Source organism: Microbacterium sp. CIAB417 (assembly GCF_022788845.1).
The window spans coordinates 1,072,309-1,129,194 of record NZ_JAHZUT010000001.1; the positions used below are offsets into that span (position 1 = coordinate 1,072,309).

The window sequence follows — 56,886 nt, forward strand, 5'->3', positions numbered from 1 at the left end:
ACGTCCTCGAGAGGAAGCCGGGCGCTCACACGATACCCTCCGTCGCCGAGCGCCACGACCTCGGCGGGGCCGTGATCGTATTCGTCGGCGATCTCTCCGACCAGCTCCTCGATGAGATCCTCGAGCGTCACGAGACCCGAGATGCCGCCGTGCTCGTCGATCACGATGCACACATGCACCGCGTCGCGCTTCATCTGCTGCAGCAGCGTCTCGGCGCGCATCGACTCCGGCACGAACGTCGCCGGACGTGCGATCGGCCGCACCGGGACACCGCGCCAGGCGTTCTCGTCGCGGTAGGCGAACTGCACCAGGTCCTTCAGGTACAGCACTCCGACGACGTCGTCCGCCTCGTCGTCCACCACGGGCATGCGTGAGACGCCGCGGCGGAGGAACAGCTCCATGGCGTCGCTCGTGGTCGCCGACGCGTCCACGGCCAGCATCTCGGTGCGGGGCACCATGACCGCGCGGACGAACTGGTCGGTGAAGTCGAACACGGAGTGGATCAGGTCCCGGTCGTCCTCCTCGATGAGGTCATTGGAGGCCGCTTCGTCGACCATGCTCAGCAGCTGGTCCTCGCTCGTGAACGAGCTGCGGCCGGTCCCCGGCGTCACGCGGTTGCCGAGCACGACGAGACCCTGCGCGAGCGGGCCCAGGATGAGGCGCAGGAAGCGCACGACGGGTGCGCATGCGCGCAGCAGCCCCGGAGCGCGATGACGTCCGACAGAGCGGGGGCTCGCGCCCACGAGGACGAAGGTGATCCCCGTCATGAGGACGGCGGCCGCGAGCATCGCCCACCAGATGTTGTCGAACAGCATCATGAAGGCGACGGTCACGAGCACCGCCGCGGTCGTCTCGGCGAGGACGCGGATGAACGCGACGGCGTTGGCATGCACGTCGGGGTCGGCAGCGATCCTGCGCAGCTCGGGCGCATTGCGTCCCTCGACGCCGAGTTCCTCGAGGTCGGAGCGACTCGTCACGCCGAACGCCGCATCGATCGCGGACATGAGGCCGCCGAAGGCCACCAGCAGGACGGCGGCGATCAGCAGCAGGGTCTCGGTCATCGGGCGCGTTCGGCGCGGCCGAAACCGGCGATCAGCTCCTTCTGCAGCCCGAACATCTCACGCTCCTCATCGGGTTCCGCGTGGTCGAATCCGAGAAGGTGCAGCAGGCCGTGGGTGGTGAGCAGGATCAGCTCGTCCATCAGCGTGTGACCCGCAGCCTGCGCCTGGGTCTCCGCCACCTGCGGGCAGAGCACGATGTCGCCGAGCAGTCCGGGCGGGGTCGGCCGGTCCTCGGTGCCGGGGCGCAGCTCGTCCATCGGGAAGCTCAGGACGTCGGTGGGGCCGGGTTCATCCATCCACTGCACGTGCAGGGCTTCCATCGCTCCCTCGTCGACGAGGACGATGGCGACCTCGGCGTCCGGGCTGACGTGCAGCTGCGCGAGGTTGAAGTCGGTCAGCCTCTGCAGCACGGTCTCGTCGACGTCGATGGCGGATTCGTTGTTGATCTCGATCATGACAATCCTCGCTCGATCAGGACAATCCTCGCCTGGGCATCCGATCACGAGGACCGGGACGCATACCCGCCCGACGCTCGGCGCGGTTGGCGAACTCGTGCGCCTGGTCCCGCTCGACCTTGGCCGCGGTCCGCTGCTCGTCGTACTCGCTGTAGGCGTCGACGATGCGCCCGACCAGCGAGTGCCGTACCACGTCGTCGCTCGTGAGCCGCGAGAAGTGGATGTCGTCGATGTCCTTCAGCACCCGCGTGACCAGGCGGAGGCCGGAGGCCCCCTGCGGGAGGTCGACCTGGGTGATGTCGCCCGTGACGACCATCTTGGTCCCGAAGCCCAGGCGGGTCAGGAACATCTTCATCTGCTCCGGCGTGGTGTTCTGCGCCTCGTCGAGCACGACGAACGAGTCGTTCAGTGTGCGTCCGCGCATATAGGCCAGCGGCGCGACCTCGATCGTCCCCGTGGCCATGAGGCGCGGGACGATCTCGGGGTCCATCATCTCGTTGAGCGCGTCGTACAGCGGGCGCAGATACGGGTCGATCTTGTCGGTGAGCGTCCCGGGCAGGAATCCCAGGCGCTCCCCCGCCTCCACCGCCGGACGGGTCAGGATGATGCGGGTGACCTCCTTGCGCTGCAGCGCCTGGACGGCCTTGGCCATCGCGAGGTAGGTCTTGCCGGTGCCGGCGGGGCCGATTCCGAACACGATCGTGTTCTCCTCGATCGCGTCGACGTACTCCTTCTGGCCGAGCGTCTTGGGGCGGATCACCTTGCCGCGAGTGGACAGGATGGCCTCGCCGAGGACCTCGCTCGGGCGCGGACCGCCCTCCTGGCGCAGCATCCGCGCCGAGCTGGTGACGTCGCTGGGCGCGAGATCGTGACCTTCTCTGGTCATCGTGAGCAGTTCCTCCACGAGGGTCTTGGCCGCGGCGACGCGCGCAGGGTCGCCGGACAGGGTGATCTCATTTCCGCGCACGAGCACCTGCACGTCCGGATGCTCCTTCTCGAGCATCCGGAGCAGACGGTCCTGCGGACCGAGCAGCTGCACCATGGCGACGCCGTCCGCGTAGATGCGCTCGGTGGCGCCGGTGTGATCGTCAGAGGCCAACGAGGTCGCCCTCTTCGAGATCGCCGAGCACATGAGCGTGCACGTGGAAGACGGACTGGCCTGCGCGGGCGCCGTTGTTGAAGATCAGTCGGTATTCGCCATCGGAGTGCTCGTCGGCGAGCCGCTTCGCCACAGCGACCATCTCGGCCAGCAGCCCAGGGTCCCCAGCCGCGAGTTCGGTCACGTCGCGGTACTGCTCGGTCTTGGGGATCACCAGGGCGTGCAGCGGCGCCTGCGGATTGATGTCGCGGATCGCGAACACCCGCTCGGTGTCGAGCAGGATCTCGCCGGGGATGTCCCCGGTGAGAATGCGCGTGAAGATCGAGGGCGACGTCATGTCTCCAGTCTATCCACGGTGCCGTCTCGGGGTCGGCGACCCTGTCGCCGGCTACCAGCGCCCGAGCGCGGCCGACAGGACGGCGATGGCCGCAGGACCTGCGGTCGAGGTGCGCAGCACGGTGTCGCCGAGACGCACGCGCTCGGCTCCGGCTTCGTCGAGCCGTTCGAGCTCCTCGGCGGCGATCCCGCCCTCCGGCCCGACGACCAGCACGAGATCGCGCCCGTCGGGCTCCACGGCCGACAACCGGCGCTCCGCAGCCGGATCGAGCACGAGCACCCGCTGGTCCTGCGCGCGCCGGGTCAACTGAGCCGTGGAGGTCACCGCGGCGACGTCGGGGATCCATGCCCGGTGCGCCTGCTTCGCCGCCTCGCGCACGATCGACGCCCAGCGCTCTCGGCCTTTGACGGCCTTCTGCCCCTCCCAGCGGGAGACGCTGCGCGCCGCCTGCCAGGGGACGATCTCGTCGACACCGAGTTCGCACGACGCCTGCACGGCCAGTTCGTCGCGGTCGCCCTTCGCCAGAGCCTGCACCAGGACCAGGCGAGGCGCGGGTGCATCGACGACATCACGCCGCCTCACTTCGACGTCCACCCGCGTCGCCGCGACATCGACGGCCCTGCCCTCGAGCCAGACACCCGCCCCGTCGCCGATCGTGATCGTCTCGCCGACGCGGACGCGCCGCACCACCGCGGCGTGCTTCGCCTCAGCACCGGTGAGCGAGACGACATCCCCCGCGACGGCGTCCGTCGCGGACTCGACGACGAAGTGCAGCGCCATCGGTCAGTGCCCGCGGAAGCGGTCGCGCAGCTTCGAGAACAGTCCCTGCTGGAACTGCGCCAGTTGCGGCGCCGGCGCCTTGGCCTTCTTGGCGAAGTCCTCGATCAGTCGACGCTGGGCGGAATCGAGCTTAGTCGGCGTCAGCACCTGCACGCCGACCCGGAGGTCTCCGCGCTGCGTGCCCCGCAGCGGGGTGATCCCGCGACCCTTGATCGTCAGGACGTCCCCGGACTGCACACCAGGGCGGATCTCCAGCTCGACCGGACCGTCGAGGCCCTCGATGGTCGTCTCCGTGCCGAGAATCGCGTCGGTCATCGCGACCTCGAGCGTCGCCAGCAGGTCGTCGCCCTCCCGGCTGAACGTGGGATGGGTGGCGACGGTGACCTCGACGTACAGGTCGCCGTTCGGACCGCCCGCGCGGCCGACCTCGCCCGAGCCGGGAAGCTGCAGCCGCAGCCCCGTCTCGACACCGGCCGGGATGTCGAGCGACACGGTGCGACGCGAGCGCACACGGCCCTGACCCGCGCACGTCGCGCACGGGTACGGGATCGTCGTGCCGTACCCCTCGCACGTGCCGCAGGGCTGCGAGGTGACGACGTTGCCGAGCAGGCTGCGCACCTGGCGCTGCACATGCCCGGTTCCGCCGCAGATGTCGCAGGTGACGGGAGACGTGCCCTCCTGGCAGCACGAGCCCTGGCACGTCTCGCACAGCACCGCGGTGTCGACCTCGATGTCCCGGTGGACGCCGAAGACGACATCGCCGAGATCGAGCGTCACGCGCACGAGTGCGTCCTGTCCGCGCTCGCGGCGCGACCGCGGGCGGGCGCCGCGCCCGCCGCCCGCGGCGCCGAAGAACGTCTCGAAGATGTCGCCGAAGCCGCCGAACCCGCCGCCGAAACCGCCGTTCTCGTCGCCGCCCATGTCATAGCGTCGACGCGAATCCTCGTCGCTGAGCACGTCATAGGCGTGCGTCACGAGCTTGAAGCGCTCAGCCGCGTCCTCACCAGGATTCACATCCGGGTGCAGCTGACGCGCCAGGCGCCGATAGGCCTTCTTGATCTCATCCTGGGACGCGTCTCGCGCCACCCCGAGGACCTCGTAGTGGTCCGCCACAGTCACCTCTCGTCTTCGTCCAGCAGCCGGGACAGGTAGCGGGCCACCGCCCGCGCCGCCGCCAGATTGCTCGGGTAGTCCATCCGGGTGGGGCCCATCACGCCGACCCGCGCCATGCCGCCCGGGGCGGCGTAGTTGCTCGCGACGATCGACGCCTCACCCAGCCCGAACGGCTCGTTCTCGGTGCCGATGCTGGCCGCCAGGCCCTGCTCGTCGGTCACCATCTCACTCATCAGCCGCAGCAGCGTCACCTGCTCCTCGATGGCCTCGAGAAGCGGATGGATGCTGCCGCGGAAGTCCTGCTCCCGCCGCGCCAGGGTCGCGGCTCCGGCCATGACGAGCTTCTCCTGACGGAACTCGTCCAGCTCCTCCGCGATGGCGCCCGCCAGAACGCGCTGCGCGACGTCCGAGCGCCCGGATCTGCCGGGTTCCGCGAGGGCTCCGACGAGCTCCCGCGCTTCGCTCACGGCGCGCCCCGTGATCGTCGCGGACAGCCGCGCGCGCAGCACCGCGACGTCGGCCTCGTCGAGATCCACCGGCAGCACCGCGATCCGCTGCGACACGCCTCCCGCGTCCGTGACGAGCACGACGAGCAGCCGGTTGGGTGCGAGGGCCACGAGCTCGAGATGCGTGAGGTGGGCGCGCGCGAAGGAGGGATACTGCGCGAGGGCGACCTGGCCGGTGAGCTGCGTGAGCACGCGGACCGTGCGCGCCATGAGGTCGTCGAGGTCGGCAGGGTCGGCGAGGAAGGTCTCGATCGCGCTGCGCTGCGCGGTCGAGAGCGGACGCAGCTGCGCCAGGTGATTGACGAAGACCCGGTAGCCCTTGTCCGTGGGCACGCGACCGGACGAGGTGTGCGGAGCTGTGATGAGCTCCTCGTCCTCGAGCAGCGCCATGTCGTTGCGGATCGTCGCGGCGGAGACCCCGAACGAGTAGCGGTCCACGATCGACTTGCTGCCGACGGGCTCGTGGGTCGCGACGTAGTCCTGCACGATGGCTCGCAGGACCTGGAGTCCGCGCTCGGTGACCATGTCCGCTCTCCCTCCCGCTGGCACTCGATGCTTCCGAGTGCCAATTCTACCCGCCGACGGGCTCCGCGCGTCCACGGCGCGCGTGAGGCGCCCCCGTACGATGAGGGAGCATGGGCCAGGAACCGCGCGTCTCGATCTCCACCGGCGTCCTGCGGGGCACGACCGCGGACGGCATCCGGCGCTTCCTCGGCATCCCCTACGCGGCACCGCCGTTCGGGGAGAACCGGTTCCGCAAGCCGCAGCCGCCGGCTCCGTGGGACGGTGTGCGCGACGCGACGGCGTTCGGTCCGACGGCGCCCCAGCTCCCCTATCCGGGCGCGATCGGCGAGCTCCTCGGTTCGGTCCGCATCCCCGGCGAGGACATCCTCACCGTCAACGTGTGGGCGCCGGAGGGCGCCGACGGCGCGCCCGTCGTGCTGTGGATCCACGGCGGCGCCCTGGAGCGCGGGACCGCCGCCCTGCCGGCTTACGACGGCACGTCCTTCGCGCGGGCCGGGATCGTCTTCGCGTCCATCGGCTACCGCCTGGGGTCCGAGGGGTTCTCGGTACTGGACGGCGCCCCGCGCAATCTCGGCCTTCGCGACGCGGCCGCAGGGCTGGAATGGGTGCACCGCGAGATCCCCGCGTTCGGCGGCGACCCGCACCGGATCACCGTGATGGGCGAATCCGCGGGAGGCGGCCTCACCGCCGCCCTGCTCGCGAGAGACGACTCCCGCGCGCTGATCGCCCGCGCCATCATCCAGTCCGGTCCTCTCGAGGCGCAGCCGGAGGCGAAGGCCGCCCGCGTCACGACGCAGCTCGCGAAGCGCCTGGACGTGCCCGCTGAACGCAGCGCGTTCGCCGCACTCCCTCCGGACGAGCTGCTTCAGGCGCGGAGGGCCCAGGCCACCGGAAGCTCGCCCCTGGGCGGAGCTCCGGGATTTCAGCTCGCGATCGACCCGGATTCCCTTCCGCGATCGCCGCACGAGGCGCTGCGCTCCCTCACGACGCCGCTGCTGATCGGCACCAACACCGACGAGTACCGGCTCTGGTTCCCGCCCGAAGCGCTGGCGGGGATCAGCCGCGCGAAACTGTTCGCCGCGCGCCTCGCGCTGCGCATCCCCGGTCGCGCGGAGCGCGCGTACCGCGCGGCCTGGCCCGGTGCCGGCACGGGCGAGATCTTCGGCCAGCTCGCCACCGACGTCATGCTGCGCGCCCCGGCCACACGGGTCGCAGCGGACAAGCCCTCTCCGACCTTCGTCTACGAGTTCGCGTGGCAGAGCCCGGTCCGCGACCTGCGCGCCGCGCACGCGCTCGAGCTCGGCTTCGTGTTCGACACGCTGGCGGATGCCGAGTCGCAGCGCCTCGCGGGACCGGATGCTCCGCAGCTGCTCGCCGAGAGGATGAACGCCGACTGGGTGCGGTTCATCTCCACCGGGGACCCCGGATGGCCCGCCTTCGACGCGCGGCGCATCACGCGGGTGTACGACGAGCAGGTGGAGGATCTGCCGCAGCGCCGGACGAGGGGATTGGATCTGCTCCCCTGACGATCGGCCCCCGGCGGCGCTCAGTCGGTCAGTGCGCGCACCACGGCATCCGCCAGCAATCGACCCTGCAGGGTCAGCTGCACGCGGCCCCGGATCGCCGCGGCTGGCTCCACGAGCCCGTCGGCGATGAGCTCGGCGACACGCGTGCGATTCGCTTCGGGCAGGTCGTCCACCGGGATGCCTTCACGGATGCGGCTGAGCAGCAGCACGCGCTCCAGCATCCGCGACGACTCGTCCGGACGCTCCGTGCCCGCCGCCGGCGACTCCGCGGCGGCGAGCCGCTGCGCATACGCCGCCGGATGCTTGACGTTCCACCACCGCAGGCCCGCGATGTGACTGTGCGCCCCTGGACCGAAGCCCCACCAGTCCGTTCCGCGCCAGTAGGCCAGGTTGTGCCGCGACCGCTGGTCCGCCGTGCGCGACCAGTTGCTCACCTCGTACCAGTCGAAGCCGGCATCGGCGAGGCGGGTGTCCGCGAGCTCGTACATGTCCGCCTGAAGATCGTCCGACGGCGCGGGGACCTCGCCTCGACGGATCTGCCTCGCCAGCTTCGTGCCGTCCTCGATGATGAGCGCGTAGGCGGAGACGTGGTCGGGATCCAGCGCGAGCGCCGCGTCCAGAGACGCCTCCCAGTCGGCCAGCGACTCCCCCGGCGCGCCGTAGATGAGATCGACGCTGACCGCGAGCCCGGCGTCGCGAGCGGCCGAGACCGCCGTGCGCACGTTGTCCGGATCGTGCGTGCGGTCAAGGGCTGCCAGCACATGCGGCACGGCGGACTGCATGCCGATGGACAGCCGCGTGATGCCTGCCGAGGCGAGCGTGCGCGCCACCTCCGGAGTGACCGTGTCGGGATTCGCCTCGACCGTCACCTCGGCACCGTCCCGCAGGCCGAAGGCCTCAGTGGCGGCGCCGAGCATGCGCGCCAGATCGCCGGCCGGAAGCAGCGTCGGCGTCCCGCCGCCGAAGAACACGGTGTCCATCGGACGCAGCGCTCCGGCATCCGAGAGCACGCGGCGGGCGAGGTCGATCTCGCCGATCAGCGTGGCCGCGTAGTCCTCCTGCTTCGCACCCCGCAGCTCCCCGGACGTGTAGGTGTTGAAGTCGCAGTAGCCGCAGCGCACCCGGCAGAACGGGATGTGCAGGTACGCCGAGAACGGGACGGACGGATCGATCGGCAGGTCCGCGGGCAGGCGCCCGTCCACCGGGGCGGGATCCCCGATCGGAAGCGGTCCGGCCATCAGAGCGGCGTCGCGTACAGCGGCGAGATCGCGCGCAGGTAGCGGGCGAACAGCTCGCGACGGCGCCGCTTGACCAGCGCGGGCAGCGTCCGGTACAGGACGGCGTTCGGGGCGTCGAACGCCCGCACCGTGAACCACACCTCGTCGTTGTCCTCGCGCCACTCGATGTCGAACGACTCTTCGCCGCTGACGACCGAGCCGCCGACCGTCCCGAGCACGAAGCCGATCCGACGCGCCTCTTCGGTGACGGAGATGACGCGCAGTTCGGCATCTGCGCGCATGCCCCCGACGCGACCGCGCAGATGAAGGGTCATGCCCGCCCCCGCGTACGGCAGCCCCTCGGAGTCGAAGCGCTGCTCGACCTCGCGCTTGCTGGGCGCGATCGCGTTGCCCTCGGCATCGAAGCTGACCCCGGCATACGACGGACCCGATGCGGGGCGCACATCCTCGACCGAGAGGCCTGCGGCGCGCTGGGCAGTCCAGGAGAGCAGGGAGTCGCCCGCTGTGCGGAAACGCTCCGCCCCGCTGCCGATGCGCCAGGCGTCCTCAGCCGGGATGCTGCGCTCCGGCGGATACTGCATGAGGTCGGGCGCGTGCGTCGCCCCCACGGCCGCATAGTCCACCGTGTCGTCTCGGAAGGTACCGCGCCGCATGGGGTCCAGCCTACCCATCCTGCCTGAGAGGGCCCTGGCGACCCACGCAGTCGCGGACGATCCGGATGTACCGGCGGTGCGTCGCGAGCTGCAGCATCCGCAGGGCGGGCGTCAGCATCCACCAGATCGCTGTCGCAGGACGGGACAGCGATCGGGCGATGAAGAGGCCGTCCTCTCCGAGGCGGAAGGACTCCTCGCCGTGCAGCGGGTGCCCTGGTCTCGTCTCATAGCCGAATCCGGTCGGATCCGCCCAGACGATGCGGATCGGCTCGACGAAGCGGATGCCGAGGATCCGCGTCGCGAGGGTACCCTCTACCCCCGGTTCCGGCGCGCCGGAAGGCGTCTCGAAGCCCGCGCGGCGTTTGAACTCCCACCCGCCGATGAGGTCGAGGACTCTCGCTCGCGCCGAGACCGGAACGCGCACGGAGCGCTCCTCGACGCGGTACCCGGACGGCGCAGCAGGAACGGATTCCCGGGTGATGCCTCGCGAGTACGGCGGGTGCGGCATCCGCTACTTCTTGTCCTTGCCCTCGACGTCCCCGCTCAGGGCGGCGATGAACGCCTCCTGCGGGACCTCGACGCGGCCGACCATCTTCATGCGCTTCTTGCCCTCCTTCTGCTTCTCGAGCAGCTTGCGCTTGCGCGTGATGTCACCGCCGTAGCACTTGGCGAGCACGTCCTTGCGGATCGCGCGGATGGTCTCGCGCGCGATGATGCGCGCCCCGATCGCGGCCTGGATCGGCACCTCGAACTGCTGACGCGGGATGAGCTTGCGCAGCCGCTCGGCCATCATCGTGCCGTAGGCGTACGCCTTGTCGCGGTGCACGATCGAGCTGAACGCGTCGACCTTCTCGCCCTGCAGGAGGATGTCGACCTTCACGAGGTCCGCCTCCTGCTGGCCAGACGGCTCGTAGTCCAGCGAGGCATAGCCCTGCGTCTTCGACTTCAGCTGGTCGAAGAAGTCGAAGACGATCTCACCGAGCGGCATGTTGTAGCGCAGCTCGACGCGCTCCTCGGAGAAGTACTCCATCCCGAGCAGCGACCCGCGGCGGGACTGGCAGAGCTCCATCACGGTGCCGACGTAGTCCTTCGGCAGCAGAATCGCGGCCTTCACCATCGGCTCCGAGACCGAGCCGATGCGCCCGTCCGGGTATTCGCTCGGGTTGGTCACGATGACGGTCTCGCCGGTGTCGCTGGTGAGCACCTCGTAGATGACGCTGGGCGCAGTCGTGATCAGGTCGAGGCCGAACTCCCGCGAGAGCCGCTCGGTGATGATCTCCAGGTGCAGCAGCCCGAGGAATCCGCAGCGGAAGCCGAAGCCGAGGGCGACGGAGGTCTCCGGCTCGTACTGCAGCGAGGCATCCGACAGCTTCAGTTTGTCCAGCGCCTCGCGCAGTTCCGCGTAATCGCTGCCGTCGATCGGATAGATGCCCGAGAACACCATGGGCTTCGGGTCCGTGTAGCCGGCGAGCGGTTCGGACGCCGGCTTGCGCGCCGTCGTGACCGTGTCGCCGACCTTGGACTGGCGGACGTCCTTCACCCCGGTGATGAGATAGCCCACTTCGCCGACGCCGAGCCCCTTGGACGGGATCGGCTCGGGGCTGGATACGCCGATCTCCAGCAGCTCGTGATGCGCGCCCGTCGACATCATCTGGATCCGCTCACGCGGGCTCAGCTTGCCGTCGACCATCCGGACGTACGTGACGACGCCGCGGTAGGCGTCGTAGACCGAGTCGAAGATCATGGCCCTGGCGGGGGCCTCGGCATCCCCGACCGGAGCGGGGATCTCCTGCACGAGCCGGTCGAGCAGGTCCTCGACGCCCGCACCCGTCTTGCCGGAGACCCGCAGCACGTCGTCCGGGTCTCCGCCGATCAGTGAGGCGAGCTCCTTCGCGTACTTGTCGGGGTCGGCGGCGGGAAGGTCGATCTTGTTCAGGACCGGGATGATGTGGAGGTCGTTCTCCAGCGCCAGGTACAGATTGGCGAGCGTCTGCGCCTCGATGCCCTGCGCGGCGTCGACGAGCAGGATCGCCCCCTCGCAGGCGGCCAGCGACCGGGACACCTCATAGGTGAAGTCCACGTGGCCGGGGGTGTCGATCATGTTCAGCGCGAAGGTCTCCGACCCCAGCTGCCACGGCATCCGCACGGCCTGGCTCTTGATCGTGATGCCGCGCTCGCGCTCGATGTCCATGCGGTCCAGGTACTGGGCGCGCATGTCGCGCTCGGCGACGACTCCGGTGATCTGGAGCATCCGGTCGGCGAGCGTCGACTTGCCGTGATCGATGTGGGCGATGATGCAGAAGTTCCGGATCTGCGCGGGCGGCGTCGCGGCAGGCGAGAGCGGAGTGAGAGCGCGTGGTGACATGTCTCGACGATTCTACGGTCAGGAGCCCCTAATCCCCGATTCCCCGAAACCAGTGATAGTCTCGCGAAGTTGCCCTGTTCGTCTCAGTGACACTGAGTCCCACGGGCGATACGACTCCGTAACAGACCTCGTGGCGGTGTTGCATCGCGCAAGACTGCGGATGGTGCTTGAATATCATCCCGACCCAGCGTTGCGTCGGAAGATCCCGCGCGCGGCTGTAATAGAGAAAGACTCGACACCTTGATCAAGTATCTCCTGCGCCGAATCCTGGGCTGGCTGCTCATGATCGTGGTCGCGACCAACCTGACCTATTTCCTGGCCTGGGCGTACCTCGATCCGCGAAGCAACTACGTCGGGCGGCGTCCACCGGCGACGGAGGAGCAGATCTACAACTCGCTCTATCCGCGCAACCTCAGCGACGAGATGCCGCTGTACGAGCGCTGGTGGAACTGGTTCTCGGGCATCATCTTCCGCTGGGACTGGGGCGAGAGCCCGGTCGGGCAGTCCGTCAACGGTCAGCTGTCCTACCGCGTCTGGGTCAGCGGGCAGCTCGTGCTCGGCGCGATCCTCATCATGACGATCCTGGGCATCGCCCTCGGCGTCTACACCGCGTCCCGCCAGTACAAGCTCGCCGACCGAATCGGACAGGCGACCTCGATCATCACCCTGAACATCCCCGTCGTCGTCGCGGCGCTCGCTCTCGTGCTGCTGGCGATCAGCTTCAACCGCTGGGTCGGCACGACGGTGTTCTACGTCACCGGCTCCTCATCATCGGGGGTGACCGGGTTCTTCCCGGTGATCATAGACAGCTTGCAACACATGATCCTGCCGGTCACGGCGCTCGTGATCACCGGCTACGCCTCGATCCACTTCCTGCAGCGCTCCCTTCTGCTCGACAACATCAAGGCCGACTACGTCCGCACCGCGCGCGCCAAGGGCCTCACGAAGGCGCAGGCCGTCCGCAAGCACGCGCTGCGCACCTCGCTGATCCCCGTGACCACGCAGGTCGCGTTCATGATCCCCGCGGCATTCACCGGCGCGATCCTGACGGAGTCGATCTTCGCGTGGAAGGGCATGGGGCAGTACTTCATGCAGACGCTGTCCACCAACGACATCCACGGCACCGTGGCGATCGCCGCCTTCGGAGCCCTGATGACGGCCATCGGCGCCATGCTCGCCGACATCGCCGTCGTGATCCTCGATCCTCGAGTGCGGGTGAGCTGACATGACCACGGAGATCATCAACGACACGGTCGAAGAGACGACCACCCGCCGGACGCCGCGCAAGCGGATGTCCAAGATGGAGCTCTACACCAAGCGGTTCCTGCGCAACAAGCCCGCGGTCGGCGGCATCATCGTGTTCGCCGTCCTGGTGGTGTTCGCGATCGTCGGGCCCCTCATCGCGCAGTGGGACCACATCGAGAGCGACTTCCTCAACATCACCACCCCGCCGTCCTCCGAGCACTGGTTCGGCACGAACGGCGCGGGCAACGACACGTTCGCCCAGGTCGCGGTCGGCCTGCAGCGCTCGCTCATGATCGCGCTCACGGTGTCGATCGGGACGGTCGTGCTGTCCGCGGTCGTCGGCGCGGCGGCGGCGTACTTCGGCGGTTTCGTCGAGCGGGCCACCCTGCTGGTCATCCACTTCCTCATGGTGGTGCCGACGTTCCTCCTGCTGGCGATGATCTCCAACAGCGCCGGCGGCGACTGGCGGGTCATCTCGGTCATCATGATCCTCACGGGCTGGTTCTTCCCGGCCCGCGTGATCTGGACGCTGTCGCTCTCCCTGCGCGAGCGGGAGTACATCCACGCCGCGCGGTACGCCGGCATCGGCGGAATGAAGATCGTGCTGCGGCACATGCTGCCCAACATCGGCTCGCTGCTCGTGGTGAACTTCACCCTCGGCCTCGTGACCGCGGTCATGACCGAGACCGGCCTGTCGTTCCTCGGCTTCGGCGTGAAGGCGCCGGACGTGTCGCTGGGATCGCTGATCGGCTCCGGCGCGGGCACGATCACGAGCGCCCCCTGGCTGTTCTACTTCCCCGCCGCGGCCCTGACGCTGCTGACCGTCTCGATGGCGCTCATCGCCGATGGTCTGCGCGACGCCCTCGATCCCACCTCGGCGGCAGGAGGCCGCGCATGAGCACTGTTCTCTCCGTCCGCGACCTCACCGTCAGCTTCCCCTCCGAGGCGGGGCGCGTCGACGCCGTCCGCGGCGTCTCCTTCGACCTCGAAGCGGGAAAGACCCTCAGCATCGTCGGCGAGTCCGGCTCCGGGAAGTCCGTCACGTCGCTCGCGATCATGGGCCTGCTCGACGAGAACGCCCGCGTCGGCGGCTCGATCATCTTCGACGGCCAGGAGCTGATCGGCCAGAGCGACAAGCAGCTGTCCGCGATCCGCGGCAACGGCCTGTCCATGGTCTTCCAGGATCCCCTTACCTCGCTCACGCCGGTGTTCACGATCGGCGATCAGCTGATCGAGGCGCTCACGGTTCACCGCAACCTGTCGAAGAAGGAGGCGTGGGACCGCTCGCTCGAGCTGCTGCGCCTGGTGGGCATCACGCAGCCCGAGAAGCGCATGAAGGCCTTCCCCCACGAGTTCTCCGGCGGAATGCGTCAGCGCGTCGTCATCGCCATCGCGATGGCGAACAACCCGAAGCTGATCATCGCGGACGAGCCGACCACGGCGCTCGACGTCACGATCCAGGCGCAGATCCTGGACCTGATCGGCAAGGCACAGCAGGAGACGGGCGCTGCCGTCATCATGATCACCCATGACATGGGAGTCGTCGCCCGCACGGCCGACGACGTCATGGTCATGTACGCCGGCAAGCCGGTCGAGCACGCTCCGGTGGGTGAGCTGTTCCATCGCACGCGGATGCCGTACTCCATCGGCCTGCTCGGCGCGATCCCCCGGGTCGACAAGGCCGAGAAGGAGCCGCTGACCCCGATCAAGGGCAATCCCCCGCTCCTGATCAACCTGCCGGACGCCTGCCCGTTCGCCGACCGCTGCCCCATCGCGATCGACGCGTGCCGCGACGGCGAACCCCCGCTGCTCGACGTGTCCGCCGAGCCCGGCGTCCGTCACCAGGCCGCGTGCATCCGCGCGCACGAGATCGACGACGACGGGATGCTGGGCGGCCTGCCCGTCTACCCGGTGCGCGAGATCCCCGAGAGCGACCTGACCCGCACTCCGCGCGAGCAGCGCCCGATCACGCTCGACGTGAAGAACATGACCAAGACCTTCCCGCTCATGAAGGGCGCGCTCTTCAAGCGCAAGGTCGGCGAGGTCCACGCGGTCAAGGGCATCAGCTTCGACGTCCGCGAGGGCGAGACGATGGCGATCGTCGGCGAATCCGGCAGCGGCAAGACGACGACCCTGCTGCAGATCATGGATCTGATCAAGCAGCAGGACGGCGACATCGTGATCAACGGCACGAGCGTCAACGACATCACGAGCCGCAAGATCGAGCGCCGCGTCCGACGCGACATCCAGATCGTCTTCCAGGACCCGATGGGCGCCCTGGACCCGCGCATGACGGTGGCGGACGTGATCGCCGAGCCGTTGCTCGCGATCGGGACGCCCAAGGACGAGGCGCACGCCCGCGTGGACGAGCTGATGGACCTCGTCGGTCTCGACCCCACGCACAGCGACCGCTTCCCGCAGGCCTTCTCCGGCGGTCAGCGGCAGCGCATCGGCATCGCCCGCGCGCTGTCGACCAACCCGAAGATCGTGGTGCTCGACGAGCCGGTGTCGGCCCTGGACGTCTCGATCCAGGCCGGTGTGATCAACCTGCTCGACGATCTGAAGGTGAAGCTCGGGCTGTCGTACCTGTTCGTCGCCCACGACCTGTCGGTCGTCCGCCACATCGCCGACCGTGTCGCGGTGATGTACCTCGGCGACTTCGTCGAGCACGGGGACGTCGACGAGGTGTTCGACAACCCTCAGCACCCCTACACGAAGGCCCTGCTGTCGGCCATCCCGGTGCCGGATCCGGACATCGAGCGCACGCGTCAGAGGCTCGTATTCAACCCGGAGACGATGCAGACCGAGGCCGCCACGGTCTGAGTCCGGAACGCGTTTTCCTCCATCGGACGGTGCCCGATTGTTACCAGCCGGTAACGGTCGGTCACCGTCCGATAACAGTTAGGCGGGATTCACTTTCGCGGCGCCCCTTTTGTGCGACCGGCGAACTATTCTCGCCTTTATGACACGCCGAAAGGCGAAAGGAGCACCATGAAGCAGCACAAGCTGATGGGGGCGATCGCGTTCAGCGGAGCCCTCGCACTCGCATTGGCCGGGTGTGCGTCCGACTCCGGCAACAACGGCGGAGAAGGCGAAGGCGACGGAGCCAGCACCGTCACGGGCGCGGACTACAACCCCCAGCCCCGCGAGAACCTGCAGGAGGGTGGCGAGGTCATCTTCCCGATCAGCGACATCCCCACGCAGCTGAACGCGTTCCACGGCGACGGCTCGTCGAACACCGCGCGCATCGCGGCCTGGTACATGCCGCAGGTCATGCTGCAGGACGTCGACGGTACGCCGTACAAGAACGACGCCTACCTCGACGAGTGGAAGATCGAGGAGGTCGACGGCAACACGCAGATCACCTTCACGTTCACGGAAGAGGCGCACTGGAACGACGGCACCGACATGGACTGGAAGTCCATCGAGGCCACGTGGCTCGCCAACCGCTCCTACGACGAGGGCTTCACCCCGAACGCGACCGACGGATACAAGTCCATCACCTCGGTCGAGCAGGGCGACACCCCGAAGACCGCCATCGTGACGTTCGACGGCATCTTCGCGTGGCCCGAGATGCCGTTCCTCACCGGAATCGTGCACCCGGCGCTGGCGGACCCGGCCGTCTTCAACGAGGCGTTCATCGACAACCTGAACCCGCAGTACGGTGCCGGTCCCTACACGGTCACCGACTTCGACCTCAACGGCGGCGAGGTCACTCTCGAGCCGAACCCGGAGTGGTGGGGCAACGCGCCGCTGCTCGACAAGGTGACGTGGCGTCAGCTCGACACCACGGCCGCGATCAACGCCTTCAAGAACGGTGAGATCGACCAGGTCGAGACCCAGAGCGCCGACTCGCTCGCGCAGGTCGCCGACATGGAGGGCGTCGTCACGTACCGCGCGCAGTCGACCGCGACCGCGCTGCTCGAGGTCGACTCCGAGAAGCCCAACCTCTCGGACGTCAAGGTCCGCGAGGCGCTGTTCACCGCGCTGAACCGCGAGCAGGTCAAGGAGGTCGTCTGGAACGGCCTCGACTACACCGAGGAGCCCGCAGGCTCGCTCACTCTGTTCTCGTTCCAGCCCGGCTACGTGGACGCTCTCGCTGAGACCGGCCGTGAGGACGGCAACGTCGAGAAGGCCAAGGAGCTGCTCGACGAGGCCGGCTGGGTCGAGGGCGAGGACGGCGTGCGCGAGAAGGACGGCGAGAAGCTCACCGTCGTCTTCCCTGTGCACGGCGACAGCGCCACGGTCGAGAACCGCGGCAAGGTCATCCAGCAGCAGCTCAACGAGGTCGGCTTCGACGTCCAGCTGGAGATCCGCCCGTCGGCCGACTTCTCGGACGACTACACCTCGAAGAACTGGGACATGATGTTCCTGGCCTTCACCTCCTCCGACCCGTTCGGTGCGGCCTGGTTCTGCCAGCTGTACTGCTCGGACAGCGGTCTGAACCTGTCGGGCACCGGCACCCCGGAGATGGATGAGCGCATCCACTCCGAGGTCGAGTCGCTGCCGACGGCCGAGGAGCAGACGGCTGCCGCGATGGAGCTCGAGACCGAGATCTTCCAGTCGTGGGGCATCATCCCGATGTACAACGGTCCGTTCATCGTGACCGCCAAGGAGGGTCTGGCCAACCTGACCCCCGAGAGCTACGTCGGCCTCGACCTGTTCGGCGTGCTGCCGGTCGAGAACGTGGGCTGGGAGAAGTAAGCACTTCTTCTGCACCTGTGAGAGCGGGGTCGGTGGTTCGCCACCGGCCCCGCTTCCGCTTTTCCGCGAGGGCGTGCCTATGCTGGCACCGTGAAGCCCCGCGTCGTCCTCGTCCACGGCATCCGCACGTCGCGCACGATGTGGCGCGGGCAGCTCGCGCACCTCGCCTCCCGCCGGGTCGAGGCCGAGGCCGTGGATCTGCCCGGGCACGGAACGCGCATCGACGAGCCGTTCACGCTGACCGAGGCCTTCGCCACGATCGACCGCGCTGTGCGGACGGCCGCCGCGGACGCGCCCGTCCTGCTGGTCGGGCACTCGATGGGCGGGCTGCTCTCGGTCGCGTACGCCGGCCAGGAGGATCCTCCGCCCGTGGCAGGTTTCATCGGCGCCTCCTGCACCGCGCTCCCCCGCGGCGCCGCCCTCGCGACCTACCGGTTCCTCGCCCAGCGCTTCGACGCGCTTCCCGATCGCGGCCTGTGGCTGAGCGGACGAGTGCTCGCGGCGACCCTGCCGCTGGACACGCGTGCGGATTTCGAGGCCGGCGGCTATGCGCTGGACGCGCAGGACATCGCCCTGGGCAGCCTCTCAGCGCTGGATCTCGCCGCGGCGCTCCCCCGCATCCGCATCCCGCTGTGGTGGATCAACGGTCAGTTCGATCAGCTGCGGGTGCACGAGCGGCTGTTCCAGCGCCTGACGCCGCAGTCCGAGCTCGTCGTCGTGCCGCGGACCTCGCACCTCGTGACCGCGATGCGTCCGCGCGTGTTCAACGCGCTGCTGGACCTGGCGACAGCGACGCTCGAACGGGACGCGCAGCCGGCGTCAGGACCGACCCGATGACCGACAGGATGCCGGCGACGAGGAACAGCAGCCAGAACGCTCCGACGAGGGCGACGAGCCCCGCGCCGATCAGCGGCCCCAGCAGCTGACCGAGGTTCGCGGACACGTTCACCATACCGAGATCGCGTGCGCTGTCGCGATCGTCCGGCAGCAGGTCGGTGGCCAGCGCCAGACTGACGGCCATGTACGCGCCGTAGCCGACGCCCATGAAGGCCGCCGCGACCGCGGTGCCGACCAGGGTCGGCATGATCAGGATCAGCGCTGCCGACAGCGCCTGCACGAGTCCCGCGACGACGACGATCACTCGTCGCCGACCCGTGCGGTCGGAGATCGCGCCGGCGACGAGGGAGGCCGCCACGACGAAGACCGTGTAGACGACGATCAGCAGCAGCAGCTCGTCTTCCGCGGTCTCGGAGGGAGAGCCGATGCCGTACAACAGGAAGAACAGCAGAAGCGCCGTTCCGAGGGCGTTGCCGATGTTCACCATCAGGCGCCCGATCAGCAGCAGCGAGAAGTCGCGTCGGCGCAGCACGCCCCAGCGGTCCCTCCCCGCGGCGCGCGTCGCGGCGGCGTCCGCCAGGGCAGACCGGGAGGCGGGCGGGTCCGGCAGCAGGACGGCCGCCGCGATGCCGACGACGAGGATGAAGCTGGCGAGCACGAGGTAGCTCTCGGCGATGCCGAGACCGAGCAGCACGACGGCGCCGACGCCGACGACGATGCCGACCGCCTGCGCCGAGCTGACGACGGCCGAGGCGGTCCCCCGCTGCTGCTCGACCTGGTCGGCGATCAGCGCCGTCAACGCGGCCGACACCACGGCGATGCCGACGGACACGCCGATCCACGCCGCACCGACCGCCGGCGGCCCGTCTGCGGCCCCGGCGAGGACGAGGGATCCCGCGGTCAGGACTGATCCCCCGATCGTCCACGGGCGACGCCGGCCCCAACGTGAGGACGTGCGATCGGACAGCATCCCGGCCACGGGCCCGGCGATCACACCGGCGAGACCGCCGACCGAGAGGATGAGGCCCGACCAGACGACGCCGCCGATCCAGTCCCGGCTTCCGCCCGGCGTGTCGAGCTGCAGCGGAAGCAGCAGCTGCACCGGAGTCAGCTGGACCGTCCACACGGCCAGCCACGCGAGCGCGAACATCGTGAGCCAGCGGCCGCCGACGCGTGGGCCCCGGCCGGATGAGGCGTCCGTCATCGGCGGCTCCTTCGGGTCGATAGCGCTCAGCATGCCCTATCCGGCGCGTCCAGCACCAGCATTGCGCAAGGCTTCGCCGTGGACCTGGTAAGCTTGCTTCTTGGCTTGCGTGTGGGTGAACCCCTCACGATCGCCGGACGGCAGCCCCTCTACTGCTCCCGGCACATCCCAATCCCATCCCTGAACGAAAGCTTCCACGCGTGGCAAACATCAAGTCGCAGATCAAGCGCATCAAGACCAACGAGAAGGCGACGGCTCGCGACAAGGCCGTCAAGTCCGAGCTCAAGACCCTCGTCCGCCAGACCCGCGAGGCCGTCGCCGCCGGCGACAAGGCCGCTGCGCAGGCCGCGCTGAAGAAGGCGACCACGAAGCTCGACAAGGCCGTCAGCAAGGGCGTCATCCACGAGAACCAGGCGGCGAACCGCAAGTCGGCCATCGCCAAGCAGGTCGCCGCTCTCTGAGCCGCGCTTCCGCCTCTGAAAGCCCGTCCCGTACCGGGGCGGGCTTTCCTCATCTGCGAACTCGCTACTCCGCGAACGGAGCCCGCGTCGCGATGACCGTGACCATGCGCTCGAGAGCGAAGATCGGGTCGCGCGCTGCGCCCTTCACCTCGGCATCCGCCCGGGCCGTCGCCTGGATCGCCAGCCCCAGGGTCCGCTCGTTCCACCCGGAGAGGTCCCGTCGGGCTCGATCGATCTGCCAGTCCTTCATGCCCAGCCGGGACGCGATCTCCCGGCTCGATCCGCGGATGCCGGCGACCCTGGCCATGGTGCGCAGCTTCATCGCGAACGCCGCGACCATCGGCACGGGATCGGCGCCGGAGGCCAGCGCATGCCGGAGCGCGACCAGCGCCTCGCCGTATCGCCCGGCGATCGCCGTGTCGGCGACGACGAACGCCGACACCTCGACCCGGCCGCCGTAGTAGCGGGTGACGACGTCCTCGGTGATGTCCCCGTCGACGTCGTTGATGAGCTGCTGACAGGCTGCGGCCAGTTCGGTGAGGTCGTCGGCGAACGCCGAAACCAGCGCCCGCAGCGCCTGCGGCTGGATGCGCTTGCCGGCCGCCTTGAACTCCCCCGCCGCGAAGTCGAACCGGTCGGAGTCCCGCTTGACCGCCGGGCACGCGATCTCGATGCCGCCCCCGGTTCCCGCGCGCAACGCGTCCAGCAGCTTCTTGCCCCGAACGCTCGCCCCGCTGTGCCGCAGGACAACGGTGGCGCCTTCCTGCGGGTTGTCGAGGTACGAGACGGCCTCCTGGAGGAACGCGTCCGAGCACTTCTCCACGCCGGAGACGCGCACCAGGCGCGGCTCGCCGAACAGCGACGGCGAAGTGAGTGCCAGCAGCGTGCCGGCTGCGTAGTCGTCGGCGCGGACGTCGCTGACCTCGAGCGCCGGATCCTCCGCGCGCAGATAGTCGCGGATGCCGGCGATCGCTCTCTCGGCGCAGACCTCCTCGGGGCCGGACACCAGCACCACCGGTGCGGGACGCGGGTCTCGCCAGGAAACCTGCGGGATCTTCGGCGCCGCCTTGCGTGCGGGGGTGCGAGCAGCTGCCATGCAGCCAGCCTACCCGGGGTCGCCGACACCGATCCCGGATCCGACGTCGGCGGACCGCTCGGTCCAGACGACCAGATCCTCGTCTCGCGTCCCCAGCAGGACGCGTCCCTGCCGGTCGGTGCGGACGGACACGGCGCCCGTCGCAGCCAGGAGGTCCAGCGTCTCCTGTCGCGGGTGGCCGTAGTCGTTGTCGGCTCCCGAGCTGAAGATCGCGACGGACGGCTCCAGCATCGCATAGAGCTCCGTGTCCTGATCCGCGCTGCCGTGGTGGGCGACCTTGACCACGGTGTACGGCGGGTCGAGCATCCCGGATGCCGCGAGCAGCCGCTGCGGAGTCGCGGACAGGTCGCCGAGGAACAGGCTGCGCGGCACGTCGTGACCTGCGATCTCCCACACGACGCTCGCGTCGTTCCCCGCCGGAAAGGCCGCCTGCCCTCCGCGGGGCCAGAGAACCCTCCACTGTGCATCGCCGAGTGAGCCGCGCTGTCCGGCGGCGGCCTCGACGAGTTCGGCGCCGGCGGCCTCGAACCGGGCGAGCAGCTGCCCGTCGGCCTGCTCGCCGACCGGACCGTGCAGCACGGTCGACACCCGCCCGATCAGAGCCCGCGCACCGCCGGCGTGGTCCAGATCGAAGTGCGTGAGCACGAGGAGATCGACGCGGTCGACACCGAGCGCCCCCAGACAGCGAGTGAGCGGGTCGGGCTCGGGACCGGTGTCGATCAGGGCGATCCGATCCGCGGAGCGCACCACGAGCGCATCTCCCTGCCCCACATCGCACGCCGCGATCGACCATCCGGCCGGGGTCTGCACGGCGGCGAGGGGTCCGTCCAGCGCCACGCGAGCGCCGCCCAGCGCCAGGACGAGCGCCAGGACACCGCCCGCTGCGCGTCGCAGGAGCCGCGGAGGGGATGCGCCCGTGCGGCGCCGCCAGAGCACGACGGCGACGGCCGCGCTCACGACGAGGACGAGCAGAGCCGTGAACACTCCGGGCACCACGAGCACCTCCGCGCCGGGCAGCGCAGCTGTGGTGGTCGCGGTCGCGGCGATCCAGGCGGCGGGGAGCCAGGCGGATGCCGCGAGCAGGTCCGCCAGCGCCGGCAGCGGCGCGGCCAGGCAGGCGAGCAGCCCGATGACGGTGGCGATGGGAGCAGCCGGAGCGGCGACCATGTTCGCGACGATCCCGACGAGCGACTGCTGTTCGGCGAACAGCGCGATGATCGGACCGCAGGCCAACTGGGCGGCCACCGGGATCGCGAGGGCCAGCGCGAGCGGATGCGGCAGCCACCGCTCGAGGCCGCGTGCGAGGGGCGGAGCCAGCAGGATCAGAGCGGCCGTGGCCGCCGCGGACAGTGCGAATCCGGGCGTCGCGGAGAGCGACGGATCGGCGATCAGGATGCCGGTCACCGCGAGGCACAGCACGCTCACGCCGGCGCTCGGGTGGCCGAGCACCACCGTGAGCATCGCCAGCCCCGCCATGGTCGCCGCACGGATCACACTGGGTTCGGGTGTCACCAGCACGACGAACGCCCCGAGCGCGGAGAGCGCCACGACGACGCGCAGCAGACGACCGCCACCGCACAGCGCCACGACGAAGAAGGCCGCCCCGACCACGATGGCGCAGTTGGCGCCGGAGACCGCGGTGAGGTGCGACAGACCGCTCGTGAGCATCGCCGCATCGAGCTCCGGCGACACGGCGCGCGTGTCCCCGACCGCGAGTCCGGGCAGGAGCCCCGCTCCCGGCTCGGGCAGTCGGACGGCACGCTCGACGAAGTCCGCACGCGTCGCGGCGGCGACCGCGAAGACGCCCGCGGCCGGTGTCACCACCTCGGCGGAACTCGCGAAGGCGACGAGAGCCGCCCTCTCCGCGGCATCCGTCGCCATCGCCTCACCGACGATGCGCACCCGAGCCCCGAGATCGGCGCCGTCCAGCCCGTCCACACCGATCCGGATGGGTACCGACGTCGTTTCCGGCGCGTCCGGCGGACCGATCAGCACGGTCTGCGCATCGAACCAGAGCCGTCCGTCGGCGCCCGTCGACGAGGACGAGCTGATGTCGGCCACGACCGCGACGACGCGTCCGTCCAGCTCCTGGACCGCCTCCCGGGACGGCGTCGCCAGGGCGCAGGAGAGGGCGACCGCCGCCCCGACCGCGCACACCAGCGCCGCCAGAGGCGCCCAGCGGACACCCCGCGAACCCGCCACGACGAGCAGGATCGAGCCGACCGCCGCGGCAGCGCACCACGGCCAGGCGGCGCCGGGCAGGAAGACGCAGCCCAGCGCGGTCGCCCACGCCCCGAGGGCGACCGGGACCAGCCGCAGATCCCGATGGGTCATACCCGCACCTTGTCACGCAGCCCGGCGAGGAGCTTCTCCCCGATGCCCGGCACGGCGAGGAGATCGTCCACGGAGGCGAAGCGGCCGTTCTCGTCGCGCCACTGGATGATGCGCTCCGCGAGGGCCGGCCCGATCCTCGGCAGGGTCTCCAGCGCGGTCTGATCGGCCGTGTTGAGATCGATCAGACCACCGGTGCCGTTGCCGTTGCCGTTGCCGTTGCCGGAGCCGGCGGGCGGCGAGGTCTCCCCCGCCGCGCCGATTCGAGGAACGAGGATCTGCTCTCCGTCCGCGAGCAGTCGCGCGAGGTTCACGGCGCCCAGATCTGCGTCGTCCGTCGTCCCGCCCGCTGCGGCGAGGGCGTCGGCCACCCTGGCGCCCTGCTCCAGCAGGTACAGCCCCGGATGCGCGACCTCACCCAGCACGTGCACGTACACCTCGCCGGGTGCGACGGTCGCGTGCCCGGCGTCCGCGACATCGACCACCTGCGAGGGTGCAGCCTGCCCTCGGAGGATGCCGAGGCCCACGGCGCCGGAGACCACGACGAGTCCGAGCACCACGGCCGCACCGACGCCGAGGCGTCCTCGCGCCGGACGGCGCGCCGGTGGCGGTTCGGATTCCTCGGGCACGCCGCCACGCTACGCACGCGCGAGCGGGCAGGGACCGCCCTCAGCCGGCACCCGGGGAGAACCCGGGCGTCGGTGTCCCCGGTGCAGGACGAGTGCCGCCGGCGCACCCGCGGCAGGTTCGCTCAGCCCTTGACGACGATGCTGACGATCTTCGGAGCCCGCACGACGACCTTCACGATCTCCTTGTCGCCGATCGCGCGGATCACGCGCTCATCCGCGCGCGCGAGCGCCTCGAGTTCCTCGGCGCCGATCTTGGCCGACACCTCCAGTTGCGCACGGACCTTTCCGCCGACCTGCACCACCGCGGTGATCGTGTCCTCCACGAGCAGCGCGGGGTCCGCCGACCGCCACGGAACGAGACCGACGGAGGGCTCGTGGCCGAGCAGCTCCCACATCTCCTCCGCCGTGTGCGGGGCGATGAGGTCGAGCATGACGGCGATGGTCTCCGCCGCTTCGCGCACGGCCGGGTCCGCGGCACCGCCGCCGGAGTCGATCGTCTTGCGCGTGAGGTTCACGAGCTCCATCAGCCGCGCGACGAGGACGTTGAACTTGGTCTGCTCCACCAACGCGGGCGCATCCGCCAGCAGACGGTGCGTGCCGCGGCGGAGCGCGCCGTCGCCGCCGGCGAAGATCACGTCGACCGGGCTCTCGACCTCGTGCGCGATGCGCAGCGCACGCGCCAGGAACTTCTGAGCGCCGGTCGTGGAGACATCCGCCCAGTCCTTGTCGTCCTCGACGGGTCCGGCGAACGCCAGACCGACACGCAGCGCGTCGGCGCCGTGCGCGTCCAGCTCCTCCTGGAACAGGACGAGGTTGCCCTTCGACTTCGACATCTTCGCGCCGTCGAGGATCACCATGCCCTGATTGATGAGGCTCGAGAACGGCTCGGTGAAGTCGATCAGGCCCATGTCGAACAGCACCTTCGTGATGAAGCGTGCATACAGCAGGTGCAGGATCGCGTGCTCCACGCCCCCGATGTAGCTGTCCACCGGCGCCCAGCGGTCGGCCTCGGCGGGCTCGAAGGCGACCTCATCGTTTCCCGGAGACAGGAAGCGGAGGAAGTACCAGGAGCTGTCGACGAACGTGTCCATGGTGTCGGGATCGCGCAGCACCGGGTCGCCCGTCGCCGGGTCGGTCGTGCGCACCCAGCTCTCCGCGGCGCCCAGAGGCGACGCGCCCTTGGGCGACAGATCCAGCCCCTCGACGCTGGGCAGGCGCACGGGCAGCTGGTCCTCGGGGACCGGGATGATGCGCCCGTCCTCGGCGTGCAGCATGGGGATCGGCGTCCCCCAGAAGCGCTGACGCGAGATCAGCCAGTCGCGCAGGCGATAGTTCTTCGCCGCACGGCCGGTGCCGGCAGCCTCGAGCTTCTCGATCGTCCGCGCGATCGCGTTCCGCTTGGACAGGCCGTTCAGCTCACCCGAGTTGATCAGGCGGCCCTCGCCGGTCAGTGCTGTGCCCGTGACCGAAGGGTGCTGTTCGTCGAGGCTCGGCAGGGTGTCGATCGGGACGCCGTCCTCGTCGACCTCGATCACAGGCATGGCACCGGTCACCGGTGCGGTCGTGTCCACGACGACCTTGACCGGCAGATCGAAAGCGCGGGCGAAGTCCAGGTCTCGCTGATCGTGCGCGGGAACAGCCATGACCGCGCCGTGGCCGTAGTCGGCGAGCACGTAGTCCGCTGCCCAGATCGGCAGCTTCTCGCCGTTGACGGGGTTGATCGCGTAGCGCTCCAGGAAAACGCCGGTCTTGGGGCGGTCCGTGGACTGACGGTCGATGTCGGTGGTCTTCTGCACCTCGGCCAGGTAGTCGGCGAAGCGCTGACGCACGTCGGCCGGTGCCTCCGCGGCGATCTCGGACGCGAGGTCCGAATCGGGCGCCACGACGAAGAAGGTCGCTCCGTGCAGCGTGTCGGGGCGCGTCGAGAACACCGTCACCGGTTCGGAGCGTCCTTCGATGACGAAGTCGATGTCTGCGCCGACGGATCGGCCGATCCAGTTGCGCTGCATCTGCAGCACCTTGTGCGGCCAGAAGCCCTCGAGCTGGTTGAGGTCGTCCAGCAGACGGTCGGCGTAGTCGGTGATCTTGAAGTACCACTGCGTGAGCTTCTTCTTCACGACCTCGGCGCCGCAGCGCTCGCAGCGCCCGTCGACGACCTGTTCGTTCGCGAGCACGGTCTGATCGTTCGGGCACCAGTTCACCGGGCTCTTCTTGCGATACGCGAGTCCCCGCTCGTGCATCTTCAGGAACAGCCACTGGTTCCAGCGGTAGTAGTCCGGGTCGGAGGTGTGCAGCACCCGCGACCAGTCGAACGAGACGCCGTACTGCTCGAAGCCGGCCTTCTGCTGCGCGATGTTCTTGTAGGTCCATTCGCGGGGATCGGCTCCGCGACGGATGGCGGCGTTCTCGGCGGGCAGCCCGAAGGAGTCCCACCCGATCGGGTTCAGGACGTTGTGCCCGCGGTGACGCCAGAAGCGCGCGACGATGTCGGAGTAGAGGTAGTTCTCGGCGTGACCCATGTGCAGGTCGCCGGAGGGGTATGGGAACATCGCCAGCACGTACTTGCGCGGACGCGTGTCGTCGTGGTCGCCGGCGAGGAACGTCTGGTTCTCGGCCCAGTAGTTCTGCCACTTCGCCTGGAGGGCGTGCGGCGAGGGCAGAGCGGATGCTTCTTCAAACGTGTTCTCGGACAAGAGCGAACGGCCAATCTGGAAAGCAGGGAGCGCGGAATCGCGAAGTTCCAGGTTATCGGATCATCCGCCGAGCCAGGCTTCGGGCAGCCGCGCCCCCAAGGCCGCCAGCGGGGCGCGTGCCTTGATCGCGACCTCGGCGACCTCGGACCGGGGCTCCGACCCCCACGTGATGCCGCCGCCGGCGCCGACGTACGCCCCCTCGCGGTCGATGAGGATGCTGCGGATCACCATGGCGAGATCCAGAGCGCCGTCCAGACCCACGTATCCGAAGCATCCGCTGTACACACCGCGCGGAGCGTCTTCGAGCCCGCACAGGATCGTCATCGCGGAGAGCTTCGGCGCCCCCGTCATGCTCCCCGCGGGGAAGGCCGCATCGAGCAGCACCCCGACGGTCGTGTGCGGGGCCGGTTCCCCGCTCACCGTGCTCACCAGCTGGTGCACGGCCGGATAGCTCTCGACCTCCCACAGCCCCTCGACCCGGATCGTGCCGGGCGCGCACACCTGCGACAGGTCGTTGCGCATGAGATCGACGATCATCACGTTCTCGGCGCGTTCCTTCGCGCTCTCGAGCAGCTCGACCGCGAGGGCGGCGTCCTCCCCCGGGTCCGCCGAGCGGGGGCGCGTGCCCTTGATCGGCCGTGTGATGACGCGCCCGCGGTCGGTCAAGAGGAACTGCTCGGGACTCGCGCTCAGCAGGACGCGGCCGCCGATCCGGAGGAACCCGCCGTGGTGCGCGGGCGTCGCGGCGCGCAGTCGCAGATAGACCGCGACTGCGTCGTGCACACCCGGGACCTCGAACCTGGTCGTCAGGCACAGCTGGTACGCGGATCCCGCCCGGATCTCTTCGCGGCATCGTTCGATGAGCGCGGCGTACTCGTCGGGGCTGTGCCGCGCCAGGGCCGTCGGCGCCGGCATCCGGTCGATGGCGGCGGTCGGTCCGTGCACGGATCCGGATGCCGCGGTGCAGCGGCGCTCGACCTCGGCGGCCCAGGCATCCAGATCATCGGCTGGGGCGAGGGCCCACAGGACGTCGTCGGCGTGGTCGTACGCGATCGCCCGCTGTACGCGCATCCAGGCACCGCCCCGGCCGATTTCGCCCCCTGCCGTCGGCGCGCCGGCCGCAGCTGCGCCGGATTCGTAGTCCTGCCAGCCGACCCATCCGCCGAGAAAAGGCGGGCGGACGTCGTCGCGCGCGGGCACCGCGTCGATCCGGACGGACACCGCAGCCGCGGCATCCGTCTCCGTCGTCCCGGTTCCGAGGATGCTCCAGCCCTGCCGCGCGTCCGCCCCGGCGTCCAGCCAGAAGACGTCCCCGCCGCCCGCTTCGAGCCCGGGGAACAGGTCGACCGGCGCGGCGACGACCGACAGCGCGCGGGCGTCGAGGGCGGGGATGTGCGGCACGCTCCCAGCGTAGGGCCGGGAGCCTCGGCGTATCCTCGTCAACGTGGACGACTTCCTGCTGTGGCTGCTCGATGCCGTGCAGTCGGTCGATCCGGTCGCGCGCACGTTGATCGCGGGCGTCGCCGTGCTGCTGGAGACCAGCATCCTCATCGGGCTCATCGTCCCCGGCGACACCATCGTCATCATCGCCTCCATGGGGGTCACGAGCGTCCCCGAGGGCATCGCGCTGGGCGTCGCGGTCGTCATCGGAGCCCTCATCGGCGAGAGCATCGGGTTCGCCCTCGGCCGATGGCTCGGTCCGCACATCCGGCACTCCTGGCTCGGGCGGCGGATCGGCGAGGCGCACTGGGTGCGGGCGGAGATCTACCTGCGCCGTCGCGGCGGACTCGCGATCTTCCTGTCGCGGTTCCTTCCCGTCCTGCACTCGCTGGTGCCGCTGACGGTGGGGATGAGCGGATACTCCTACCGGCGATTCCTGGCCTGGACGGCTCCGGCGTGCATCCTGTGGGCCGCGGCGTACGTGAGCGTCACCTCGCTGGCGGCGGGCAGTTTCCGCGAGCTCGTCGACCGCGTGCACTTCGCCGGCTACATCTTCGTCGGCGTCATCGTCGTCTTCCTGATCGTGGTGCTGCTGGGGAAGAAGGCGCTGGGAGCGTGGGAGGCGCGGCACATGCACGCGCACCCCGCCGGCGCGGTGTCGGCCGCCGAGGAGAGTGGGAGCATGGGCCAGACCGGGGACGCGACCGCGAACAAGGCCGACACGAGCACTGGCCGGGCCACAGACGGAACCGGGAAGAATCCCGAACGGAGCACGGGCCGGCCCCTGAACGGAACCGGGAAGAAACCCGAACGGAGCACGGGTCAGCCCATGAAAGACTGAGGGGGATGCCCGATCAGTCCGCCGTCCCGGCCAGGATCCACTGGTTCGCCCGCCTGGAGCACCGCTTCCACGTGTGGCGCGAAGGGCGCGCACGCAAGCGCGGCCGCACGGCGTCGATCCTGCCCTTCCCCGGATACGGCGGTGCCGGCTGGGTCCGCGTGGTGGGCCGCGTGCTCATCGTCCCCCCGCAACGGCGGAAGGCGAACGGCGAGTTCGCCGGCATCCGCGGCTGGCGCAGCTTCGTCGGCATCCCGGTCGGCTTCTCGAACGTGGAGATCACGATCGGCGATCGCACGCAGATCGTCGCGGCGGATCGCGGCGGGGTCGTCGACACCGTGATCCAGGCGGACCTGGAACCGGGCTGGCAGCGGATCACGATGTCGGTCGAAGGCCAGCCGCCCGTCGAGGGCACCGTCTTCATCGTCGACGAGAGCGTCGATTTCGGCGTCATCTGCGACGTGGACGACACCGTCATGGTCACCGCGCTCCCCCGGCCGTTCATCGCCGCGTGGAACTCGTTCGTCGTCGACGAGCACGCCCGCCTTCCGGTTCCGGGCATGGCGGTGCTCCTGGAGCAGATCATGCGCCAGCACCCCGGGTGCCCGATGATCTACCTGTCGACCGGGGCGTGGAACATCGCCCCCACGTTGACCCGGTTCCTCAGCCGCCATCTGTTCCCGGCCGGATCCATGCTGCTCACGGACTGGGGGCCGACGCACGACCGCTGGTTCCGCAGCGGCCGCGAGCACAAGCTCACCAACCTGCGACGCCTGGCCGCGGAGTTCCCGACCATGCGCTGGCTGCTGATCGGCGACGACGGCCAGCACGACGAGGCGATCTACACGCAGTTCCAGCAGGAGCATCCGGAATCCGTCGCCGGTGTCGCGATCCGCCTGCTCTCCACCACCGAGGCCATGCTCGCCGGCGGACGTGCGCCTGTGGACGACCACTCCGAGGATGCGGCGCCGTGGGTGTCGGCCTCCGACGGCGCCGGGCTGCGCGAGCGACTCGGCGAGGTGGGGATCCTGCACTGATGTCCGCAGCGCTCCACACGGCCGAATGGCGCGCACGCGAGCAGGCGCACCGGGATCGGGCGGATGCGCTCACGGCCGCCCACCGGGACCGCGCCGCGCGCGGCGAGAAGCATCCGGTCGAGGACTTCCTGTTCACGTACTACAGCTACCGGCCGTCGCACCTGCGGCGCTGGCATCCCGGCGCGGGTGTCGAACTCGCGGACGCGTCCGAGCGTCTGAGCTGGCGCTGGTATTCCCCCGGAAGCTCCCCGGGCTCCGCGGTGCCGGATGCGGGCCTGTTCGCCGTCGAGAAGGCGCCGTTGGCAGCCCTGGTGGAGCGGATGCTGCGGCGCACCGCCGCACGGCCCGGTCAGTTCGGCTGCTTCGGGCTGCACGAATGGGCGATGGTGTATCGCGCGGACGAGCACCGGCATGCGGTTCCGCTGCGGCTCGGCCAGGACGGGACGGATGCGGTCGTCGACGCGCACGAACTGCGGTGCACGCACTTCGACGCCTTCCGGTTCTTCACGCCGGAGGCCGTCCCGCGCAACCGCACTCCGCTTACGCGGGCGGACCAGCCGGATGCCGAGCAGCCCGGCTGTCTGCACGCCGGCATGGACGTCTACAAGTGGGCGATGAAGCTCGGCCCCCTCGTGCCGGGTGAGCTGCTCCTGGACTGCTTCGAGCTCGCCCGCGACATCCGGGAGCTCGACATGCAGGCCGCGCCCTACGACCTGAGCGACTGGGGCATCGCGCCGGTGCGCATCGAGACCCCGGAGGGCAAGAGCGAGTACGTGCGCCGCCAGCGCGGATTCGCCGAACGCGGGAACGTGCTGCGCGAGCGGATCCTGACGGCCTGGCTGGGTGCGGACCCGGTCTGACCCGCCGGCGTCTCAGCCCCGCAGCGCCTCGGCGATCGGTGCCGGCGTGCCGTCCAGACCGTTGCCGAACCGGATCGTCTTCCCGATCGTGGCGGGCTCCGCGAGCGTCCGGGCGATGACGGCGGCGACGTCCGCCCTGGCCACCGATCCGCGCCCCGACTCGTCCACCTGGATGAGACCGGTGGGCGGGTCGAAGGTCAGCGTGCCCGGACCCAGGATCGTCCAGTCCAGGTCCGTGTGCGCCAGGTGCGCGTCGGCCGCCCATTTCGCATCCGCGTAGGCGAAGAAGCTGCTCTCCGGATCCACGCCGTGATCGGCCGCGGATCCGATCCACGACACCATGACGTAACGCCGCACCTCGGCGGACGCGGCCGCTTCCATGCTTCGGATCGCGGCGTCGCGGTCCACTGCGTATGTGCGGCGCGGATCGCCGCCGCCCGCCCCGGCCGACCACACGACCGCATCGTGGCCGGCGATGAGCGAGGCGAGGGTCGCGGCATCCGCTGTCTCCACGTCCGAGACGACGGGGGTCGCGCCCGTGGCGGCGACCTCGTCGGCGTGGGCGGGATTGCGGATCACCGCGGTGACCTCGTCGCCGTGGGCGACCAGCAGCGGAGCGAGCAGGAGGGCGATGCGGCCGTGACCGCCGAAGACGAGGATGCGGGACATGAGGCCTCTGATGCTAATCGGGAAGCTGCTCGGTGTCGATGACGTAGGCCTGCGGATGCGAAGGCAGGTACCGGACGACGATGTCGCCTGAGGGCACCCAGGCGTCCCGGTCGGGGTACATCGACGGCGTGAAGAAGTCGTTCGGCAGCGTGTACTCCACGCCCGTCGCCGTGGTGAACCTCACCCAGTCGCCGTCGACGGTCGCGACGGCCGGCTGGCCGTTGTCGTGGATGTACGCCGAGGTCACCGGGACGCCGATCAGACCCAGGATGCCCAGGACGAGGCCAGCACCCATCACGACGGCGAGCACGCGGAAGAAGAGGCGCTGGAGGCGGGCGATGACGACGCGGGAACGCCGGTCCGAACCCGATTCCACGAGGCCTTCCCGCGCGCGGATCGTCGAGAGCCGGGAACGTGCTCCGATGGGCCGAGTCGCCTGCGAGAGCAGGCCCAGCATCGCGAATCCCGCGATGAACACCATTGCGTACCCGTGGGTCACGGGGAAGTTCACCAGCCACACGAGCGTGTCCATGAGGTTCATCGCGCGGCCTCCTCTTCGATCGTCAGGGCGACGGTGTGCGGATCGTCGCGGAGATACCGCGCCCACACGGGTGAGCCGACCTGCACGCGCGAGACGGCCTCCGGATAGACGAACACCGTCGTGTCGGCCTCCCAGCCGGTCTCGCCTTCCGGGGTGATGAGGAGGCGGACGGCGAGCTCGCTCTGCCCTTCGCGGCGCCTGCCGGTGGGGCGCACCGACAGGACGGATGCCGGGGCCTGCCGCCCCTCCTTCCGAGCACGCACCTGCCGCGGGTCGATCAGGCCGCGCGCGATGCGCCAGTCGAGCATGGCCTCGCGCACGGGAGGGTCGGTGATGTCGGCGAGTTCGACCGCATCGTGATCGCTCGCGCTGTAGCGCACGGGAAGCGGGGAACCCGGTTGCAGTGCGCTCGCATCGGTGGCGGGGACGAGCATCCGCAGCTGGGAGACGAACTCCTCGCCGTCCACGGGCGACACGCGCACGAAGATGTCGTACTGCGGGACGTCGTTGACCGTCAGACCGGTGCGAGCCACCTCCACGATCCGGCCGACGCCGATCCGCGTCTCGCCCCGCGGCGTGGAGCGGCGTCCTACGCCCAGGACGCCGCCGCCGATCGTGAGGATCAGTCCCCACGCGACGCCGATCAGGATCGGACCGGGTCCGTCGTCGTTGAACGGCAGGATCGAGGTGCTCTGATCGACGCCGAACAGGCCTTCCGCCGCCCAAATGGCCAGCCAGGCCGAGAGCAGGAGCCAGACGATGAGAACCACGATCCGAAACACGCTTCCAGGCTATCGGCGTCGGCCCCTCCCGATCACGGATGCGCCCGTAGGACCGCTCAGCCGGGGACGCTCTCCGCGATCCTGGCCAGCTCCCGCTGAACGCCCTTCGCCGCGGTGCGTCCGGCGCGGTTGGCGCCGATCGTGCTGGCCGACGGACCGTAGCCGACCAACTGCACGCGGGGGTCGGCTACGGCCGTGGTGCCGCGGCCGTTCCGTTCCAGCCGGATGCCGCCGGCCGCGCTGCGCAGGTGCAGAGGTGCGAGATGCGAGACGGCGGGACGGAAACCGGTGGCCCACAGGATCACGTCGACGGGTTCGAAGGAGCCGTCCGCCCAGCGGACGCCGTCCGGTTCGATCCGGGAGAACATCGCGCGGCGTGCCGCGTACGCGCCGAGCCGCTCGGCCTCGCGCTCTTGAGCCCGGAGCATGAGACCCGTGACGCTCACGACGCTCTCCGGCGGAAGCCCCTGAGCCACGCGCCGCTCGACGAGGGCGACGGCGGCGGCACCGGCCTCGGGGGTGAAGTCGTCCGTGCGCCAGACCGGTTCACGGCGGGTCGCCCAGATCGTGTCCGTGAGGGGCGCGAGCGCGCCGAGGAACTGCACGGCCGACGCTCCCCCGCCGACGATGAGCACCCGTTTGCCTCGGAAGTGCTCCGGGCCCGGGTAGTCGACCGTGTGCAACTGTTCACCGACGAAGGTCTCCATCCCCGGGTAGTGCGGCAGGAACGGGTGGGTCCAGGTGCCGGTCGCGTTCACGATCGTGCGGGTGCGCCAGGTCCGCTCGCCGGCGTGGACGACGAGGATGCCGTCGTCATCCGTGACCCGGTCGACCCGCACGGGGCGGACGATCGGCAGGCCGTGCTGGCGCTCGTAGGCGGCGAAGGATGCCGGGACCGCCCGGTTCGCGCGCTGGGCGTCACGCGGCGGCGGAGTCGAGCCCGGAAGTTCGGCGACGCCGTGGACATCGGTCATCGTGAGGGCATCCCAGCGGTGCTGCCAGGCGCCTCCGGGCTTGCTGTCGGCATCCAGGACGAGGTGCCGGATGCCGAGACGTTGCAGGTGATATGACGCCGACAGCCCTGCCTGTCCCGCGCCGATCACGATGCTGTCGAAGATGCCCACGATGTGGCCAACGCCCGCGGGTCCGCGGATGTTCCGGCGGAGGTCCCGCGACTCCGGAACCTCCGCCGTTGGTCACGACCCGATCAGCAACCGAGCGACCTCGGCGCTGCGGAAGAGAAAGCCGGCGTGCGACGTGTCGAGGGAGTGCACACGGAACGGATTCTCCGGTGTGAGCGCATCGGCCTCACGGATCAGGCGGTCCTGCATCTCGACAGGGAGCGACCGATCCTGAAGCAGACGCACGAACGTGTGCGGAATCCGCCCCCAGACGTCCGGCCGAATGCGGGCATTTGCGAGCATGACGGACAGCGACTCGTCGGGCTGCATGAGGTTCAGGAACGCCAGGAACCGGTCGTCGTCGACGTCCGCCATCGTCGCCGCCTTCAACCGTTCCAGCAGATCCGCATCCGCCGTCCGGTAGTTCGCTCTCCCGACCGCGGGCGAGGAGTCGACTTCGATGTTCAGGCCGGCCAGCTCCGGAAGCAGGCTCCTGGCGAACTCGGGTTCGGACATGTACTCGATCGGATTGGCTCTCGACGCACAGGCCCAGGCAGAGATGTAGGCGAGTCCGTCCACGAGATCCGGATGACGGTTCGCGAACACCGTGCTGGTCATTCCCCCGAGGCTGGCCGCCACGAGGATCACCGGGCCGTGCGCTCGCATCGCACGGACAGGCGCGAGCAGCGCGGCGACGTTGTCGTCGAGAGTCACGTCTTCGAGGATCGACCGATGCATCCGCAGTGCTTCGAGATCCTGCGGGGCCTGATAGGCGACCGGATACTGCGCCTCCAGACCGTGTCCCGGAAGATCGATCGCGTACGAGCGCCTCCCGAGGAGCGCCAGCTCGCGTTGCACCGGCGCCCACATGTGGGAGCTCGTGCCGGAACCGTGGACGAGAAGGAACGTGCTTCGGGGGTCGCTGAAAGGGAACGGTGCGTTGTTCATGTGCTTTCCTGTCGGTGGAGCGGAAGGTCCATCGGCATCACGTGTCGACCGCCTCAGGGAAAGGTCGGTAAGACAGGTCGCGGCAAACGCGACGGAGTGCGCCGGATTACTCCGAGCGCAGGCGTGAGAAGACCAAGCACATGCATGCAACCGTAGCAGAGCGGTGTCTGCCGGGCGAGGGCCGGACACACCCGAGATCCGCGCCCGATTGGCGCACGGGGCCGCTTCTGTTGTACTCTTTTCAAGTTGCCCCGGGCTTCTACGGGGCGGCATCTGGGCCTGTGGCGCAGCTGGTAGCGCACCTGCATGGCATGCAGGGGGTCAGGGGTTCGAGTCCCCTCAGGTCCACCGAGAATCCCGCGAGAGATCGCGGGATTTCGTCGTTTCGGAGACGCTCACTGCTCCCCGGTGTAGAACCCGTAGGTGGCGTCCGCCGCCTGTGCCGCGACGGCCGGATCGGCACCGGAGGCGACATGCGCTCGCGCCCACCCTTCGGCCGCGCCACGTGTGAACGCTTTGCCCTCCTCCGAGAGCTGCCAGGCCTGGGCCTCCGAGGGATCCAAGCGGCCGTCCACGGCGCCGAGGTGCAGCGCGAGACCGAACAGACCCTGATCCCAGCCGACCCCGGTCGCTCCTGGTCCGAACACGTCCCACATCTCCGTGGGCACGTCGGCCGTGTGAGCGGCGTGTTCGAGCCGAAGGCGGGTGCCACCGGCCTCCACCGCTGCCAGCCGCACGGTGAGCCACGTCACCCCGCCACCGTATTCCCATGTCACCCGGTACTCCGCCCGGCCGTCCGCCGGCGGATCGCACGCCAGGATCCGCCCTCCCGCGTTCCCCTCGAACTGGTACCGGCCGCCCTGACGCAACTCGCCCGACACCGGCAGGAACCACCGTTCGATGCGGTCCGCGGTCGTCACGGCATCCCACACGTCCTCGATCGGCGAGGAGTACGCCTGGCTGATGCTCTGGATGTAGGCCGGCGCGCCGGCGAACTCCTCCGTGCGCAGTTCTCGCTCGACGCTGTCGAGCTGCTTCTGAATGTCCATGTCGTCACTCCTCCACTCTCGGTTCGGCTCGCCCGTCTCGGCGGCGCTCCAGACGCCCCCGGGCGAGCTCGGTGTCCAGCGCGGCCAGCGGCCCGCGCCAGAAGCGCTCGAACGGCGACAACCAGGCGTTCGCGGCCGCCACGCCCGCGGGATCCACGGCGTACATCCGCCGGGTCCCCTCCGGGCGCACCGTCGCGAATCCGTTCTCACGCAGCACGCGCAGATGCTGCGACACCGCGGGCTGGCTGATGCCGAACTCCTCCTGGATCACAGCTCCCAGACGACCGGCCGCCTCCTCCCCCGCCGCGAGCAGTTCGAGGATGCGGCGACGGACCGGGTCTCCGAGGACGTCGAGCGCGTGCATGTCCTCATGGTTGCATCGACGCTTATATAAGTCACTCATAATTGTTGAATCGTCGCGCCGACGAGGCTCGGCCGCACCTCGCCCTAGACTGACGTCATGTCGCCCCGCTCCGACGCCGACCACCATCTGCTGCGGATCCACCGCGTCCTCCGCCCAGGGTTCGGAACCGAGGCGGCCGTGTACGGCACGATTCTGATGAGCGGCCTCGTCGCCGTGTCGTCCGCCCACGGCGAGACCTCGGCGATGGTGCTCATCACGGTCGCGGTCACGGTGCTGGTGTTCTGGTCCGCCCACGTCTATGCGGGGACCGTCGCCCGGGTCGGGGAACCCGACGAGGACGGACGCCCCGTCGGCGTCCGTCAGGCACTGCGCGGCTCCCTGCGGCACTCCTTCGGGATGCTCAGCTCCGCTGCCGTGCCCGCCGCGATCCTTCTGGCCGGGACGACGAGGGCGATCCCGGACGGCCTCGCGAACGACCTCGCGCTGTGGTCGGGGACCGTGATCCTCGCCTTCCTCGGCTACATCGCGTTCCTCCGACGAGGCAGTTCGCTTCCGGTCCGCCTCGCCGGAGCCGCGGGGACCGCCTGCTTCGGGATCGCCTTCGTGATCCTGAAGGCCTTCGTGCACTGATCGGGAGTCAGCGCTTCGCCGCCACCGGGACGCCGGCGGCGACCTGCGCGCGCCACCACGGCGTCTCGATGAAACCCCGCTTCATGAAGACCAGCTCCATCGAGGCGTTCCATCCCCGGACGCCCTTCAGGTGCGCGATGGTGCCTGTCATGAAGTCGTGCAGGGACTCAGTGCTCGGCAGGATGATCTCGCAGTACAGCGAGTTCTCATCCAGCGCTGCCGCAAGGAACCTCACTGAGACGTGCTGGGCGAGCGTCTGCGCCACGGCCGCGATGCGCGAGGGCTCCACGCGCAGCATGAGGAGCGTCTCGGCGCTCATTCCGAGAGCGGATGCCGGCACCATGGTGACCGTGGTCAGGCAGCCCGCGTTCTTCATCCGCTCGTAGCGGCGCCGCACACTGCTCTCGTTCATGTCGAGCTTGGCGCCGATCGACAGGAACGATGCTCGGCCGTTCTCCCGCAGTTCGCGCACGATCGCACGATCGGCCTCATCGAAGTGCGTCGGGTCGCACGTGTTCGGTGCCGGCATGTACCCGGACGGATCACTCGTGGCGTCCGCGTGGGCGTCGTAGAGCTGGCGGCCCCAGTCGAAGCTGACCTTGTAGTTGTGCATCATCAGGTCGCTCCGCCAGCGCTCCACGCCGGGGATCGCCTGCAGTTCGGTCAGCACGTGGGCATAGGTCGCCGAATCTCCCGGGATCACCACTTCCGCGAAGATGTCGAACTTGCCCGTGACCAGCGTCACGAATCGCACGTAAGGCGATTCGATCAGCTTCTCAGCGACCGAGAGCTGGGAACCCGGTGTGCAGTTGATGCGGACGAAGAAGGTCTCGACGTGTCCTTCGCTGCCCAGCGTCGGCACGATCCCGACCCGGACGACGCCTTCGGCCAGCAGCTGCTGGCCGCGGCGTGTCACGGTCGACACCGAAGCACCGGCGAACTCCGCGATCGAGGTCCAGCTCGCCCTCCCGTCCTGCTGCAGGGCGACGACGATGCGTCGGTCGAGTTCGGTGACCTCGCGTCCGAGGGGAACGCTGCTCATCGGGTCGGCGGCGTCACTCGGTGCAGGAACTCCCTGACCGTCTTCGTCCACGCCTCTGCCTCCTCGATCTGCGGTGAGTGCCCGGACTTCTCGAACACCACCATCTCGGAGTTCGGGATGAGATCTGCGATCACCTGGCTACACGATACTGGCGTGATCCAGTCCGTCCGCCCCACCGTGATGAGTGTCGGGATCGTGATCTCGTGCAGGCGCGGCTTGAGGTCGTACGCGGGCAGGTTCACCGAGAAGGCATAGTTGTGCGCCTCGTAACGATACGGAGTCGCTTCGACCTTGCGCTCCACGGCCGCCGGGTCGTAGACGAAGTCATACAGGGGCAGGATCTCGCGCCAGCAGTCCTTGAGATCCGCATCGTCCCGAACCCGTCCGAGGTCGATGCGATCGAACTTCTCCATGTCGATCGAGACGCGGTCCGAGGCCAGGGCGTTCTCGCGCGCGAGATGGGCGTTCGAGTTGTCCGGCGAGGTGTCCCGGAGCACCACGGCGCGGACGCGGTCGGGATACCGCAGGGCGTACTCCATCGCCATGAATCCGCCGTAGGACCCTCCGGCCATGATGACGCTCTCGGCGCCGATCCATGCGCGCAGGCCGTCGATGTCGGCGGCCCACTGCTCGTGGCTGAACGTGCCCTTCCCCTCGCTCTGCCCGCTGCCGCGGGCGTCGAACACGACCACCCGGTACTCGTCGGCCAGCCGACCGAAGCTCGCCCGTGGTTCGGCACGGGAGCCGAGTCCCGGCGCGCCGTGATGGGTGATGATGACCGGCGCCCCCTCGGGCCCGAGCACCTCGACCGCGAGGTGATTGCCGTTGATCTCCACCCACTGGTGTTCGCTCGTCGCGGCGGCGAACTCCGGAGAGACCGGTGGGGTCGTTGTCATGATGCGTCCTTCCTCGAGGCGTCAGCGCTCACAGCGCGATCGTGCAGTCATCAAGACTGCGGGGGTAGGTGGTGAGGGCCTCAGCGCCATCGGCGGTCACGAGCATGCTGTCGCTGATGCGGTAGCCCGCATGCCCCGGCACGTAGATCCCGGGCTCGTTGGACACGACCATGCCGGATTCCAACGTCGTGGCGTCTCCATCCTCCAGCCAGGGAGGCTCGTGCATCCCCAGGCCGATGCCGTGCCCCTGTCGGTGGCGGATGAACTCGCCGAGGCCGGCCTCCCGGATGACCTCGAGACACAGCCGGTTGGCCTCGCGGCACTCGAGGCCGGGCCTGATCGTCTCCTGCCCGATCTGCTGAGCGCGCCGGATCGTATCGTGGTATCGCCTCTGCTGCGCCGTCGGCTCCCCGAGGACGAACGTCCGCTCCCCCTCGATGAAACGTCCGCCGACCGCGCAGCCGAGCGAGAGCATGAACGTGTCGCCGGGCTGGAGGCGGTTCACCGACGGCAGGCCGTGCGGGAAGGCGGAGTTCGCCCCGGAATACACCAGACCGCCCGCGAGAAGGGAAGCGACGACGACGTTGCGGTGCTCGGCATACATCAGCCCGGATCCGGACGCCGTCACGTGCCGCTCCAGCTCGGCCTCCGTCGGGAGCTCTCCCCCGCTCGAGACGGCGTCGGTCACGAACCGGACACCGGCCTCGAGCATCCGGTCGGTGATCCGCGCCGCTTCACGGTGCAGCACGACTTCCTCCGGGAACTTGACGTACCGGGCATGCGTGATCAGCTCGCTCGGAGTGAACACGCTGCCGGGCATGGATTCGCGTGCCGCGACGAGCCTCTGATACGGCATCGTCGTGGCGAACCCCACGCGCCGCGCGGACGGCACGGCGCGTGCCAGCACGGCGAACGGCGGGACGATCCCGGGATACTCCGGGAAGGCGATGATCTCGGCGCGTGAGGCCTGAGACTGGGCGTACTCGCGTTCGAGCTCCGGCAGCAGCATCGTCACGGCACCGCTCGCGTCGAGCCAGATCGCGACGGGCCGCTCGGAGGGATGGTGGAAGAAGCCGGTCAGATAAGCGATGTCCTCGGGATGGTCGGTGAGGAAGGCGTCGAAACCCTCCTCCTCCATCCGCGCGAGCACGCGCTGCTGGACCCGATCGTAGAACGCCGCGTCGAGGCGCTGGTCGAAGTCGGTCATGTCGCTCCTCAGCGGGCCAGATGGCGCGGGTTGCGCGCATCGTTGTAGGCGATGGACAGGAGCGTCGCAGACAGCACGAGCACCAGGATCGCGATCGAGGGGAACAGGGTCAGCCACCAGGCGCTGACCATCGCACCGGCCTGCTGGGCTTCGTAGAGGATGCGCCCCCACGACCAGGTGGTGGGGTCGCCGAGGCCGAGGAACGCCAGGCCTGCCGCGGAGAGAACGGCTCGTGACGCGGTGACGACGACGGAGACGACGATGACGGGGGTGACGGCCGGCAGCAGATGCCGTGAGATGATCCACCACGGCGACGTCGTCATGAGCCGCGAGGCGTCGACGTACGGCAGCCCGACCACGGTCAGGGCCTGAGATCGCACGAGTCGAGTGACCTCCGGCCAGGAGAAGGCCGCGACCACGAGGATGATCGTCGATGTGCTCGGTCCGACGAGTGCGGCGATCAGGATCATGAGCGGCAGGACGGGCAGGGAGAGCGTCATGTCGACGATGACGCTGATCAGGCCGTCCAGGCGCCGGAAGTAGGCGCCGAGCACCGCGATGATCGTCCCGAAGACGATCGCGATGACGGATGCCGCCACCGCGACGAGCACGCTCTGCTGGGTTCCCCAGATCACCTCGGAGAACACATCGCGTCCCAGGGCGTCGGTGCCGAACCAGTGGGCGCCGCTCGGCGGACGCAGCACGTCGGGGCCGTAGCTGGCGGGGTACGGCGCGATCAGGGGCGCGGCGAGCGCGATCACGACCAGCAGCAGGAGCAGGCCGAGCGAGATCATGCCGAGGGGATCACGTCGGAACGCGCGCCACGTGTGCGCCGCAGCGCGCTCGCTGCCGATCGCGGTCGGTTCGGGAATCGCCGTCATCTCGGCGGAGGGCATCGGTGCGGTCATGACGTCTTCACTCTCGGGTCGAGGTATCCGTAGACGATGTCGGTTGCGGTGTTCGCCACGACGACGGTCACCGCAAGCATGAGGAATGCGCCCTGCAGCACCGGGAAGTCGAGCTGGGTGACGGCCTCGTAGATCCCGCGCCCGATCCCCGGATACGCGAAGACCGTCTCCGTGAGCACAGCGCCTCCCACGAGGAAGCCCAATTGCAGCCCGATCAGCGTCGTCGTCGGCAACAGGGCGTTGCGCAGTGCGTGCTTCCAGAGGATCCGCCGGCCGCGCAGGCCGTTCGCCTTGGCGAGAAGGATGTAGTCCTCTCCCAGTGTCTCGATCAGCGTCGACCGCATCGTGAGGACGTAGGAGCCGACCTGGATCAGCATGAGGGAGACAGCAGGCAGGATCAGGTGCTGAGCGACACTCAGGTACCACTCCATGCCGTAGGTCCCGTTCGTGTAGGCGCCTCCGATCGGGAGCCACCCGAGGGTGAGGCCGAACACGAACAGCAGCAGGATCGCGACGCTCGGCACGAACAGCGACTGCCCGGTGACACCGAGCACCTGAACACCGCGGTCGATGAACCTTCCCTTGTGGGAAGCCGCTGCGACTCCCAGCGGGATTCCGATGACGATCGTCAGCACGAGCGCCGTGATCGTCAGCAGCAGCGTCCACGGCAGACGCTGAAGCAGCACATCCGTCACCGGGATGGACTGAGTGAACGAGATGCCGAGATTGCCCTGCAGCAGCTGCCACATGTAGAGCCCGTACTGCACCAGCAGAGGCTGGTCCAGTCCGTACTGCTCGAGGATGGTCGCCCGGATGTCATCCGTCATGTTGGGGCTCGCCAGCGCCAGGGCCGGGTCGCCGGGAAGCAGACGGAGGAGCAGGAACGTCACGGTCACGGCGAACCAGATCGTGAGCAGACCACGTCCGACGCGGCTGAGAATGAACGATGCTCGGGACACCCGGGCGACCTTCCTCGAGAGTGTTTCGATGGCTTATTCGACCGGGTACGCGCTCGCGAGGGAGAGCGGGTTCACGATCGAGAGCAGCTCGCTCGGCTTCGAGATGAAGCCGGCCCATTCATCGCTCGCCGCGAAGAACAGGTTCTGCGTGTACATGATGTTGTCGTAGACCTGGTCGTGAACGATCTGGTTCGCCTCCCGCATGATCGCGATCTTGTCGTCCTCGTCGAACGTGACCATGCCCTCCTCGATCAAGGCGTTCAGCTCGGGGTCGTCGACATACGTGTAGTTGATCGCTCCGCCGGGGAGGTACGACAGCGCGAAGTTCGTCACCGGGTCGTCCATGATGGCGAAGTTGCCGGCGTAGATGTCGTAGTCGCCTTCATTCGTCATCGAGAGGTACGTGTTGCGCTCTGTTCCCTGCAACTCGATCGTGATGCCGGCCCTGGCCGCACTGTCCTTCACCATCTGCGCCCATTGGCTGGTGACGCTGTCCTGCAGCGAGTAGATCAGGCGGAAGGACACCGGGAAGTCGCCATCGGCATCCGCGGTGTACCCCGCCTCCTCCATGAGCGACCGCGACAGCTCCGGATCGAACTCGTACTCGGTGATCAAGTCGTCGTAGTACTTCGAGAGCACCGGCATGAGCGCGCTCGATCCGGTGGAGACCGCCTGCCCCTGCAGCACGACCGTGCGGATGGCCTCGTAGTCCACGGCGTGCGCGAGCGCCTTCCGGACCCTGACGTCGTCCAGGCCCTCCTTGGTCATGTTGTAGACCAGATGGGCGTAGCCGAGCCCCGCCGCCTCGATGACCTGCAGTCCCTCCGTGCTGCTGAGCTGTTCCACCTGCGCCGGGGGCAGCGCGTTGGCGATCACGTCGATCTCACCGCTCTGCAGAGCGAGGATCTCCGTGTTCACGTCGGGATAGACGCGATAGACCACTTCGGCCGGACCGGGGACGCCGCCCTCGACGAGCGGATAGTCCTCGACGCGCTCCAGCGTGTAATGCTGCCCGACCTGGAAGTCGCTCATGATGAACGGACCCATGCCCACCCAACCGCCGTCCGATCCGTCGTTGGCGAACTCGGCGATGGATCCCTGCGGCTCGAAGACGTGCTTCGGCACGACGACACCCCAGAATCCGATCTCGTCGATGATCGACGAGTCCGGCTGGGTGAGCGTCAGCTCGACCCGCGTGTCCGAGACCGCCGTGGCGGTGTCGAGGTTCCCGAGCTGCCCGAAGAACGTCCCCGGCGCCTGGTCGCGCTTGACCGCGTTGAGAGTCCACGCGACATCCTCCGCGGTGAGCGGCTCTCCATCGCTCCAGGTGAGGTCGTCCCGGATCTCGTAGAACCCGGTCGTGTCGTCCACATACCCCCACTCGGTCGCGACGTGGGCCTCCTTGCTCCCGTCGTCGCTGATGCTCAGCAGATGCGGGTACATCAGGTTGGTGATCCAGGAGTCCGTCCGGCTGTTGCCGAGGACCGGATTGAAGTTGACGACATCGGTGGTCGTGCCGATGCTGATCGTCTCGTCGCTCGGTCCGGCGCTCCCGCTGGACTCACCGGGCTCCGGTGCTGTCGGTGCACACGCCACGAGACCGACGGCGACGGCCGCGGTCGCGCCGAGCGCGAGGAACCTGCTGTGCTTCATCAGACCCAAACCTCCTCAAGGACGCGCATGGTGTTCCCGCCGACGACTGCGCGGATCTCGTCGTCGGAGTAGTCGTGCTTCACGAGCCAGCCGATGATGTTGTAGAAGGCCTCGGCGGGGTTCTCGATGCCGTCGACGTACGGCTGCTTCTCGTAGTCGACGTTGGCGTGCGCCTGGCCCAGCGACAGGTTCGACGAGAAGGCGTCGTGGAGACCGACGTGGTCGCCGAACAGCGTGTCCGGACCGAAGCTCACGTGCTCGAGACCGACGAGGTCGACGCAGTACTGGAAGTGGTCCATCACGGACTCGAGCGAGTGCTTCGGATGCTGCGGCGAGATCGTGGTGTGCGGAGCCGCCTCGATACCGATCACTCCACCGCGCTTGGCGCACTCGATGATCGTCTCGTCGGTCTTCATCCGGTTGGTCGGCCACAGACCGCGCGCGCCGGCGTGGGTGATGAACACCGGGACCTTCGAGTGCGCGATGACGTCGAGGCATGTCTGATCTCCCGAGTGCGAGATGTCGATCGCGATGCCCAACTTGTTCATGCGCTCCACGGCGCGCTCGCCGAAGTAGGTCAGTCCGCCGTCCCCGCGCTCCTTCAGGCCTCCGCCGAGCATGTTCGCCTCGGAGTAGGCGATTCCCATCTGGCGCACGCCGAATCCGTAGAGCACGTCGAGGCGGTCGACCTCGTTCTCGATCATCGTCGCGGCCTCGAGGGCGAAGATGTGCGCGACGCGGCCCGTCTCGGCGGCGTGGCGGATGTCCTTGATCGACTCGGCCTTGATGACGAAGTCCTGGTGGGCGAGATCCGCCATCCGGACGCCGAGATCGAACAGCACGTCCTGGTACTTCCACCCGGCGTCGCTCGAGATGCAGCACGTGCCGTCCATGCCGTTGTCGAAGACAGCAGTCAGGCCGGAGCGCGAGAGACCCTCGTAGCCAGTGGGTTCGCGCCCCTGGCGGATGTGGTCGCGCAGTTCTCCCATATCTTCCGGGAAGACCTGCACGTGCTCGTGCAGGGAGATCACCGTCTCCTCACGGAGCAGCCGTTCCGTGCGCTCCTTCTGCGCGTCGCTGAGCTCCAGGCCGGTGTATGCGGGAACGCGCCCGATCTGCTTGGCGTAGCGGAACTCGCGGTAGTCCTTGCCTGCTTCGAGATAGTCGTAAGCGGTGTAGCCGCTGTAGCGGCCTGCTGGTTCGAGCACGGAGGCGCTCCTTCGATTCGGTGATGCGGGTGGGCTCTCCCCGGTCATGCGAGGAGAATGACTCCGAATCTCGTTGATTTCGGCGCTACTGTCAACTGCAATGCACAATTTCGGCTGAGATGTTTCCTGTTCGAAACATTTCAGCACCATTCTGATGGCATGATGGGCACCATGGAGAACAGGTCAGCATCCTCCGGCGACACGGTCCTGGAGATCGAAGCACTCACGGTCACACTCACCGGCGGGGGGCGCGAGAACCGTGTCGTCGACGGCATCGACCTCACCGTCCGCCGTGGCGAGGTCTTCGCGCTGCTGGGCGAATCCGGTTCGGGGAAGTCGATGACCGCACGCGCGGTGATGGGCCTCATCGATGAGGGCAGGGTCGAGGCCGAGACGCTGCGCCTCAACGGAGACGATCTGCTCGCGCTGACATCCGAGCGCCATCGAGAACTCCGCGGCGTGACCGTGAGTCTGGTCATGCAGGACGCGCTCTCCGCACTCAATCCCGTGCTCAGCGTCGGCGACCAGATCACGGACCTCCTGCGGGCGCACCGGCCGCTGAGCAAGAGGGAGGCTCTGGCACGCGCGGAGGAGCTTCTCGGACTCGTCGGCATCCCGGAACCCGCCACCCGGGTCCACCAGTACCCGCATCAGTTCTCGGGCGGCCAGCGACAGCGCATCCTGATCGCGATGGCCATCGCGCTCGAACCCGACCTGATCATCGCGGACGAGCCGACCACCGCTCTCGACGTCACCGTGCAGGCCCAGATCCTGGACCTGCTCCTGTCCCTGCGCAGACGCCTCGGCGTGGGGATCCTCCTGATCACTCACGACCTCGGAGTCGTGATGGAGGTCGCCGACCGCGTGGCGATCATGCGGTCGGGGCGCATCGTCGAATCCGGCAGCGCCGACGTCGTCCTCACCGAACCTCAGCATCCGTACACCCGCCAGCTCCTGAACTCCATGCCGAAGCCGGTTTCGGCGGCGGCGGACCTGGACGAGGACGAGAAGCCGATCCTGAAGGCGAACGGCCTGCGTCGGACCTTCCGCGGGTCGCACGGCCACACGGTCACCGCGGTGGCCGGCGTCGACCTGTCCCTGCACAGCGGAGAGATCCTCTCGATCGTCGGAGAGTCTGGCAGCGGCAAGTCCACGCTCGCACGCATGCTCGTCGGCCTCGACGTGCCGGATGCCGGAACGCTCGAATACCGCGGCCAGGACGTCACGCGCGGGCGGATGCGAGACCGCCGGATCCTGCGCCGCGGGGTGCAGATGGTGTTCCAGGATCCCTACATGTCGCTGAATCCTCGGATGACGGTGCAGCAACTCGTCTCCGAACCCCTCGACGCGACCGGCACCGGCTCACCGGCGACCCGCCGCGCACGCGTCGCCGACCTGTTGGAACTCGTCGGCCTGTCCGCCGACATGGCATCGCGCTTTCCCCACCAGTTCTCGGGCGGACAGCGTCAGCGCATCGGAATCGCACGGGCGCTGGCCCTGGATCCGGACGTCCTCGTCTGCGACGAGCCGGTCTCCGCACTGGATGTCTCCATCCGAGCGCAGATCATCGATCTGCTGTGCGATCTGCGCGAGCGCCTGGGGATGTCGATCGTCTTCATCGCCCACGATCTGTCCCTGGTGCGGCACATCGCCGATCGCGTCGCCGTGATGTATCTCGGCGAGATGGTCGAGATCGGTGACACCGAAGAGGTGTATCGCCATCCGGCGCACCCGTACACGCAAGCGCTGCTGTCCGCGATTCCGCCCCAGACGCGCGCCGAGCGCGGCATGCTCGAACGGCGGACACGGCTCAGCGCCTGAGACCCGCCTCGGAGACCGCGAGCAGATGGACCCGGTCCCCGAGGCGCGTCCTCAGCGCTCTCCGAGCCGCTCCGCGATCTCGGCATCCACCGTCCGGATCGTGGCCGTGTCGATGTCGGGCAGCGCTGCCTCGAACCGCGCCTGACGGCGCTTGAGCCACAGCCCCAGCCCGATGAGCACCACCATGACCGAGTAGATCGTGATGGACCCGGGGCTCTGCACCAGGAAGACCGGGTCGCCCTGGCTGATCGCCATGGCCTTGCGCAGCTGCTCCTCCGCCATCGGCCCGAGGATCGCCCCCACGACCATCGGAGACACCGGATACCCGTGCCGGCGCATGAAGAACCCGATGAGGCCCAGCAGGAGCAGCATCCCGACGTCGAACACCGTGAAGTTGGCGGCGTAAGCTCCCAGCCCCGCGAACACGAGGATGCCCGCGTACAGGTAGGGCCGCGGGATCCGCAGCACCTTGGCCCACATCCCCACCAGCGGCAGGTTGAGGATGATGAGCACCACGTTGCCGATGTACAGGCTCGCGATCAGCGCCCACACCAGTGCCGGCTGGCTGTCGAAGAGGAGCGGGCCAGGGCGGATGCCGTAGGTCTGGAACGCGGAGATGATGATCGCGGCCGTCGCGGTCGTCGGAAGTCCGAGCGTCAGGAGCGGAACGAGGACACCCGCCGCTGCGGCGTTGTTCGCCGCCTCCGGCCCGGCGACGCCTTCGATCGCGCCCTTGCCGAACTGCCGGCGGTACGGGTCCTTCGCGAGCCGCTTCTCGGTCGCATACGACAGGAACGTCGCGACATCCGCGCCGCCGGCCGGGATCGAGCCGATCGGGAAGCCGATCGCCGTGCCGCGCAGCCACGGCTTCCACGACCGCTTCCAGTCGCTGCGCTTCATCCACGTCCGCCAACTTCCCGACACCGGGATGATCGGCAACCGGCCATTGCGCAGCCGGGATCCGACGTACAGCGCCTCGCCGACCGCGAACAGGCCGACGGCGACGATGACGACGTCGATGCCGTCGCCGAGGTTCGGGATGCCGAAGGTGAACCGGGCCTGACCCGTCAGGGTGTCGGTGCCGACGAGCCCCAGGAACAGCCCGATCGACAGCGACACGATGCCGCGCACGGGGCTCGAGCCGAGCAGCGCACCCACCGTGAGGAACGCCACGACCATCAGCGCGAAGTAGTCCGCCGGTCCGAGCGTCACCGCGAAGTCGGCGATGAACGGCGCGAACAGCGTGAGAAGAGCTGTCGCGATCGTGCCGGCGATGAACGAGCCGATCGCCGCTGTGGCCAGTGCGGCGGTCGCCCGCCCCATCCTGGCCATCTTGTTCCCCTCCATCGCGGTGACGATGGATGCCGACTCCCCCGGCGTGTTCAGCAGGATCGAGGTGGTGGACCCGCCGTACATGCCGCCGTAGTAGATGCCGGCGAACATGATGATGGCGCTGGTGACGTCCAGCGTGTAGGTCAGCGGCAGCAGCAGCGCCACGGTCATGGCGGGCCCGATCCCGGGCAGCACGCCCACCGCGGTGCCCAGCAGCACACCGACGAACGCGAACAGCAGGTACTGCGGCTGCAGCGCCGTCGCGAAGCCCTCCAGGAGCAGCTGCAGGCTATCCACCGAGCACCCCGGGCAGGATCGTGCCGAAGGGCGGCAGCGACAGCCCCAGCAGCGTGCCGAACAGCACCTGCGTGACGACGCCCAGGCCGAGCCCGATGATCAGCGCCATCCACCAGCGGGCGGCTCCCAGAGCCAGCGAGGCACCCGTGAAGAGCACGACGACGGCCGCCGGCCATCCGGCGAGCGGGATCACGAGCATCAGCGAGGCGAAGGACAGTGCGAGGAGGATCACGGTCTTCCAGGACGTCCTCGCCTCGGCATCGATGTCCTCCCCCTCGTCCGGCTCGCCGACGTCTCCGCGCAGGACCGCGACGATCGCGCCCAGCGACGCGAGCAGCATCAGTCCCGTCACCGCGTACGGGACGACCCGCGCGCCCAGCACGTTCGATGACCCGATCGGCTCCCGGATGAACCCGGTCATCACGAGGGCGACCGCCGAGAACCCGGCGATGACGGCCAGGAACACCAGTTCCCCGATCCGACGCGACCGGGGGGCGCCGGCGACGGCCGACGCCCCTGTGGTGATGGGCTGGGTCATTCGATCAGCCCGATGGTCGTGAGCGTCTCCTGCGTGGTGGCGATGTCGCCCTCCAGGAAGGACGAGAACTCGTCGCCGATCAGGAACGCGTCGGTCCAGCCGTTGGTCTCGAGAACCTCGGCCCAGGCGCCGCCGTCATGGGTCGCTGTGACCAGGTCCTCCAGCGCCGCCTTCTCCTCCTCCGAGATGTCCCCCGGGGCGATGAGCCCGCGCCAGTTCGTCACGACGATGTCGATGCCCTCCTCCGTCAGGGTCGGTACATCCGGGAGCAGCGCGGCCGGCTCCTCGGAGGACACCGCGAGCGCCTTGAGCTCGCCCGCCTCCACCTGCTGGGCGAACTCGCCGACACCCGAGATCCCCGCCTGCACCTGACCGCCCAGGAGCAGCGTCAGCGCCTCTCCTCCCCCGGAATTGGCGATGTAGTTGAGCGAGGTCGGCACGTCCGCGGCATCCACTCCGGCTTCGGTGAGGAGCTGCCCGGCCAGGATGTGATCGATGCCGCCGGCCGAACCTCCGGTGACCGCCATCGCCGACCCCTCCTCGACCCAGGCGTCGACGAAGTCGCCGATCGTGTCGTACGGGCTGTCCTTCGGCACCACCACGACCAACGGCTCCTCCGTGAGCTTCGCGATCGGCGTGGTGTCCTCGATGCGCACCTCGGACGCGTTCGTCTCGACCGCGCCGACCATCACGCTGCCCGTGATCATCAGGGTGTTCGGGTCGGTTTCGGTCGCGAGCGCCGCCAGGCCGACGGTCCCTCCGGCGCCGCCGATGTTCGTCACCGGTGCCGAGGAGACGAGCTTCTCGTCGGTGAGCGCCTGCGCGAACGCGCGCGCCGTCTGATCCCAACCGCCGCCGGGGTCGGCGGGAGCGATGACGGCGACGCTGTCGATGCTCGTCTCCGCTCCGACGTCGCCGCCCGACGACGCAGGTCCTCCGGAGCAGGCCGCGAGCGTCAGCGCCGCGACGCCGATGACGGCGCCGACGACCAGACGGGCGCGGATGGGGCTGTGCTGTGCCATGAACTCCTCCTCGAGTCCGTCAGCCCGGCGGCGATGCCGGGACGGTGTCCGCTCACGCTAGGGCCGCGCACGCGTCGCCCACGGGTTGCGTACGAAAGGACGCATTTCGGTCGTTTCGGTCCCGCCGGACGCCGTCGCCCGCTCGCCTACCATGGACTCGTGGTGAAGGCGATGACGCTCCGCACGCAGCTCGTGCTGCTGCAGGCCGTCATCGTGCTCGCGATCGTGCTGACCGCGGGCCTTGCCGCGATGCTCATGCAGGAGCAGCAGATCCGCGAGGCCTCGCAGGAGCGCATGATCGCGGTGGCTCAGTCGGTCGCCCAGCTTCCCGCGGTCACCGACGCGTACGACGACGCCGACCCGGCATCCGTCATCCAGCCGATCGCTGAGCTGATCAGGGACTCCTCGAACGTGGCCTACGTCGTCGTCACGGACGACGAGGGCATCCGCTTCTCGCATCCGAATCCGGACCGGATCGGCGAGCCGGTGTCGACGGATCCGAGCGTCGCCCTGTCGGGCGAGATGTACGTCGGCACGCAGACCGGCACGCTCGGCGAGTCGTGGCGGGTCAAGGTCCCCGTCTTCGGCGAGGACGGCGACGTGATCGGTCAGGTCTCCGTGGGCATCCTGTGGTCCGACCTGCGCGCGGATTTCGCCGGGGACATCACGGGATTCCTCCTCGCCCTCGGAGCGGCGACCGTCATCGGCGTCATCGCCGCGACCGGCGTCGCGCGCATGGTGCGCCGGAGGATCTACGGGTTGGAGCCAGAGGAGATCCGCGGACTGCTCGAGACCCGCGAGGCCACGCTGCACGGCATCCGCGAGGGCATGCTCGCGCTCGACGAGGACGGCCGGGTCTCGCTCTGCAACGACGCCGCCGCCCGGCTCCTCGGCCTCGCGACGCCTGCCGAGGCGACGGGCCGTATCGCCTCGGATCTGCTGGACGATCTCACGCACGTGATCGCCGAGGCGGATGCCGACGACGACGCCTCTCAGCGGCTGGTGCTCTCTGGCGAACGCGTCCTGCTCGCCCGAGCCGCTCCTGTGCGCGTGCAGGGCAGGCGCGTGGGCACGGTAGTGACCCTGATGGACCGCACCGAGCTCGATCACGCGCTGCGCGAGCTCGCCGGCGCGCAGAGCCTGGCCGAGGGGCTGCGCGCCCAGCAGCACGAGTTCTCCAACACCCTCCACACGATCGGCGGCCTGATCGAGCTCGGCGAGGTGGATGCCGCCCGCCGTGTGGTCGAGCGCGCCGGCGACGGCGGCGGACTGAACCGGCTGGACGCCCCCACCGGAGTGCAGGACATCGAGCTCGCGGCGATCCTGCTCGCCAAACGCGCGCGCGCCAGGGAACTGGGCGTCCTGCTGACCGTGACGGACGATTCGCGCCTGCCCGCTGACTGCGGAGGAGACGACCTCAGCACCGTCGTCGGCAACCTGATCGACAACGCTCTCGACGCCGCCGGGCAGGGCGGGCACGTGAGAGTGTCGATCGCCCAGGACGAGAGTCTCGACATCCGCATCGTGGTCGAGGACGACGGCCCGGGGGTCTCCCTCGAACGACGCGGAGACGTGTTCCGGCTCGGTTTCTCCACCAAGCCGGACGGGCGCCAGCGCGGCTACGGGCTGACCATCGTGGCGCGCATCGTCGAGCGCCGGGGCGGATCCATCGACCTCGGCCCCTCCTCCGCCGGCGGCGCCCGATTCACCGTGCGCCTGCCCGCCGTGCAGCACGCGGAGTCCGTGCGATGACACGGCTGCGGACGCTCATCGTCGAGGACGACTTCGCCGTCGCCCACGTCACCCGTGGCTTCGTCGAACGCCATCCCCGCTTCGAGGTGGTCGGAGTCGCCTCCACGGGAGCGGACGCCCTGCGCGCCGTGCACGAGCTCGCGCCCGACGTCCTGCTGCTGGACGTCTACCTGCCGGACATGTCCGGCATCGAGGTCCTGCGCCGCGCCCGCGCCTCGGGCGCGCACGTCGAGGTCATCGCCGTCACCGCCGCGCGGGATCTGGACACCGTCCGGCGCGCGCGGGCGCACGGCGTGCATCACTACGTCGTCAAGCCCTTTCCGATGCAGACCCTGCACGAGCGCCTGGACGACGTCTGGCGCGTGATCGCCCGGGATGCCGAACTCACCGGTACGGCCGAACTCGACCAGGTCACGGTCGACGCGCTCATGCGGCACGACGCCGTCGCGATCGCCGCACAGCGCAAGGGCGTCTCCCCGGCAACTCTGCAGCGAGTGGCGACGGCTCTGGAGGCGCACGCCGCACCGCTGTCCGCCACCGAGGTCGCAGAGCAACTCGGCATGTCGCGCGTCAGCGCGCGCCGCTACCTGGAGCGTCTCGTGGAGTCGGGACTCGCCGAGAGCTCTCCCAGATACGGCAGTGTCGGCCGTCCGGAGCTGCGGTACCGCTCCCTGGTGTGACCCCGCCACGCGGATCAGTGCGGTGGCCGCAGGCGCCGCGCCTTGCGCTCCTCGGCGACGTCGCGTCGCACGCGGGAGGCGATCGCGGTGGTGTCCCGCAGTTCGACCTGCACCTGCCGCTCGGCGGGGACCCCCGCGCGCAGCTCGCGGACGCGCTCGAGCTCGACGTCCAGCTCCACGCCGAACAGGAGCGCCGCGTTCGCGATCCAGAGCCACAGCAGGAAGATGAGGACGCTGGCGAACGGACCGTAGAGACGCTCGTAGTCCGCGACCGCGGTCACGTAGAAGCCGAAAGCCGCGGAAGCTATGCCGAAGACGACGAGCGCCGCGGCCGCGCCCAGGCTCATCCACCGGAAGCTGCGGGGAGAGACGTTGGGTGCGAACGTGTACAGGATCGCGACGAGCAGGACGATCACCGCCGCCAGCGCCGGCCAGCGCACGATGCTCCACACCAGCAGGCCGGCCTCCCCCACACCCCAGATCTCGCCGAGCCCGCGCGCGAGGCGCTCGCCCGTCACGGCGAGGACCGCCGCGACGAGCACCAGCACGAGGAGAACGATCGTCAGGAGCAGATGCGCCGGCTTGGACCTCCAGAACGGCCGGCCTTCCTCCACCCCGTAGATCCGGTTCGCAGCACGGCTGAACGAGGTCGTGTACCTGCCGACGGACCACACCGTGAGCACGAGCGAGGCGAGCAGCACCCAGCCGGTGGCCGACGCGTCGGCGAGTTCAGACAGCGGGTCCCGCAACGCCTCCCCCGCCCCCTCGGGGAGGACGGCGTCCGCCGCCTGCAGCACCGAGTCCAGGCGCGCTCCGTCCCGACCCATCAGACCGATCGTCGAGATCGCGGCGATCACCGCGGGCACGGTCGCGAGCACGGCGTAGAAGGTCAGTGCTGCCGCGGCATCCGGATTCCGATCCGTCCCGAACTTGCGCACCGCACGGCGCAGCGCGAGCGCCCACGCGTCACGGCCGAGCCGCCACGGCGGTCGTCCGCCGTCGTCGTGCACCCCGGTCGTCATCGTCCCTCCTCCCCCGCCCTCACGTGCAGGAGCACGACGATCCGCCGAAGGTGCGTGGCCACCAGGACTCCGGGACCGAGGATGCTGCGAGCGGATGCGTGACCGGCTTCGAGTTCGTCGACCAGCCGGCGCACGGCTTGAGCCGCCGCAGCCCTGGTGCGGTGCGCCTCCTTGTCGTCCTGCCCGAGGTCGGCGATCGCCGCAGCAACGGCCCGGCACGCACGGGCGATCGCTGGGATCAGGGACTCATCGATGGGAAAGCCCCCCGGTCGATCTCTCACCACGTCCTCCAGCGCATCGGAGATGTCCCGCACCCGCACCGCGATCGATTCAAGCGTCTCGAGTCTCGCATGCGCGGCACCGGTGCCGTGACGCCCGCCGATCGCGCGCGGATTGCCCCGGCGGCTCCGATCGGCCTCGGCGAGGGCCGCGCGCACGTCTCGCGCCGTCGTCTCGAGAGCATCGGCGCCCTCGGTCCACCCCGTGCGCTCCGGCGGCCAGGCCGTCTCCAGCGCCTCCCCGATGCCGTCCAGGTGGGATGCGAGCTCCCGCCGATAGCCCTCCACTCGAGCACTCGCCGTCGCCGAGAACGTCCGGGGAGCGACGAGCAGGTTGATGACGAGCCCGATCACGAGTCCGACGGCCATCGGGACGAGATAGCTCAGGGAGTACGCCTCGGCGTCGTGTCCACCGATGATGAGCACGAACACCGCGGCGACCGCGATGTACTCGCGACCGATGCCGAACCACCCCGTTCCCGAGAGCAGGACGCCGATCCCGGCGACGAGGGCGAGGGTCCACACGTTCGGTCCGACGGTGAACACCACGAGCAGCGCCAAGAGCATTCCGGTCGCGAGAGCCGCCAACGTCTGGAGGCTGGACTTCATCGAGTCCATGAGCGTCGGATGCATGCTGATCAGCGCACCGAGCGGAGCGTAATAGGGGTGATCGTCCGTGACGCCGGGCAGATACCGCGCCACCGTCCACGCGAGGCCGACGGCCACCGCGGTCTTGACCGCCAGCAGCAGACGCGGCCCCGTCACCGCCGCGTGCAGCGAGGTCGCCACGCGCTCGCGCGCACGTGCCGGCGCCGTGGACGGACTCACGTCGGCACCGCTCTCGGCGAGGCGGAGGGGATGACGTCCTCGTTCGGCATGACCGTCATCCTGCCCGTGCCGGGCGCCGCGCGCACGAGGGTTGACAGGCCGTGCCGGTGCCGTCGACGGACGCGGCCGGAGCCGCCCGTCAGGCTCCGGGACGCACCGTCAGGTCGGTGATGTCGGCGTCACGCGGCAGATCGAGAGCCGTGAGGATCGTCGTCGCGACCGACTCGGGATCGATGAATCGCTCCGGTTCGTACTCGCGGCCCTCCTGCTGATGCACGCGCGCCTGCATGGGGGTCGCAGTCCGGCCGGGATAGATCGAGGTGACCCGGATGCCGTGTTCGGCTTCTTCGGCGCGCAGGGCGTCCGCCAGTGCCTTCAGACCGTGCTTGGAGGCGGCGTACGCGGACCAGCCGGCGTGCGCGTGCAGGCCGGCACCGGAGTTGACGAACACGACCTGGCCGCGCGACACCCGCAGCACGGGCAGCAGCAGCCGCGTGAGCTCGGCCGGACCGACGAGGTTGACGGCGAGCTGCTGCTCCCACAGCGCCGGCGCGAGATCCGCGACCGCCCCGAGATCGACGACCCCTGCGACATGCACCACGGAGTCGAGCCGCTCCGGCAGCCGCTGCTTCGACAGCGCCCAGGAGAGCCGGCCCGGCTGCCCCAGGTCGCCGACGATCGTCGTCGCTCCGGGGAATCGAGCGGCGATCTCCCGCGCCCTGCCGGCGTCGCGAGCCAGCAGGACGACATCGTCGCCCCGGTCGAGCAGGCGACGCGCGAGCACGGAGCCGATGCCGGACCCTGCGCCGGTGACGAGGTGCACGGCCATGTCAGGCGCGGTCGGCAGGCTCGGTCAGCTCGATGGGGACCACCGGGCAGTCCTTCCAGAGCCGCTCGAGACCGTAGTACACGCGCTCCTCGGAATGGAACACGTGCACGATGAGGTCGCCGAAGTCCAGCAGGACCCAGCGGGCCTCGGCCCGGCCCTCGCGGCGGACGCGCTTGTGTCCGGCCTCGACGAGCTTGTCCTCGATCTCGTCGGCGATCGCGGCGACGTTGCGCTCGCTGTTGCCCGTGACGAGGAGGAAGATGTCGACCAGCGGCAGCGGCTCCGACACGTTGAGCGCCAGCAGATCCTCGCCGCCCTTGGATGCCGCCGCGTTCGCGGCGATCTGGAGCATCTGCTCCGCGGATTCAGGTGATTGCATCAGAGCACATTCGTCGTGAAGGCGATGATCAGAGCCGTCGCCAGCGCCAGCGCCAGTCCGCCGGCGGTGATCGCCAGCGTCAGCATGAGCCGGTTGCCCTTCTCAGGCGCTGGGGGACGGATGACCTCGCCCGCGGGCTTGATCGTGCTGACCGCGGAGCTGGCCGCGATCGGCGTCGGCGAGGATGCCGGCGGCAGCTCGCCGTCGATGAGGACCGCATCGACGTCCTTGCCGTCGGCGACCCCCTTCGCGTGCCCCTGCGAGCCGAGGCCCTCGGGGAGTTCGTAGGTTCCGGTGATGAGAACCTCACCGGTCGAGGCGACAGGGCCCGACAGCGAGCCGTCCCCGGGAGGCGGGTTGAAGATCAGAGCGCTCGGAGCGATGTGCTGCGAGCCCGTGGAGTCGCTGACCGTGATCAGCTCGTCGAACGACGGCGTGAACGGCGTGGTGGTCTTCTCCTCGGCGAGAACGCTCTGCCCGAATGTGGGGTTCACGGTCGGCCGTTCGCCGTGCTCGGCTGCGTCATCGGTGTCCTCGATGACGTCGGCGTCGACGCCGAGCGCCACGAGGTCGGCCTCGGTGTCCTCGTCCTCGTCGCCGGCCTCCTGGTCGGCGGCGGCCCCGGCATCCGCCTCCTCGGCGGTCTCGGGCTCCGAGTCACCCGGTTCGAGGAGTGCTTCGGTCTCGTCCTCGGACTCGTCCTCGGGAGCGTCGGAGGACGAATCCAGGGGGCCGTCGTCCGCCTTCGCCGGAGTGGGAGCGAACACAGGGACGGCGGACACGATCTCCGTCTCCGTCGCCGCGGTCTTCGCCTCCCGGCTTCCGGCATCGTCGTCCGACGTCTCCGGCTCGGCGGGCGACGCCGCGGGGTCCTCGGCGCCGATCACCGGGACCGACGCGGTCCTGATGCGCTCCTGCTCCCGGGCCTGGCGACGCGTCAGGGGCGCTGCCCCGAGATCCACGGCGTCATCGGGGACCGGTGCCGGCGCGACGGGGGCCGGCTCGGCGGCGCGGGGCAGCACGGGGGCCGGAGGAGGGGTCGCCTCCTCGTTCTCCGTGATCACCGGTGTCGCGCCGGTCAGGCGGATCTCCCGCAGC

Annotated in this window: 52 protein-coding genes, 1 tRNA gene and 1 pseudogene (2 of these 54 cut by a window edge); 15 read left to right on the top strand and 39 right to left on the bottom strand. The window is 69.3% G+C overall.

Annotated elements, in window-relative coordinates:
• The 7 genes in view from KYX17_RS05310 to hrcA are tightly spaced (at most 51 nt apart) and all read right to left on the bottom strand, a layout consistent with a single transcriptional unit that may run on beyond the window.
• Positions 1-1,061, bottom strand: partial view of a hemolysin family protein gene (locus tag KYX17_RS05310; protein WP_243225837.1) — the 5' portion only. 217 nt of this gene lie to the left of the window's left edge; 1,061 of the gene's 1,278 nt are visible here — the first part of the coding sequence; it begins with the start codon at positions 1,059-1,061; its stop codon lies beyond the left edge, outside the window.
• Positions 1,058-1,516: an rRNA maturation RNase YbeY gene (gene ybeY, locus KYX17_RS05315; protein WP_243225839.1), complete on the bottom strand. Its 459-nt coding sequence runs from the start codon at positions 1,514-1,516 to the stop codon at positions 1,058-1,060. The genes KYX17_RS05310 and ybeY overlap by 4 nt, the downstream gene beginning before the upstream one ends.
• A 16-nt stretch (positions 1,517-1,532) precedes the next feature.
• Positions 1,533-2,558: a PhoH family protein gene (locus KYX17_RS05320; protein ID WP_243226189.1), complete on the bottom strand. Its 1,026-nt coding sequence runs from the start codon at positions 2,556-2,558 to the stop codon at positions 1,533-1,535.
• A gap of 46 nt (positions 2,559-2,604) precedes the next feature.
• The gene (locus KYX17_RS05325) at positions 2,605-2,952 is read right to left on the bottom strand and encodes an HIT domain-containing protein (protein WP_243225841.1); all 348 of its coding nucleotides are present in this window, start codon (positions 2,950-2,952) and stop codon (positions 2,605-2,607) included.
• Positions 2,953-3,003: 51 nt separating this feature from the next.
• Positions 3,004-3,732, bottom strand: coding sequence for a 16S rRNA (uracil(1498)-N(3))-methyltransferase (locus KYX17_RS05330; protein ID WP_243225842.1), 729 nt, complete (start codon positions 3,730-3,732; stop codon positions 3,004-3,006).
• Between the two features lie 3 nt (positions 3,733-3,735).
• The gene (gene dnaJ, locus KYX17_RS05335; RefSeq protein WP_243226190.1) at positions 3,736-4,845 is read right to left on the bottom strand and encodes a molecular chaperone DnaJ; all 1,110 of its coding nucleotides are present in this window, start codon (positions 4,843-4,845) and stop codon (positions 3,736-3,738) included.
• A gap of 2 nt (positions 4,846-4,847) precedes the next feature.
• Positions 4,848-5,876, bottom strand: coding sequence for a heat-inducible transcriptional repressor HrcA (hrcA, locus tag KYX17_RS05340; RefSeq protein WP_243225844.1), 1,029 nt, complete (start codon positions 5,874-5,876; stop codon positions 4,848-4,850).
• Between the two features lie 110 nt (positions 5,877-5,986).
• On the opposite strand from hrcA, the gene KYX17_RS05345 reads away from it, so the two are divergent.
• On the top strand, positions 5,987-7,402 hold the full coding sequence (locus KYX17_RS05345; protein ID WP_243225845.1) for a carboxylesterase/lipase family protein: 1,416 nt from the start codon (positions 5,987-5,989) through the stop codon (positions 7,400-7,402).
• Positions 7,403-7,422: 20 nt separating this feature from the next.
• Here KYX17_RS05345 and hemW read toward each other — a convergent pair whose 3' ends face one another.
• The 4 genes from hemW to lepA are packed head-to-tail and all read right to left on the bottom strand — an operon-like array spanning position 7,423 to position 11,658.
• The gene (gene hemW, locus KYX17_RS05350) at positions 7,423-8,640 is read right to left on the bottom strand and encodes a radical SAM family heme chaperone HemW (RefSeq protein WP_243225846.1); all 1,218 of its coding nucleotides are present in this window, start codon (positions 8,638-8,640) and stop codon (positions 7,423-7,425) included.
• Complete coding sequence (locus KYX17_RS05355) at positions 8,640-9,293, bottom strand: DUF1990 family protein (RefSeq protein ID WP_243225847.1); 654 nt, start codon at positions 9,291-9,293, stop codon at positions 8,640-8,642. The genes hemW and KYX17_RS05355 overlap by 1 nt, the downstream gene beginning before the upstream one ends.
• 10 nt (positions 9,294-9,303) lie before the next feature.
• Positions 9,304-9,801, bottom strand: coding sequence for a DUF1990 family protein (locus KYX17_RS05360; protein ID WP_243225848.1), 498 nt, complete (start codon positions 9,799-9,801; stop codon positions 9,304-9,306).
• A gap of 3 nt (positions 9,802-9,804) precedes the next feature.
• The gene (gene lepA / locus KYX17_RS05365; protein WP_243225849.1) at positions 9,805-11,658 is read right to left on the bottom strand and encodes a translation elongation factor 4; all 1,854 of its coding nucleotides are present in this window, start codon (positions 11,656-11,658) and stop codon (positions 9,805-9,807) included.
• A gap of 240 nt (positions 11,659-11,898) precedes the next feature.
• On the opposite strand from lepA, the gene KYX17_RS05370 reads away from it, so the two are divergent.
• The 5 genes from KYX17_RS05370 (at position 11,899) to KYX17_RS05390 (ending at position 18,444) form a co-directional block, all read left to right on the top strand.
• Entirely contained in the window at positions 11,899-12,882 is a 984-nt protein-coding gene (locus tag KYX17_RS05370) for an ABC transporter permease (protein ID WP_243225850.1), read from the top strand.
• A gap of 1 nt (position 12,883) precedes the next feature.
• Positions 12,884-13,801: an ABC transporter permease gene (locus KYX17_RS05375; protein WP_243225851.1), complete on the top strand. Its 918-nt coding sequence runs from the start codon at positions 12,884-12,886 to the stop codon at positions 13,799-13,801.
• Positions 13,798-15,726 (top strand): ABC transporter ATP-binding protein, encoded by a 1,929-nt coding sequence (locus KYX17_RS05380; protein ID WP_243225852.1) that lies wholly within the window; start codon positions 13,798-13,800, stop codon positions 15,724-15,726. The genes KYX17_RS05375 and KYX17_RS05380 overlap by 4 nt, the downstream gene beginning before the upstream one ends.
• A 168-nt stretch (positions 15,727-15,894) precedes the next feature.
• Entirely contained in the window at positions 15,895-17,607 is a 1,713-nt protein-coding gene (locus tag KYX17_RS05385; protein WP_243225853.1) for an ABC transporter family substrate-binding protein, read from the top strand.
• A gap of 90 nt (positions 17,608-17,697) precedes the next feature.
• Entirely contained in the window at positions 17,698-18,444 is a 747-nt protein-coding gene (locus tag KYX17_RS05390) for an alpha/beta fold hydrolase (protein WP_243225854.1), read from the top strand.
• Here KYX17_RS05390 and KYX17_RS05395 read toward each other — a convergent pair.
• Positions 18,371-19,648 carry an MFS transporter gene (locus KYX17_RS05395; protein ID WP_243225855.1) on the bottom strand — a complete coding sequence of 426 codons (1,278 nt, stop codon included), beginning with the start codon at positions 19,646-19,648 and terminating at the stop codon, positions 18,371-18,373. The two genes, KYX17_RS05390 and KYX17_RS05395, sit on opposite strands and share 74 nt — an antisense overlap.
• Before the next feature lie 200 nt (positions 19,649-19,848).
• Between KYX17_RS05395 and rpsT the strand changes: the two genes are divergently transcribed.
• Entirely contained in the window at positions 19,849-20,109 is a 261-nt protein-coding gene (gene rpsT / locus KYX17_RS05400) for a 30S ribosomal protein S20 (protein WP_243225857.1), read from the top strand.
• Positions 20,110-20,173: 64 nt separating this feature from the next.
• Here rpsT and holA read toward each other — a convergent pair whose 3' ends face one another.
• The 5 genes from holA to KYX17_RS05425 form a co-directional block, all read right to left on the bottom strand.
• Entirely contained in the window at positions 20,174-21,205 is a 1,032-nt protein-coding gene (gene holA / locus KYX17_RS05405) for a DNA polymerase III subunit delta (RefSeq protein ID WP_243225858.1), read from the bottom strand.
• Between the two features lie 9 nt (positions 21,206-21,214).
• Entirely contained in the window at positions 21,215-23,539 is a 2,325-nt protein-coding gene (locus KYX17_RS05410; protein ID WP_243225859.1) for a ComEC/Rec2 family competence protein, read from the bottom strand.
• A complete protein-coding gene (locus KYX17_RS05415) occupies positions 23,536-24,165 on the bottom strand; it encodes a ComEA family DNA-binding protein (RefSeq protein WP_243225860.1) in 630 nt (209 codons plus the stop codon). The genes KYX17_RS05410 and KYX17_RS05415 overlap by 4 nt, the downstream gene beginning before the upstream one ends.
• Before the next feature lie 122 nt (positions 24,166-24,287).
• Positions 24,288-26,858, bottom strand: a complete 2,571-nt coding sequence (leuS, locus tag KYX17_RS05420; RefSeq protein ID WP_243225861.1) for a leucine--tRNA ligase — start codon at positions 26,856-26,858, stop codon at positions 24,288-24,290.
• Between the two features lie 60 nt (positions 26,859-26,918).
• Positions 26,919-28,259 carry an anthranilate synthase component I family protein gene (locus KYX17_RS05425; RefSeq protein ID WP_308220839.1) on the bottom strand — a complete coding sequence of 447 codons (1,341 nt, stop codon included), beginning with the start codon at positions 28,257-28,259 and terminating at the stop codon, positions 26,919-26,921.
• Between the two features lie 43 nt (positions 28,260-28,302).
• Here KYX17_RS05425 and KYX17_RS05430 point away from each other — a divergent pair.
• The 3 genes and pseudogenes from KYX17_RS05430 to KYX17_RS05440 form a co-directional block, all read left to right on the top strand.
• A pseudogene (locus KYX17_RS05430) lies at positions 28,303-28,944 on the top strand (DedA family protein); the annotation flags it as partial.
• 200 nt (positions 28,945-29,144) lie between these two features.
• Positions 29,145-30,173, top strand: coding sequence for an App1 family protein (locus KYX17_RS05435; protein ID WP_243225862.1), 1,029 nt, complete (start codon positions 29,145-29,147; stop codon positions 30,171-30,173).
• Positions 30,173-31,033 carry a 3-methyladenine DNA glycosylase gene (locus KYX17_RS05440; protein ID WP_243225863.1) on the top strand — a complete coding sequence of 287 codons (861 nt, stop codon included), beginning with the start codon at positions 30,173-30,175 and terminating at the stop codon, positions 31,031-31,033. The genes KYX17_RS05435 and KYX17_RS05440 overlap by 1 nt, the downstream gene beginning before the upstream one ends.
• 12 nt (positions 31,034-31,045) lie before the next feature.
• Here the strand turns inward: KYX17_RS05440 and KYX17_RS05445 are convergent, their stop codons facing one another.
• The 5 genes from KYX17_RS05445 to KYX17_RS05465 all read right to left on the bottom strand — a co-directional run bounded on the left by KYX17_RS05445 (position 31,046) and on the right by KYX17_RS05465 (position 35,094).
• Complete coding sequence (locus KYX17_RS05445) at positions 31,046-31,702, bottom strand: SDR family oxidoreductase (protein WP_243225864.1); 657 nt, start codon at positions 31,700-31,702, stop codon at positions 31,046-31,048.
• Between the two features lie 13 nt (positions 31,703-31,715).
• Positions 31,716-32,243: a hypothetical protein gene (locus tag KYX17_RS05450; RefSeq protein WP_243225865.1), complete on the bottom strand. Its 528-nt coding sequence runs from the start codon at positions 32,241-32,243 to the stop codon at positions 31,716-31,718.
• A complete protein-coding gene (locus KYX17_RS05455; protein WP_243225866.1) occupies positions 32,240-33,025 on the bottom strand; it encodes a hypothetical protein in 786 nt (261 codons plus the stop codon). Before KYX17_RS05455 ends, KYX17_RS05450 begins: the two co-directional genes overlap by 4 nt.
• Before the next feature lie 56 nt (positions 33,026-33,081).
• The gene (locus tag KYX17_RS05460; protein WP_243225867.1) at positions 33,082-34,149 is read right to left on the bottom strand and encodes an NAD(P)-binding domain-containing protein; all 1,068 of its coding nucleotides are present in this window, start codon (positions 34,147-34,149) and stop codon (positions 33,082-33,084) included.
• A 72-nt stretch (positions 34,150-34,221) separates the two neighbouring features.
• Entirely contained in the window at positions 34,222-35,094 is an 873-nt protein-coding gene (locus KYX17_RS05465; protein ID WP_243225868.1) for an alpha/beta fold hydrolase, read from the bottom strand.
• A 275-nt stretch (positions 35,095-35,369) separates the two neighbouring features.
• Here KYX17_RS05465 and KYX17_RS05470 point away from each other — a divergent pair.
• A tRNA-Ala gene (locus KYX17_RS05470) sits at positions 35,370-35,442 on the top strand.
• A gap of 47 nt (positions 35,443-35,489) precedes the next feature.
• Here KYX17_RS05470 and KYX17_RS05475 read toward each other — a convergent pair.
• Together KYX17_RS05475 and KYX17_RS05480 are read right to left on the bottom strand one after the other, a co-directional pair.
• Positions 35,490-36,143 (bottom strand): SRPBCC domain-containing protein, encoded by a 654-nt coding sequence (locus KYX17_RS05475; protein WP_243225869.1) that lies wholly within the window; start codon positions 36,141-36,143, stop codon positions 35,490-35,492.
• Between the two features lie 4 nt (positions 36,144-36,147).
• Positions 36,148-36,507 (bottom strand): helix-turn-helix transcriptional regulator, encoded by a 360-nt coding sequence (locus tag KYX17_RS05480; protein ID WP_243225870.1) that lies wholly within the window; start codon positions 36,505-36,507, stop codon positions 36,148-36,150.
• Between the two features lie 96 nt (positions 36,508-36,603).
• Here KYX17_RS05480 and KYX17_RS05485 point away from each other — a divergent pair, with 96 nt between their 5' ends.
• On the top strand, positions 36,604-37,137 hold the full coding sequence (locus tag KYX17_RS05485) for a hypothetical protein (RefSeq protein WP_243225871.1): 534 nt from the start codon (positions 36,604-36,606) through the stop codon (positions 37,135-37,137).
• Between the two features lie 7 nt (positions 37,138-37,144).
• On the opposite strand, the gene KYX17_RS05490 is transcribed toward KYX17_RS05485, so the two are convergent.
• Genes KYX17_RS05490 through KYX17_RS05520 form a run of 7 tightly spaced genes read right to left on the bottom strand, consistent with a single transcriptional unit; the run spans position 37,145 to position 45,010 of the window.
• Positions 37,145-38,179 (bottom strand): Lrp/AsnC family transcriptional regulator, encoded by a 1,035-nt coding sequence (locus tag KYX17_RS05490; RefSeq protein ID WP_243225872.1) that lies wholly within the window; start codon positions 38,177-38,179, stop codon positions 37,145-37,147.
• Positions 38,176-39,075: an alpha/beta fold hydrolase gene (locus KYX17_RS05495; protein ID WP_243225873.1), complete on the bottom strand. Its 900-nt coding sequence runs from the start codon at positions 39,073-39,075 to the stop codon at positions 38,176-38,178. Before KYX17_RS05495 ends, KYX17_RS05490 begins: the two co-directional genes overlap by 4 nt.
• A gap of 28 nt (positions 39,076-39,103) precedes the next feature.
• On the bottom strand, positions 39,104-40,282 hold the full coding sequence (locus KYX17_RS05500) for a Xaa-Pro peptidase family protein (protein WP_243225874.1): 1,179 nt from the start codon (positions 40,280-40,282) through the stop codon (positions 39,104-39,106).
• 8 nt (positions 40,283-40,290) lie between these two features.
• Complete coding sequence (locus tag KYX17_RS05505; protein ID WP_243225875.1) at positions 40,291-41,190, bottom strand: ABC transporter permease; 900 nt, start codon at positions 41,188-41,190, stop codon at positions 40,291-40,293.
• A complete protein-coding gene (locus KYX17_RS05510; RefSeq protein ID WP_243225876.1) occupies positions 41,187-42,149 on the bottom strand; it encodes an ABC transporter permease in 963 nt (320 codons plus the stop codon). The genes KYX17_RS05505 and KYX17_RS05510 overlap by 4 nt, the downstream gene beginning before the upstream one ends.
• 33 nt (positions 42,150-42,182) lie before the next feature.
• Positions 42,183-43,802: an ABC transporter substrate-binding protein gene (locus KYX17_RS05515; RefSeq protein ID WP_243225877.1), complete on the bottom strand. Its 1,620-nt coding sequence runs from the start codon at positions 43,800-43,802 to the stop codon at positions 42,183-42,185.
• Positions 43,802-45,010: a dipeptidase gene (locus KYX17_RS05520; RefSeq protein WP_243225878.1), complete on the bottom strand. Its 1,209-nt coding sequence runs from the start codon at positions 45,008-45,010 to the stop codon at positions 43,802-43,804. Before KYX17_RS05520 ends, KYX17_RS05515 begins: the two co-directional genes overlap by 1 nt.
• A 171-nt stretch (positions 45,011-45,181) precedes the next feature.
• Between KYX17_RS05520 and KYX17_RS05525 the strand changes: the two genes are divergently transcribed.
• Entirely contained in the window at positions 45,182-46,831 is a 1,650-nt protein-coding gene (locus KYX17_RS05525) for an ABC transporter ATP-binding protein (protein ID WP_243225879.1), read from the top strand.
• Positions 46,832-46,882: 51 nt separating this feature from the next.
• Here KYX17_RS05525 and KYX17_RS05530 read toward each other — a convergent pair whose 3' ends face one another.
• From KYX17_RS05530 to KYX17_RS05540, 3 genes are read right to left on the bottom strand one after another with little or no spacing between them, the layout of a single operon-like run.
• Positions 46,883-48,460, bottom strand: coding sequence for a tripartite tricarboxylate transporter permease (locus KYX17_RS05530; RefSeq protein WP_243225880.1), 1,578 nt, complete (start codon positions 48,458-48,460; stop codon positions 46,883-46,885).
• Positions 48,453-48,998, bottom strand: a complete 546-nt coding sequence (locus tag KYX17_RS05535) for a tripartite tricarboxylate transporter TctB family protein (protein ID WP_243225881.1) — start codon at positions 48,996-48,998, stop codon at positions 48,453-48,455. The genes KYX17_RS05530 and KYX17_RS05535 overlap by 8 nt, the downstream gene beginning before the upstream one ends.
• Positions 48,995-50,020: a tripartite tricarboxylate transporter substrate binding protein gene (locus tag KYX17_RS05540; protein ID WP_243225882.1), complete on the bottom strand. Its 1,026-nt coding sequence runs from the start codon at positions 50,018-50,020 to the stop codon at positions 48,995-48,997. Before KYX17_RS05540 ends, KYX17_RS05535 begins: the two co-directional genes overlap by 4 nt.
• A gap of 159 nt (positions 50,021-50,179) precedes the next feature.
• On the opposite strand from KYX17_RS05540, the gene KYX17_RS05545 reads away from it, so the two are divergent.
• Together KYX17_RS05545 and KYX17_RS05550 are read left to right on the top strand one after the other, a co-directional pair.
• A complete protein-coding gene (locus KYX17_RS05545; RefSeq protein WP_243225884.1) occupies positions 50,180-51,772 on the top strand; it encodes a sensor histidine kinase in 1,593 nt (530 codons plus the stop codon).
• Positions 51,769-52,452, top strand: a complete 684-nt coding sequence (locus KYX17_RS05550) for a response regulator (protein ID WP_243225885.1) — start codon at positions 51,769-51,771, stop codon at positions 52,450-52,452. The genes KYX17_RS05545 and KYX17_RS05550 overlap by 4 nt, the downstream gene beginning before the upstream one ends.
• Before the next feature lie 14 nt (positions 52,453-52,466).
• Here KYX17_RS05550 and KYX17_RS05555 read toward each other — a convergent pair whose 3' ends face one another.
• The 5 genes from KYX17_RS05555 to KYX17_RS05575 form a co-directional block, all read right to left on the bottom strand.
• The gene (locus KYX17_RS05555; RefSeq protein ID WP_243225887.1) at positions 52,467-53,474 is read right to left on the bottom strand and encodes a YihY/virulence factor BrkB family protein; all 1,008 of its coding nucleotides are present in this window, start codon (positions 53,472-53,474) and stop codon (positions 52,467-52,469) included.
• Entirely contained in the window at positions 53,471-54,580 is a 1,110-nt protein-coding gene (locus tag KYX17_RS05560; RefSeq protein ID WP_243225888.1) for an aromatic acid exporter family protein, read from the bottom strand. Before KYX17_RS05560 ends, KYX17_RS05555 begins: the two co-directional genes overlap by 4 nt.
• Positions 54,581-54,719: 139 nt before the next feature.
• Positions 54,720-55,409, bottom strand: coding sequence for an SDR family oxidoreductase (locus tag KYX17_RS05565; protein WP_243225889.1), 690 nt, complete (start codon positions 55,407-55,409; stop codon positions 54,720-54,722).
• Position 55,410: 1 nt separating this feature from the next.
• On the bottom strand, positions 55,411-55,788 hold the full coding sequence (gene rsfS, locus KYX17_RS05570) for a ribosome silencing factor (RefSeq protein WP_243225890.1): 378 nt from the start codon (positions 55,786-55,788) through the stop codon (positions 55,411-55,413).
• On the bottom strand, positions 55,788-56,886 hold the 3' portion of the coding sequence (locus tag KYX17_RS05575; protein ID WP_243225891.1) for a hypothetical protein. Its footprint extends 47 nt past the window's final position; the window shows 1,099 of its 1,146 coding nt (coding positions 48-1,146); its start codon lies beyond the right edge, outside the window; it ends in the stop codon at positions 55,788-55,790. Before KYX17_RS05575 ends, rsfS begins: the two co-directional genes overlap by 1 nt.

Bases quoted from the DNA above. Each gene is read 5' to 3' on its own strand.
- ybeY (WP_243225839.1), bottom strand. From the start codon at position 1,516: ATGATCGAGATCAACAACGAATCCGCCATCGACGTCGACGAGACCGTG.
- KYX17_RS05320 (WP_243226189.1), bottom strand. From the start codon at position 2,558: ATGGTGCAGCTGCTCGGTCCGCAGGACCGTCTGCTCCGGATGCTCGAG.
- KYX17_RS05325 (WP_243225841.1), bottom strand. From the start codon at position 2,952: ATGACGTCGCCCTCGATCTTCACGCGCATTCTCACCGGGGACATCCCC.
- KYX17_RS05330 (WP_243225842.1), bottom strand. From the start codon at position 3,732: ATGGCGCTGCACTTCGTCGTCGAGTCCGCGACGGACGCCGTCGCGGGG.
- hrcA (WP_243225844.1), bottom strand. From the start codon at position 5,876: ATGGTCACCGAGCGCGGACTCCAGGTCCTGCGAGCCATCGTGCAGGAC.
- KYX17_RS05345 (WP_243225845.1), top strand. From the start codon at position 5,987: ATGGGCCAGGAACCGCGCGTCTCGATCTCCACCGGCGTCCTGCGGGGC.
- hemW (WP_243225846.1), bottom strand. From the start codon at position 8,640: ATGGCCGGACCGCTTCCGATCGGGGATCCCGCCCCGGTGGACGGGCGC.
- KYX17_RS05355 (WP_243225847.1), bottom strand. From the start codon at position 9,293: ATGCGGCGCGGTACCTTCCGAGACGACACGGTGGACTATGCGGCCGTG.
- KYX17_RS05360 (WP_243225848.1), bottom strand. From the start codon at position 9,801: ATGCCGCACCCGCCGTACTCGCGAGGCATCACCCGGGAATCCGTTCCT.
- lepA (WP_243225849.1), bottom strand. From the start codon at position 11,658: ATGTCACCACGCGCTCTCACTCCGCTCTCGCCTGCCGCGACGCCGCCC.
- KYX17_RS05375 (WP_243225851.1), top strand. From the start codon at position 12,884: ATGACCACGGAGATCATCAACGACACGGTCGAAGAGACGACCACCCGC.
- KYX17_RS05380 (WP_243225852.1), top strand. From the start codon at position 13,798: ATGAGCACTGTTCTCTCCGTCCGCGACCTCACCGTCAGCTTCCCCTCC.
- KYX17_RS05385 (WP_243225853.1), top strand. From the start codon at position 15,895: ATGAAGCAGCACAAGCTGATGGGGGCGATCGCGTTCAGCGGAGCCCTC.
- KYX17_RS05395 (WP_243225855.1), bottom strand. From the start codon at position 19,648: ATGACGGACGCCTCATCCGGCCGGGGCCCACGCGTCGGCGGCCGCTGG.
- holA (WP_243225858.1), bottom strand. From the start codon at position 21,205: ATGGCAGCTGCTCGCACCCCCGCACGCAAGGCGGCGCCGAAGATCCCG.
- KYX17_RS05410 (WP_243225859.1), bottom strand. From the start codon at position 23,539: ATGACCCATCGGGATCTGCGGCTGGTCCCGGTCGCCCTCGGGGCGTGG.
- KYX17_RS05435 (WP_243225862.1), top strand. From the start codon at position 29,145: ATGCCCGATCAGTCCGCCGTCCCGGCCAGGATCCACTGGTTCGCCCGC.
- KYX17_RS05440 (WP_243225863.1), top strand. From the start codon at position 30,173: ATGTCCGCAGCGCTCCACACGGCCGAATGGCGCGCACGCGAGCAGGCG.
- KYX17_RS05445 (WP_243225864.1), bottom strand. From the start codon at position 31,702: ATGTCCCGCATCCTCGTCTTCGGCGGTCACGGCCGCATCGCCCTCCTG.
- KYX17_RS05450 (WP_243225865.1), bottom strand. From the start codon at position 32,243: ATGAACCTCATGGACACGCTCGTGTGGCTGGTGAACTTCCCCGTGACC.
- KYX17_RS05465 (WP_243225868.1), bottom strand. From the start codon at position 35,094: ATGAACAACGCACCGTTCCCTTTCAGCGACCCCCGAAGCACGTTCCTT.
- KYX17_RS05475 (WP_243225869.1), bottom strand. From the start codon at position 36,143: ATGGACATTCAGAAGCAGCTCGACAGCGTCGAGCGAGAACTGCGCACG.
- KYX17_RS05480 (WP_243225870.1), bottom strand. From the start codon at position 36,507: ATGCACGCGCTCGACGTCCTCGGAGACCCGGTCCGTCGCCGCATCCTC.
- KYX17_RS05485 (WP_243225871.1), top strand. From the start codon at position 36,604: ATGTCGCCCCGCTCCGACGCCGACCACCATCTGCTGCGGATCCACCGC.
- KYX17_RS05490 (WP_243225872.1), bottom strand. From the start codon at position 38,179: ATGAGCAGCGTTCCCCTCGGACGCGAGGTCACCGAACTCGACCGACGC.
- KYX17_RS05495 (WP_243225873.1), bottom strand. From the start codon at position 39,075: ATGACAACGACCCCACCGGTCTCTCCGGAGTTCGCCGCCGCGACGAGC.
- KYX17_RS05500 (WP_243225874.1), bottom strand. From the start codon at position 40,282: ATGACCGACTTCGACCAGCGCCTCGACGCGGCGTTCTACGATCGGGTC.
- KYX17_RS05505 (WP_243225875.1), bottom strand. From the start codon at position 41,190: ATGACCGCACCGATGCCCTCCGCCGAGATGACGGCGATTCCCGAACCG.
- KYX17_RS05515 (WP_243225877.1), bottom strand. From the start codon at position 43,802: ATGAAGCACAGCAGGTTCCTCGCGCTCGGCGCGACCGCGGCCGTCGCC.
- KYX17_RS05525 (WP_243225879.1), top strand. From the start codon at position 45,182: ATGGAGAACAGGTCAGCATCCTCCGGCGACACGGTCCTGGAGATCGAA.
- KYX17_RS05535 (WP_243225881.1), bottom strand. From the start codon at position 48,998: ATGACCCAGCCCATCACCACAGGGGCGTCGGCCGTCGCCGGCGCCCCC.
- KYX17_RS05540 (WP_243225882.1), bottom strand. From the start codon at position 50,020: ATGGCACAGCACAGCCCCATCCGCGCCCGTCTGGTCGTCGGCGCCGTC.
- KYX17_RS05550 (WP_243225885.1), top strand. From the start codon at position 51,769: ATGACACGGCTGCGGACGCTCATCGTCGAGGACGACTTCGCCGTCGCC.
- KYX17_RS05555 (WP_243225887.1), bottom strand. From the start codon at position 53,474: ATGACGACCGGGGTGCACGACGACGGCGGACGACCGCCGTGGCGGCTC.
- KYX17_RS05565 (WP_243225889.1), bottom strand. From the start codon at position 55,409: ATGGCCGTGCACCTCGTCACCGGCGCAGGGTCCGGCATCGGCTCCGTG.
- rsfS (WP_243225890.1), bottom strand. From the start codon at position 55,788: ATGCAATCACCTGAATCCGCGGAGCAGATGCTCCAGATCGCCGCGAAC.